The sequence below is a fragment of the Ruegeria sp. E5 genome, assembly GCF_056534105.1.
The window spans coordinates 57,672-113,724 of the sequence record NZ_JBQFPA010000002.1; the positions used below are offsets into that span (position 1 = coordinate 57,672).

Annotated in this window: 58 protein-coding genes (2 of these 58 only partly in view); 24 read left to right on the forward strand and 34 right to left on the reverse strand. The window is 57.5% G+C overall.

Annotation, left to right across the window (positions count from 1 at the left end; translation table 11 throughout):
- On the forward strand, positions 1-253 hold the 3' portion of the coding sequence (locus ACR0BI_RS08435) for a hypothetical protein (RefSeq protein ID WP_170406567.1). Its footprint begins 236 nt before the window's first position; 253 of the gene's 489 nt are visible here — the last part of the coding sequence; its start codon lies beyond the left edge, outside the window; its stop codon occupies positions 251-253.
- On the opposite strand, the gene ACR0BI_RS08440 is transcribed toward ACR0BI_RS08435, so the two are convergent.
- Positions 250-879, reverse strand: coding sequence for a ribonuclease T2 (locus ACR0BI_RS08440; protein ID WP_170398704.1), 630 nt, complete (start codon positions 877-879; stop codon positions 250-252). The two genes, ACR0BI_RS08435 and ACR0BI_RS08440, sit on opposite strands and share 4 nt — an antisense overlap.
- Before the next feature lie 130 nt (positions 880-1,009).
- On the opposite strand from ACR0BI_RS08440, the gene ACR0BI_RS08445 reads away from it, so the two are divergent.
- Positions 1,010-1,771: a DUF1013 domain-containing protein gene (locus tag ACR0BI_RS08445; protein WP_170398707.1), complete on the forward strand. Its 762-nt coding sequence runs from the start codon at positions 1,010-1,012 to the stop codon at positions 1,769-1,771.
- Positions 1,772-1,825: 54 nt separating this feature from the next.
- Entirely contained in the window at positions 1,826-2,215 is a 390-nt protein-coding gene (locus ACR0BI_RS08450; protein ID WP_170398710.1) for a hypothetical protein, read from the forward strand.
- A 42-nt stretch (positions 2,216-2,257) separates the two neighbouring features.
- Here ACR0BI_RS08450 and ACR0BI_RS08455 read toward each other — a convergent pair whose 3' ends face one another.
- Positions 2,258-3,289, reverse strand: coding sequence for a permease (locus tag ACR0BI_RS08455; RefSeq protein ID WP_480562321.1), 1,032 nt, complete (start codon positions 3,287-3,289; stop codon positions 2,258-2,260).
- Positions 3,282-3,590 (reverse strand): ArsR/SmtB family transcription factor, encoded by a 309-nt coding sequence (locus ACR0BI_RS08460; protein WP_170398716.1) that lies wholly within the window; start codon positions 3,588-3,590, stop codon positions 3,282-3,284. Before ACR0BI_RS08460 ends, ACR0BI_RS08455 begins: the two co-directional genes overlap by 8 nt.
- Before the next feature lie 146 nt (positions 3,591-3,736).
- Between ACR0BI_RS08460 and pdxR the strand changes: the two genes are divergently transcribed.
- The 5 genes from pdxR to ACR0BI_RS08485 all read left to right on the forward strand — a co-directional run bounded on the left by pdxR (position 3,737) and on the right by ACR0BI_RS08485 (position 11,812).
- Positions 3,737-5,197 (forward strand): MocR-like pyridoxine biosynthesis transcription factor PdxR, encoded by a 1,461-nt coding sequence (gene pdxR / locus ACR0BI_RS08465; RefSeq protein WP_480562320.1) that lies wholly within the window; start codon positions 3,737-3,739, stop codon positions 5,195-5,197.
- Positions 5,198-5,321: 124 nt separating this feature from the next.
- Complete coding sequence (gene xsc, locus ACR0BI_RS08470) at positions 5,322-7,097, forward strand: sulfoacetaldehyde acetyltransferase (RefSeq protein WP_170514751.1); 1,776 nt, start codon at positions 5,322-5,324, stop codon at positions 7,095-7,097.
- Between the two features lie 170 nt (positions 7,098-7,267).
- Positions 7,268-10,084: a molybdopterin oxidoreductase family protein gene (locus ACR0BI_RS08475; RefSeq protein WP_480562319.1), complete on the forward strand. Its 2,817-nt coding sequence runs from the start codon at positions 7,268-7,270 to the stop codon at positions 10,082-10,084.
- 91 nt (positions 10,085-10,175) lie between these two features.
- The gene (locus tag ACR0BI_RS08480) at positions 10,176-10,925 is read left to right on the forward strand and encodes a 4Fe-4S dicluster domain-containing protein (RefSeq protein ID WP_170611258.1); all 750 of its coding nucleotides are present in this window, start codon (positions 10,176-10,178) and stop codon (positions 10,923-10,925) included.
- On the forward strand, positions 10,925-11,812 hold the full coding sequence (locus ACR0BI_RS08485) for a DmsC/YnfH family molybdoenzyme membrane anchor subunit (RefSeq protein ID WP_170398731.1): 888 nt from the start codon (positions 10,925-10,927) through the stop codon (positions 11,810-11,812). Before ACR0BI_RS08480 ends, ACR0BI_RS08485 begins: the two co-directional genes overlap by 1 nt.
- 133 nt (positions 11,813-11,945) lie before the next feature.
- Here the strand turns inward: ACR0BI_RS08485 and dapA are convergent, their stop codons facing one another.
- On the reverse strand, positions 11,946-12,818 hold the full coding sequence (gene dapA, locus ACR0BI_RS08490) for a 4-hydroxy-tetrahydrodipicolinate synthase (protein WP_170398734.1): 873 nt from the start codon (positions 12,816-12,818) through the stop codon (positions 11,946-11,948).
- 123 nt (positions 12,819-12,941) lie between these two features.
- Here dapA and ACR0BI_RS08495 point away from each other — a divergent pair, with 123 nt between their 5' ends.
- On the forward strand, positions 12,942-14,915 hold the full coding sequence (locus tag ACR0BI_RS08495; protein ID WP_170611264.1) for a lytic transglycosylase domain-containing protein: 1,974 nt from the start codon (positions 12,942-12,944) through the stop codon (positions 14,913-14,915).
- Here the strand turns inward: ACR0BI_RS08495 and ACR0BI_RS08500 are convergent.
- Together ACR0BI_RS08500 and mnmC2 are read right to left on the reverse strand one after the other, a co-directional pair.
- Positions 14,880-15,758, reverse strand: coding sequence for a DMT family transporter (locus ACR0BI_RS08500; RefSeq protein ID WP_170596824.1), 879 nt, complete (start codon positions 15,756-15,758; stop codon positions 14,880-14,882). The two genes, ACR0BI_RS08495 and ACR0BI_RS08500, sit on opposite strands and share 36 nt — an antisense overlap.
- A complete protein-coding gene (gene mnmC2 / locus ACR0BI_RS08505) occupies positions 15,755-16,420 on the reverse strand; it encodes a tRNA (5-methylaminomethyl-2-thiouridine)(34)-methyltransferase MnmC2 (protein WP_170801470.1) in 666 nt (221 codons plus the stop codon). The genes ACR0BI_RS08500 and mnmC2 overlap by 4 nt, the downstream gene beginning before the upstream one ends.
- Before the next feature lie 55 nt (positions 16,421-16,475).
- On the opposite strand from mnmC2, the gene ACR0BI_RS08510 reads away from it, so the two are divergent.
- Positions 16,476-17,510 (forward strand): NAD(P)/FAD-dependent oxidoreductase, encoded by a 1,035-nt coding sequence (locus ACR0BI_RS08510; RefSeq protein ID WP_480562318.1) that lies wholly within the window; start codon positions 16,476-16,478, stop codon positions 17,508-17,510.
- Here the strand turns inward: ACR0BI_RS08510 and ACR0BI_RS08515 are convergent.
- From ACR0BI_RS08515 to ACR0BI_RS08530, 4 genes are all read right to left on the reverse strand, one after another.
- Positions 17,502-18,314, reverse strand: coding sequence for an HTD2 family dehydratase (locus tag ACR0BI_RS08515; protein WP_223117121.1), 813 nt, complete (start codon positions 18,312-18,314; stop codon positions 17,502-17,504). The two genes, ACR0BI_RS08510 and ACR0BI_RS08515, sit on opposite strands and share 9 nt — an antisense overlap.
- A gap of 45 nt (positions 18,315-18,359) precedes the next feature.
- Positions 18,360-18,902: an NAD(P)H-dependent oxidoreductase gene (locus ACR0BI_RS08520; RefSeq protein WP_170646722.1), complete on the reverse strand. Its 543-nt coding sequence runs from the start codon at positions 18,900-18,902 to the stop codon at positions 18,360-18,362.
- A gap of 96 nt (positions 18,903-18,998) precedes the next feature.
- A complete protein-coding gene (locus ACR0BI_RS08525) occupies positions 18,999-19,670 on the reverse strand; it encodes a YiaD family glycine zipper/OmpA-like lipoprotein (RefSeq protein ID WP_480562317.1) in 672 nt (223 codons plus the stop codon).
- Between the two features lie 118 nt (positions 19,671-19,788).
- On the reverse strand, positions 19,789-20,481 hold the full coding sequence (locus tag ACR0BI_RS08530) for a helix-turn-helix transcriptional regulator (RefSeq protein ID WP_480562316.1): 693 nt from the start codon (positions 20,479-20,481) through the stop codon (positions 19,789-19,791).
- A gap of 104 nt (positions 20,482-20,585) precedes the next feature.
- Between ACR0BI_RS08530 and ACR0BI_RS08535 the strand changes: the two genes are divergently transcribed.
- Positions 20,586-20,777, forward strand: coding sequence for a hypothetical protein (locus ACR0BI_RS08535; protein WP_170398761.1), 192 nt, complete (start codon positions 20,586-20,588; stop codon positions 20,775-20,777).
- A 2-nt stretch (positions 20,778-20,779) separates the two neighbouring features.
- On the opposite strand, the gene ACR0BI_RS08540 is transcribed toward ACR0BI_RS08535, so the two are convergent.
- Positions 20,780-21,427, reverse strand: coding sequence for an RluA family pseudouridine synthase (locus tag ACR0BI_RS08540; protein WP_170406617.1), 648 nt, complete (start codon positions 21,425-21,427; stop codon positions 20,780-20,782).
- 97 nt (positions 21,428-21,524) lie between these two features.
- Between ACR0BI_RS08540 and ACR0BI_RS08545 the strand changes: the two genes are divergently transcribed.
- Entirely contained in the window at positions 21,525-21,935 is a 411-nt protein-coding gene (locus ACR0BI_RS08545; RefSeq protein ID WP_170398766.1) for a nuclear transport factor 2 family protein, read from the forward strand.
- 47 nt (positions 21,936-21,982) lie between these two features.
- Positions 21,983-22,642: an SGNH/GDSL hydrolase family protein gene (locus tag ACR0BI_RS08550; RefSeq protein WP_170562369.1), complete on the forward strand. Its 660-nt coding sequence runs from the start codon at positions 21,983-21,985 to the stop codon at positions 22,640-22,642.
- On the opposite strand, the gene rarD is transcribed toward ACR0BI_RS08550, so the two are convergent.
- The 9 genes from rarD to ACR0BI_RS08595 all read right to left on the reverse strand — a co-directional run bounded on the left by rarD (position 22,639) and on the right by ACR0BI_RS08595 (position 33,355).
- Entirely contained in the window at positions 22,639-23,544 is a 906-nt protein-coding gene (rarD, locus tag ACR0BI_RS08555) for an EamA family transporter RarD (RefSeq protein WP_170398771.1), read from the reverse strand. The genes ACR0BI_RS08550 and rarD overlap by 4 nt on opposite strands.
- A 258-nt stretch (positions 23,545-23,802) precedes the next feature.
- On the reverse strand, positions 23,803-26,256 hold the full coding sequence (locus tag ACR0BI_RS08560; RefSeq protein WP_480562315.1) for a GcvT family protein: 2,454 nt from the start codon (positions 26,254-26,256) through the stop codon (positions 23,803-23,805).
- An 89-nt stretch (positions 26,257-26,345) separates the two neighbouring features.
- Positions 26,346-27,326, reverse strand: coding sequence for a GlxA family transcriptional regulator (locus ACR0BI_RS08565; RefSeq protein WP_170406633.1), 981 nt, complete (start codon positions 27,324-27,326; stop codon positions 26,346-26,348).
- A 9-nt stretch (positions 27,327-27,335) separates the two neighbouring features.
- Complete coding sequence (locus ACR0BI_RS08570; RefSeq protein ID WP_170514791.1) at positions 27,336-28,229, reverse strand: homocysteine S-methyltransferase family protein; 894 nt, start codon at positions 28,227-28,229, stop codon at positions 27,336-27,338.
- An 11-nt stretch (positions 28,230-28,240) separates the two neighbouring features.
- Positions 28,241-29,287, reverse strand: coding sequence for an alcohol dehydrogenase family protein (locus ACR0BI_RS08575; RefSeq protein ID WP_480562314.1), 1,047 nt, complete (start codon positions 29,285-29,287; stop codon positions 28,241-28,243).
- Positions 29,288-29,311: 24 nt separating this feature from the next.
- Entirely contained in the window at positions 29,312-31,762 is a 2,451-nt protein-coding gene (locus ACR0BI_RS08580; RefSeq protein ID WP_480562313.1) for a GcvT family protein, read from the reverse strand.
- Between the two features lie 15 nt (positions 31,763-31,777).
- The gene (locus ACR0BI_RS08585; RefSeq protein ID WP_480562312.1) at positions 31,778-32,158 is read right to left on the reverse strand and encodes a GFA family protein; all 381 of its coding nucleotides are present in this window, start codon (positions 32,156-32,158) and stop codon (positions 31,778-31,780) included.
- A 4-nt stretch (positions 32,159-32,162) separates the two neighbouring features.
- Positions 32,163-32,786: a LysE family translocator gene (locus ACR0BI_RS08590; RefSeq protein WP_480562311.1), complete on the reverse strand. Its 624-nt coding sequence runs from the start codon at positions 32,784-32,786 to the stop codon at positions 32,163-32,165.
- Positions 32,786-33,355, reverse strand: coding sequence for an XRE family transcriptional regulator (locus tag ACR0BI_RS08595; RefSeq protein ID WP_170425828.1), 570 nt, complete (start codon positions 33,353-33,355; stop codon positions 32,786-32,788). Before ACR0BI_RS08595 ends, ACR0BI_RS08590 begins: the two co-directional genes overlap by 1 nt.
- A gap of 18 nt (positions 33,356-33,373) precedes the next feature.
- Here ACR0BI_RS08595 and ACR0BI_RS08600 point away from each other — a divergent pair, with 18 nt between their 5' ends.
- A complete protein-coding gene (locus ACR0BI_RS08600; RefSeq protein WP_480878482.1) occupies positions 33,374-33,757 on the forward strand; it encodes a DUF1294 domain-containing protein in 384 nt (127 codons plus the stop codon).
- An 11-nt stretch (positions 33,758-33,768) separates the two neighbouring features.
- Here ACR0BI_RS08600 and ACR0BI_RS08605 read toward each other — a convergent pair whose 3' ends face one another.
- The gene (locus tag ACR0BI_RS08605) at positions 33,769-34,221 is read right to left on the reverse strand and encodes a GAF domain-containing protein (protein WP_170406656.1); all 453 of its coding nucleotides are present in this window, start codon (positions 34,219-34,221) and stop codon (positions 33,769-33,771) included.
- Positions 34,222-34,296: 75 nt separating this feature from the next.
- Positions 34,297-35,469, reverse strand: a complete 1,173-nt coding sequence (locus ACR0BI_RS08610; RefSeq protein WP_480562309.1) for a thiolase family protein — start codon at positions 35,467-35,469, stop codon at positions 34,297-34,299.
- Positions 35,470-35,570: 101 nt separating this feature from the next.
- Here ACR0BI_RS08610 and ACR0BI_RS08615 point away from each other — a divergent pair, with 101 nt between their 5' ends.
- From ACR0BI_RS08615 to ggt, 3 genes are all read left to right on the forward strand, one after another.
- Entirely contained in the window at positions 35,571-35,909 is a 339-nt protein-coding gene (locus ACR0BI_RS08615; protein WP_170398809.1) for an STAS domain-containing protein, read from the forward strand.
- A gap of 55 nt (positions 35,910-35,964) precedes the next feature.
- Entirely contained in the window at positions 35,965-36,381 is a 417-nt protein-coding gene (locus ACR0BI_RS08620; protein ID WP_480888627.1) for an ATP-binding protein, read from the forward strand.
- 212 nt (positions 36,382-36,593) lie between these two features.
- Positions 36,594-38,171, forward strand: coding sequence for a gamma-glutamyltransferase (ggt, locus tag ACR0BI_RS08625; RefSeq protein ID WP_480562307.1), 1,578 nt, complete (start codon positions 36,594-36,596; stop codon positions 38,169-38,171).
- 24 nt (positions 38,172-38,195) lie between these two features.
- On the opposite strand, the gene hspQ is transcribed toward ggt, so the two are convergent.
- Positions 38,196-38,522 carry a heat shock protein HspQ gene (hspQ, locus tag ACR0BI_RS08630; RefSeq protein WP_170398818.1) on the reverse strand — a complete coding sequence of 109 codons (327 nt, stop codon included), beginning with the start codon at positions 38,520-38,522 and terminating at the stop codon, positions 38,196-38,198.
- An 80-nt stretch (positions 38,523-38,602) separates the two neighbouring features.
- Between hspQ and ACR0BI_RS08635 the strand changes: the two genes are divergently transcribed.
- Complete coding sequence (locus tag ACR0BI_RS08635; RefSeq protein ID WP_170562336.1) at positions 38,603-39,484, forward strand: AEC family transporter; 882 nt, start codon at positions 38,603-38,605, stop codon at positions 39,482-39,484.
- 60 nt (positions 39,485-39,544) lie between these two features.
- Positions 39,545-40,126: a transglycosylase SLT domain-containing protein gene (locus tag ACR0BI_RS08640; protein ID WP_170425842.1), complete on the forward strand. Its 582-nt coding sequence runs from the start codon at positions 39,545-39,547 to the stop codon at positions 40,124-40,126.
- Between the two features lie 15 nt (positions 40,127-40,141).
- On the opposite strand, the gene ACR0BI_RS08645 is transcribed toward ACR0BI_RS08640, so the two are convergent.
- The 4 genes from ACR0BI_RS08645 to ACR0BI_RS08660 all read right to left on the reverse strand — a co-directional run bounded on the left by ACR0BI_RS08645 (position 40,142) and on the right by ACR0BI_RS08660 (position 46,329).
- A complete protein-coding gene (locus tag ACR0BI_RS08645) occupies positions 40,142-40,738 on the reverse strand; it encodes a LolA family protein (protein WP_170398828.1) in 597 nt (198 codons plus the stop codon).
- A gap of 39 nt (positions 40,739-40,777) precedes the next feature.
- On the reverse strand, positions 40,778-43,696 hold the full coding sequence (locus tag ACR0BI_RS08650) for a DNA translocase FtsK (protein ID WP_480562306.1): 2,919 nt from the start codon (positions 43,694-43,696) through the stop codon (positions 40,778-40,780).
- 14 nt (positions 43,697-43,710) lie between these two features.
- Complete coding sequence (locus tag ACR0BI_RS08655) at positions 43,711-44,892, reverse strand: aminotransferase class I/II-fold pyridoxal phosphate-dependent enzyme (RefSeq protein WP_170425846.1); 1,182 nt, start codon at positions 44,890-44,892, stop codon at positions 43,711-43,713.
- Between the two features lie 108 nt (positions 44,893-45,000).
- Positions 45,001-46,329: an amidase family protein gene (locus tag ACR0BI_RS08660; protein WP_170625787.1), complete on the reverse strand. Its 1,329-nt coding sequence runs from the start codon at positions 46,327-46,329 to the stop codon at positions 45,001-45,003.
- Between the two features lie 88 nt (positions 46,330-46,417).
- Here ACR0BI_RS08660 and ACR0BI_RS08665 point away from each other — a divergent pair, with 88 nt between their 5' ends.
- Positions 46,418-47,644 (forward strand): FAD-dependent monooxygenase, encoded by a 1,227-nt coding sequence (locus tag ACR0BI_RS08665; protein ID WP_170407858.1) that lies wholly within the window; start codon positions 46,418-46,420, stop codon positions 47,642-47,644.
- Here the strand turns inward: ACR0BI_RS08665 and ACR0BI_RS08670 are convergent.
- The 5 genes from ACR0BI_RS08670 to ACR0BI_RS08690 form a co-directional block, all read right to left on the reverse strand.
- Positions 47,641-47,826: a Trm112 family protein gene (locus tag ACR0BI_RS08670; protein ID WP_170398842.1), complete on the reverse strand. Its 186-nt coding sequence runs from the start codon at positions 47,824-47,826 to the stop codon at positions 47,641-47,643. The genes ACR0BI_RS08665 and ACR0BI_RS08670 overlap by 4 nt on opposite strands.
- Entirely contained in the window at positions 47,823-48,464 is a 642-nt protein-coding gene (locus ACR0BI_RS08675; RefSeq protein WP_170398861.1) for an LON peptidase substrate-binding domain-containing protein, read from the reverse strand. Before ACR0BI_RS08675 ends, ACR0BI_RS08670 begins: the two co-directional genes overlap by 4 nt.
- A 27-nt stretch (positions 48,465-48,491) precedes the next feature.
- Complete coding sequence (locus ACR0BI_RS08680) at positions 48,492-49,409, reverse strand: thioredoxin family protein (protein ID WP_170398864.1); 918 nt, start codon at positions 49,407-49,409, stop codon at positions 48,492-48,494.
- 87 nt (positions 49,410-49,496) lie between these two features.
- Positions 49,497-50,285, reverse strand: a complete 789-nt coding sequence (locus ACR0BI_RS08685; RefSeq protein WP_480562304.1) for an exodeoxyribonuclease III — start codon at positions 50,283-50,285, stop codon at positions 49,497-49,499.
- Positions 50,286-50,603: 318 nt separating this feature from the next.
- Positions 50,604-51,290: a response regulator transcription factor gene (locus ACR0BI_RS08690; RefSeq protein WP_170398869.1), complete on the reverse strand. Its 687-nt coding sequence runs from the start codon at positions 51,288-51,290 to the stop codon at positions 50,604-50,606.
- Positions 51,291-51,451: 161 nt separating this feature from the next.
- Here ACR0BI_RS08690 and ribA point away from each other — a divergent pair, with 161 nt between their 5' ends.
- Both ribA and ACR0BI_RS08700 read left to right on the forward strand, forming a co-directional pair.
- Positions 51,452-52,546, forward strand: a complete 1,095-nt coding sequence (ribA, locus tag ACR0BI_RS08695; RefSeq protein WP_170425856.1) for a GTP cyclohydrolase II — start codon at positions 51,452-51,454, stop codon at positions 52,544-52,546.
- The gene (locus ACR0BI_RS08700; RefSeq protein ID WP_170406691.1) at positions 52,543-53,043 is read left to right on the forward strand and encodes a L,D-transpeptidase family protein; all 501 of its coding nucleotides are present in this window, start codon (positions 52,543-52,545) and stop codon (positions 53,041-53,043) included. Before ribA ends, ACR0BI_RS08700 begins: the two co-directional genes overlap by 4 nt.
- Here the strand turns inward: ACR0BI_RS08700 and ACR0BI_RS08705 are convergent.
- Positions 53,027-53,686, reverse strand: coding sequence for a YggS family pyridoxal phosphate-dependent enzyme (locus ACR0BI_RS08705; RefSeq protein ID WP_170736262.1), 660 nt, complete (start codon positions 53,684-53,686; stop codon positions 53,027-53,029). The genes ACR0BI_RS08700 and ACR0BI_RS08705 overlap by 17 nt on opposite strands.
- A 101-nt stretch (positions 53,687-53,787) precedes the next feature.
- Positions 53,788-54,795 (reverse strand): porin, encoded by a 1,008-nt coding sequence (locus ACR0BI_RS08710; protein WP_170398881.1) that lies wholly within the window; start codon positions 54,793-54,795, stop codon positions 53,788-53,790.
- Between the two features lie 278 nt (positions 54,796-55,073).
- Between ACR0BI_RS08710 and ACR0BI_RS08715 the strand changes: the two genes are divergently transcribed.
- Entirely contained in the window at positions 55,074-55,556 is a 483-nt protein-coding gene (locus ACR0BI_RS08715; protein ID WP_170398884.1) for a DUF3576 domain-containing protein, read from the forward strand.
- Between the two features lie 72 nt (positions 55,557-55,628).
- Positions 55,629-56,053, forward strand: partial view of a leucine--tRNA ligase gene (leuS, locus tag ACR0BI_RS08720; protein ID WP_480562303.1) — the 5' end (the start) only. 2,128 nt of this gene lie beyond the right edge of the window; only the first 425 of its 2,553 coding nucleotides appear in the window; the start codon lies at positions 55,629-55,631; its stop codon lies off the right edge, out of view.

Sequence of the window (56,053 nt, forward strand, 5' to 3'; positions counted from 1 at the left end):
ACCGGGGGAACAATACCCAATCCGGTTTGAGCTGGACGGCAAGAGCTTTGATGCCACCGCCATCGGGTTCAAGCAGGATCGCGTGCCCGGCGCGACGGTGTTCTTTACGGACCGGAGTTTCGTCACCTCGATTGCGCAGAACAAGACCATGACCGTCTACAATCCAGAAGGTCAGACCGTCATGGCGATTGATCTGAAAGGCACCGCCAAAGCGCTGGATTATGCGCGCGACTGCCAGAACAAAAAGCTCTAACGAATCGGATCAAACACCGCGTCTTTAGCGGTGCAATCACGGATCACGTCGCGGCCACAGGGCACCGGGTCAAGATTGCGGGACAGGCATAGGCGGACTTCTTCGATATAGCCTTGCTTACAGGTGATGGTGATCATGTCAGGCTCGAGCGTGGGATTGGCCTTGAGAAAGGCCTCTTCCACCACCGAAGCGGGCAGTTTGACCGTCGCGTCCAGCTTGCGGAACACCTCGGGGCGCGCAACTCCTGCATAAGCCTGCCGCGACAGGGCGAAATAGTCGGGTGCACTGAGGCCCGAACAGGTGCCGTGCTTTTTCCATTGATGCCAGGCCAACCCGGATGAGCCCTGAATATCCTCCATTTCCCGCGTCATGCGGCGTGTGGGTGGCGCTTCGGACGTGCGACAATACGAAGGCCAACCCTGATGGAATTGCGGCCAGAGACCATGCAATATCCATCCGTGATCGTGTCGTGCGTTGCACTGATCCGATCCGCGCGCATCGCCTTCGCGGGCGCACCAATTGGGCGACCAGCTGAGCGACAGGACGTAGTAGTCGAACTCGCCCGCCTTTTCGCCCTCGGCCATCGCAGCCATGGCACTTAGCACCCACAAAATCGCCCAGCGCATTCGCCTCTTCCCTTCTTTAGCTGTCGCGACTATATAGGCCCCAAGTTCCCCGACAACGGAAACCTGCCCCATAGCTTCGGGGCCGCCGAATTCCGGCGACGGGACAGATGTATTTATAGGAGACGGGCTGATGGCAAAACCGCTTATGGCCAAGGCAACCGCCGTATGGCTGGTGGACAACACCACGATCAGCTTCAAGCAGATCGCGGATTTCGTAGGCATGCACGAGCTGGAAGTACAGGGTATTGCGGATGGTGATGTGGCTGCAGGTGTCAAAGGGTTTGACCCGATTGCCAACAACCAGCTGACTCAGGAAGAAATTGACACCGCGCAAAACAACCCGCTGCACAAGCTGAAGCTGAAATTCAATCCGGCGGCATCAGGCGAAGAGAAACGCCGTGGTCCGCGCTACACCCCGCTGTCCAAGCGTCAGGACCGTCCGAACTCGATCCTGTGGCTGGTCAAGTTCCACCCGGAACTCAGCGACGGCCAGATTGCCAAGCTGGTCGGCACCACCAAGCCGACCATCCAGTCGATCCGCGAGCGGACGCACTGGAACATCTCGAACATGCAGCCGATCGATCCGGTTGCCCTGGGACTGTGCAAACAATCCGAACTGGATGCCATCGTGCAAAAGGCCGCGGCCAAGAAAGCAGCCGAAGGTGGCGTGATGAGCGATGATGAGCGTCGCAAACTGGTCTCGACCGAACAGTCGCTTGAGATGGATTCAGCGCCCAAGATCCCGACCGCGATCGAAGGTCTCGAGACATTCTCGTTGTCCGAGGACACCAACGAGAAGGAAGACGAAGAGCCCATCGTCGATGCGGATAGCTTCTTCAACCTGCCCAAGGGTGGTGGTGATGAAGAAGACGAAGACGATCTGCGCCCCTGAGATGCGCATGGTCCCGGCCTCGAATAGCCGGGACCCGATTTTTTGGGTGATTTGATGCTAAAGGTTCTATCCTTATTCTTCGACGCGCATCGTGCCGTTTCAATCTATGTGTTCCTGAAATCCTGGTGGTTGGCCATTACAGGTGCCGTAGTGATGATCGCGATAGTCGCTGGCTTGCTGTTGCTGAATGACGACGGCAAGCACGAGCACGAGGCGTTTCTCACCGTCGCGGTTTTGTCGGCGACACCGATCAATGGCGATCTCAAGAACGGGGTCATTGCTTCGGTGCGCTTGCCGGATGGCTCAGCTGCATCAATCACTTCGACCGAAGGGCCGATTGCTCAGACAGTTGGAACCCAAGCCTGTATCGAGAAACGGGTTTTCGTTGAAAGTGGAGAGCCAAGGTATCGGTTCAAACTGCCACGATATTGCGAAGCGAGCTAGAAAAGCAAAACCGCCCGGTGGCTCAACCGGGCGGTTTTTTGTTTAGATCATTTGAAACAGGATGCCTGCTACGATGGCACCGCTGATGCCCAACCCCAGATAGGTGGCAAAGACGCGCGGTTTCACCAGTGACCACACGGCCGCCATCGCAGGTATCGAACTGACGGCACCGGCCACCATGAATGACATCGCAGCACCCGCACTCATACCCTGCTCCATCAGACCCGCAAGAAGCGGTGGTGCGACGTAAGAGTTCAGATAGGCAGGCATTCCGACCAAGGCTGCGATGACGATTGGTACAACACCCTCACCACCAACAACGCGGGCGATCAGGTCTGCCGGAACATAGCTGACCAGCAATGCTTCGAGCACGTAGGCAAATGCCAGCCATTTGAGCAGGAACAGGCCATTGTGAACGAACTCAACCCGAAAGCGCGTCCGACGGTCAGGGTCTTGCCAGAACTTCCAGACGGGTTTGTCATCTTGCTTTGGTCCGCAACCGCAGCAACCAGCGGGTTTGTATTCACGCAACGGCTGCGCAAAGGCACCTCCCCGCATCAGGGTGCGCACGGCAAACCCGCCGAACAAACCCAACGCGACAGCGGCAACCGCTTTACCAATTGCAAACGGCCAACCCAGCGCACCCGCAGTAATCAGCAACGTCGGGGGGTCGATCAACGGTGAACTGAGCCAGAATGCCATCACGGCCGACAATGGCGCACCCAGAGCCAGCAAGCCTGCGATGAATGGGATCACTTCGCAGGAACAAAATGGGGCCAGCCCGCCAAACAACGCGGCCAGAAAGATCATCCGTGTCTCGCGACCCTCAAATGCACGGGCGACCATCACTTCGGCCCCGGTTGCCTTCAGGTATGATAGCAGCAGAACAGCAAACAGGATGTACTGGCCCGTATGCGCAAGCGCTTTGGCTGCAAAACTCACAACCTCGGTCCAGTTGCCCGGATCAAGAACGGCCACCAGCGCCAGTATGACCACGATCAGAGCCCAGGGCGTTTTGATCAGGTCGATCAAGTTTCTGGCAAGTGGCTTGGGGTTTTGGGTCAGTTCAGCCATCGTTTGCGGCCTTTCCGATTTCGTCTGCGCAGCATTCACTTAGGATGAACTGCGCCAGGTTTCTCAATTCGTCAAAGCACGCGCGGTTGATCGTGCTACGCCCGATCTTCTCTTGCTCAACTACTCCGCCAGCAGCCAGAAACCGCAGATGATGCGCCAGAGTCGAGGGCGCGATTCCTGTCCTCGTTTGAATTTCTCCAACGGTCAGGCCTGCTTCCCCAGCACGAACTAAGGTCTTAAGAACCTTCAATCGGGCTTCCGAGCCCATGGCAGAGAAACCTGCGGCAGCTTCTTCCCACATCCTTTATCTCCATTAAACTAGATTTATGGCTATTTAGTTTAATTCGTATCCTGCGTCAACCACACGTGTGCGTAAAACTCTCCACATGGTTCGCAGGGCCATAAGTCCAGATTGCCACCGCCTTAGGTCCAACCTATAACGATGCAATGGGTATTTCGGTCGACACATTCTTTTTGGAACGCAATGGGCAAGGCACCTTACAGGCGCAGCTGCAACAGCTGATTGCCGAAGGCATTCTGTCAGGACGCTTCCACGTCGGGGAAAAGCTGCCCTCGTCCCGTAAACTTGCTGCCCATTTGGGTGTCAGCCGGATTACGGTCACGCTTGCCTATACTGAACTGCTGGCCAATGATTACCTGACCGCCAAAGGCCGGTCGGGATACTATGTTTCAGAAAATGCGCCAGTGCCGCCGACCTACACGCCAGTGCGGCGCGACACCGAAGTGGTTGACTGGGATCAGGCGTTTGCTCGCCGTTTCTCGGGCGGTGATGTGCTGACAAAACCCAGCAACTGGCGTGACTACCGCTATCCCTTCATTTATGGCCAAGTCGACAGAAAGCTGTTCGATCATGCAAACTGGCGTCTCTGCGCGGTTCGGGCGTTGGGACATAAGGACTTTGATTCTCTGACCGGGGACTATGTCGATCAGGACGACCCGCTGCTGCTTGAATTCATCGCCCGGCATACTCTTCCCCGCCGTGGAATTGTAGCCCGGCCCGAAGAAATCTTGATCACCCTGGGCGCTCAGAACGCCCTTTGGCTGGCGTCTCGCATATTGCTGAACCGGAACCGTAGGGCAGCGATCGAGGACCCCTGCTATTACGCCCTGCGCGATCTTCTGATTCACTCGGAATGCAAGCTGTCTTATCTGAAGGTCGACCGGGACGGGTTGCCCCCGGAAACGATCCCAGATGATACCGACGTCATATTCACCACCCCCAGCCACCAGAGCCCGACAACCGCGACCATGCCGGTGGACCGCCGACATGCACTGCTGCGTCGTGCACGTGAACTTGACGCCATGATCGTCGAGGATGACTATGAATTCGAAATGTCATTTCTCGGGGCCCCGTCACCGGCGCTCAGGTCAATGGATCGCGATGGGCGGGTGATCTACGTGGGCAGCTTTTCCAAGTCGCTGTTTCCGGGTCTTCGATTGGGCTACATGGTCGGGTCCGAACCCTTTATCCGTGAAGCGCGCGCCCTGCGATCTCTGGTCTTGCGTCACCCTCCTGGCCACATGCAGCGAACTGCAGCCTACTTCCTATCGCTCGGCCACTATGATGCTCAGATCCGGCGCATGTCTAAAACGCTGCAACGCCGTCGCGAAGCGATTGAGGAGGCAATTGGACAATATGGTCTGACTGTTGCTGGGCGCGGGATGTTGGGCGGATCATCGATCTGGATGCAAGCGCCGCTGCATGTAGGCACCAGCAAACTGGCCCGAGACCTGCAGCGCCAAAGCGTCCATATCGAACCGGGTGAGGCATTTTTTTCAAGCCAGAACAGGCCAAAGAACTTTTATCGGCTGGGCTACTCTTCAATCTCGTCGGATCGTATCGAACCGGGAATCCAACAGATTGCTGAAGCGATCCGGCGTTCTTAAGCACTCTGGACTTAAACCGCTACCGGTTCTGGCCCTAACGCCACAGACACCCGTACGCCAAAACCGATCAGAAAACTGGGTGCAAAACCCCCGTTCCATCCTTCTATGATCGGAGATTACGCAGATGAAGATGACCACCGAAGAAGCCTTTGTAAAAACCCTGCAGATGCATGGCATCGAACATGCGTTCGGTATCATCGGCTCGGCCATGATGCCGATCTCCGACATCTTTGGCAAAGCAGGCATCACTTTCTGGGATTGTGCCCACGAAGGGTCCGGCGGCATGATGGCCGACGGCTATACCCGCGCAACCGGCAAGATGTCGATGATGATCGCCCAGAACGGCCCCGGCATCACCAACTTTGTGACCGCCGTCAAAACTGCCTATTGGAACCACACTCCGCTGCTGCTGGTCACTCCGCAGGCCGCAAACAAGACCATGGGTCAAGGTGGTTTCCAGGAAATGGAGCAGATGCGCATGTTCGCAGACTGCGTTTGCTACCAGGAAGAGGTGCGTGACCCCAGCCGTATGGCAGAGGTTCTGAGCCGGGTGATCATGAACGCAAAGCGCGCCTCGGCACCTGCGCAGATCAACGTTCCGCGCGACTTCTTCACTCAGGTGATCGACATCGAGCTGCCTGCTGTTGTTGAGTTTGAACTGCCTTCGGGTGGTGCAACGGCCGTATCCGAAGCTGCAGCTCTGCTGTCGAACGCAAAGAACCCCGTTATCCTGAACGGTGCAGGCACCGTTCTGTCGAAAGGCGGCATCGAAGCGTCGAAAGCACTGGCCGAGCGTCTGGACGCTCCGGTCTGCGTTGGCTACCAGCACAATGACGCTTTCCCCGGCTCGCACCCACTGTTCGCTGGCCCACTGGGCTACAACGGCTCAAAAGCCGGTATGCAGCTGATCAAGGAAGCAGACGTTGTTCTGTGCCTCGGCACCCGCCTGAACCCCTTCTCGACCCTGCCGGGTTACGGAATGGAGTACTGGCCTGCAGATGCAAAGATCATTCAGGTCGACATCAACCCCGACCGCATCGGCCTGACCAAGAAGGTCTCGGTTGGTATCGTGGGCGATGCGGCGACCGTTGCCACCAGCATCCTGAACCAACTGTCCGACACAGCCGGTGACGAAGGCCGCGACGCGCGCAAGGCTAAGATCGCCGAAACCAAATCGCGTTGGGCGCAAGAGCTGACCTCGATGGACCACGAGCAGGACGATCCGGGCACCACGTGGAACGAACGCGCGCGCGCTGCCAAGCCGGACTGGCTGAGCCCGCGCAAAGCATGGCGCGCGATCCAGTCCGCGCTGCCGAAAGAGGCGATCATCTCGTCCGACATCGGCAACAACTGCGCCATCGGCAACGCCTATCCTTCGTTTGAAGAAGGCCGCAAGTATCTGGCCCCCGGCCTGTTCGGCCCCTGTGGCTATGGCCTGCCTTCGGTCATTGGCGCGAAGATCGGCTGCCCGGATGTACCAGTTGTCGGCTTCTCTGGCGACGGTGCCTTTGGCATTGCAGTCACTGAACTGACCGCCATCGGTCGCGAAGAATGGCCAGCCATCACTCAGGTTGTGTTCCGCAACTACCAGTGGGGTGCGGAAAAGCGCAACTCGACCCTGTGGTTCGATGACAACTTCGTCGGCACCGAGTTGGACACAAAAGTGTCCTATGCCGGCATCGCCAACGCCTGTGGCCTGAAAGGCGTCATCGCACGCACTCAGGATGAGCTGACTGCGGCGCTGAGCCAGGCGATCGAGGATCAGAAGAACGGCATCACCACCCTGATCGAAGCAATGATCAACCAGGAACTGGGTGAACCCTTCCGTCGCGACGCGATGAAGAAGCCGGTTGAGGTTGCAGGTATCGACGCAAGCGACATGCGTCTGCAGCAGGTTTGATTGCTGTCAAAAACATAAGTCGGACCGGGTTCAACCGGTCCGCTTAAAGAAAAGCAGAGGAAGGGGGTGCCTGCACTCTCTTCCTCTATATGGTTGAGCCCGGTGTGCTTACGCTCCAGTGTGTTCAACACGTACAGGTACCAAGGCGATCCGCCACAGGGAGAGACAGCGTGAATCAACAACCGAACCTCAACCTATCCCCACCCGTGTCAGACGAGATCCGCCGGACTACATGCTACATGTGTGCCTGCCGCTGCGGTATCAACGTGCACATGAAGGATGGGAAGGTCGCCTATATCGAAGGCAATCGGGATCATCCGGTAAACAAGGGCGTTCTCTGCGCCAAAGGCAGCGCAGGAATCATGCAGGTGAACGCCCCGTCGCGCCTACGCGCACCGCTCAAACGCGTCGGCCCGCGTGGGTCTGGCGAGTTCGAAGAGATCAGTTGGGACGAGGCGCTCGAGATCGCTGTCGGTTGGCTAAAACCGATCCGCGAAGACAACCCCGAGAAACTGGCCTTTTTCACCGGCCGTGATCAGAGCCAGAGCTTCACCAGTTTCTGGGCACAGAATTTCGGCACCTGTAACTATGCAGCCCATGGCGGGTTCTGTTCGGTCAACATGGCAGCCGGTGGCATCTACACGATGGGCGGTGCATTCTGGGAATTCGGTCAGCCCGACTGGGATCACACTAAGCTGTTCATGCTGTTCGGCGTTGCAGAAGACCACGACAGCAACCCGATTAAAATGGGCATCGGCAAGATCAAGGCGCGCGGTGCCCGGGTGATTGGGGTAAATCCGATCCGCTCGGGCTATAACGCCGTGGCAGATGATTGGGTCGGCATTACCCCCGGTACCGATGGCCTGTTCATCTTGTCGATGATCCATGTGCTGATGAAGGCAGGCAAAATCGATCTGGATTACCTAAGTCGCTACACAAACGCGCCGGTCCTGATCAACGCATCCGACGGTCCGGAAAAGGGTCTGTTCCTGAAAAACGATGACGGCAAGCCATTGGTCATCGACCGCAATACCGGCAAGCTGACTGCTTTCGACACCCCCGGCGTCCGCCCTGACCTATCAGCGACCTACGAAAAGGACGGTGTCACCCACCGCCCCGTCTTCCACCACATGGCAGAACGGTATCTGGCGGATGAATACGCCCCCGAGGCAATCGCAGATAAATGCGGCGTACCGGCGACCCGCATTCGCGCGATTGCTGGCGAGCTGGCCCGTGTGGCCTTTGATGAAGCGTTCGAACTGGACCATGAATGGATCGATTTCCGGGGCGAGAAACACTCGAAGATGATTGGTCGCCCCGTCGCGATGCACTCGATGCGCGGCGTTTCAGCCCATGCCAACGGTTTCCAGACCTGCCGCGCCCTGCATGTGCTGCAGATCCTGCTTGGAACGGTCGAAGTCCCCGGCGGCTTCCGCTTCAAGCCGCCCTACCCCAAGCCAGTTGAGGCGCATCCGACTCCGCATTGTAAGGTGACGCCGAATACGCCGCTGGACGGGCCGCATCTGGGGTTTGTTCGCGGCCCCGAGCATCTGGCGCTGAAAGAAGACGGCAGCCCGGCGCGGATCGACAAAGCGTTTACATGGGAAAACCCGATGTCCAGCCACGGGCTGATGCATATGGTGATCTCGAACGCACATGCGGGCGATCCCTACAAGATCGACACGTTGTTCATGTACATGGCGAACATGTCCTGGAACTCGACCATGAACACCAAGGGTGTCATGGACATGCTGACGGACAAGGATGAGAACGGCGATTACGTGATCCCGCATATCATCTATTCCGATGCTTATTCCTCGGAAATGGTGGCCTTTGCCGACCTTATCCTGCCCGATACAACCTATCTGGAACGACACGACTGTATCTCGCTACTGGACCGCCCGATCTGCGAGGCCGAGGCAGCGGCAGACGCGATCCGCTGGCCGGTGATTGAACCCGACCGCGACGTACGCGGCTTCCAGTCGGTTCTGATTGATCTGGCCAACCGCATGGGCCTGCCCGGCTTTACCAACGATGATGGCAGCGCCAAGTGGACGGATTACGCCGACTATATCGTCAACCACGAACGCAAGCCGGGGATTGGACCGCTTGCCGGTTTCCGGGGCGAAAACGGCGACAAGGAAGGTCGTGGCGAGGTTAACCCCGACCAATTGAACCAATACATCGAGAATGGTGGCTTCTATGTCGCGCATATTCCCGAAGGTGCGGATTACTACAAACCTTGGAACACTGCCTATCAAGACTGGGCTGTGGGCATGGGTATCTATGACAGCCCACAGCCCTATCTATTCCAGCTCTATTCCGAGCCGATGCGTAAATTCCAACTGGCCGCCGAAGGCTACGGGGAACGCCAGCCCCCAGATCACCTGCGCGCGCAGATCCAAGATACAATGGACCCCCTGCCCATTTGGTACGAAACCGATCAGACCGGCAATGAAGGCTTCACCGTCAACGCTCTGACCCAGCGGCCAATGGCGATGTATCATAGTTGGGGCACACAAAACGCCTGGTTGCGTCAGCTGCATGGGCGCAACCCGCTATACGTCCCGACCAAGCTGATGCGTGAACACGGGCTGCAAGACGGCGATTGGGCCAAAGTCAGCTCTCCACATGGCGAGATCACGGTACCCGTCATGGAGATGGCTGCGCTGAACAACAATACCGTGTGGACTTGGAATGCCATCGGAAAGCGCAAAGGGGCCTGGGCCTTGCAGAAAGACGCCCCCGAGGCCACCAAGGGTTTCCTGCTCAACCACCTGATCCACGAGCTGCTGCCCCCCAAAGGTGACGGCCTGCGCTGGGCAAACTCTGATCCGATCACCGGTCAGGCCGCCTGGTTCGATCTGAAGGTAAAAATCGAAAAGGCCGCCGCTCCAAGCGATGCTGAAAGCCAGCCAGAATTCGCTCCAATCAAATCGCCGGTCGGGCAAGGGCCAAAGGATTTGGCCTGGAAGGTGGGCAAATGACCCGATCCGTTCTTCATCTGGCTATAAATATCTCGGGGTCTGGGGCAGAGCCCCAGCCCGCCCTGACCACAATCGCAGAGGCAAGGCAGTCATGACCCAGCTCCCCCAATCAACCGAACGCAAGATGGGTCTGGTCATTGATCTGGACACCTGCGTTGGCTGCCATGCCTGCGTCATTTCATGCAAAGGCTGGAACACCGAAAACTACGGCGCGCCACTGTCGGATCAGGATGCTTATGGTGCTGACCCTTCAGGCACCTTCCTGAACCGGGTGCACTCTTACGAGGTGCAACCCGCCGAAGGGCATGCCCAATTGATCCACTTCCCAAAATCCTGCCTGCATTGTGAAGACGCACCCTGCGTGACCGTCTGCCCCACCGGTGCCAGCTACAAGCGGGTCGAGGACGGAATCGTTCTGGTCAACGAAAATGACTGCATCGGCTGCGGCCTGTGCGCGTGGTCCTGCCCCTATGGCGCGCGCGAGCTGGATCAGGCCGAAGGCGTTATGAAGAAATGCACGCTTTGCATCGATCGGATTTACAACGAGAACCTACCCGAGGTGGATCGTGTGCCCTCTTGTGTGCGCACCTGCCCGGCAGGTGCCCGACACTTTGGCGATCTCGGCGACCCTGGCAGTGATGTCAGCAAGCTGGTCGTCGAACGTGGCGGCATGGACCTGATGCCTGAACAGGGCACCAAACCCGTCAACAAGTACCTGCCGCCCCGACCCAAGGACAAAATTGAGGAGCAGATTGACATCCTAGCCCCTCTGCTGGCCCCGGTCGCCGAAGAGCCCAAGGGTTTCCTCGGCTGGCTCGACAAGACCCTGGAGAAGCTCTGATGCACCCGGCACCTTCCGTTATCATCTTTACCACCCTGTCCGGTCTCGGATTTGGACTCTTGTTCTTCCTGGGGCTCGGCATACCTGACGTCTCGGGCTGGGTCGCGTTTGTGTTTTTCGCAATTGCCTATGGCTTGTCCGTCGGCGGTTTGCTCGCGTCGACCTTCCACCTCGGCCACCCAGAGCGCGCCTGGAAAGCCTTCACACAGTGGCGCTCAAGCTGGCTCAGCCGCGAGGGCTGGTGCGCGGTCATCGCGCTGCTCGTCATGGGGCTCTATGCAATTGGTGCGGTCTTTCTAGGCCAACGCTGGGGTGTGCTGGGCTGGATCGGGGCGGCATTCTCGCTGGCCACGGTCTTCACCACATCGATGATCTACACGCAGCTCAAGACCATCCCTCGCTGGAACATGAACCTGACACCGGCCATGTTCTTGTCGTTCAGCCTTGCAGGCGGTGCTTTGTTGGCCGGAGCGGAAGCGCTTGCCCCTTGGTTGCTGGCTATTGCCGGCGCTGTACAGCTTGCCTATTGGGCCAAGGGCGACGATGCGTTGTCCCGATCGGGAACCACGCTGGCAACCGCGACAGGGCTTGGTGAGCGAGGCGCTGTCCGCGCATTCGAACCACCCCATACAGGTACAAACTATCTGCTGCGTGAGTTTGTGCATGTGGTCGGTCGGAAGCATGCGCAGAAACTACGGATGATATCTTTTGGTCTGGCTTTTGTGCTGCCTTTACTGCTGCTTCTGATCCCTTTTGGCGGCGTTCTGATCAAGCATGTCTTTGCGCTTGTGGCGGTGTTGTCGCATGTCACCGGCGTTGCTGTTTCACGCTGGTTGTTCTTCGCGCAAGCAGAGCATGTGGTTGGGTTGTACTACGGCAAGCGTTGATGGGGGCTCTGCCCCCGTCGCGGCAAGCCGCGCCTCCCCCGAGGTATTTCTAGCCAGATGAAGTTTGGATCCCGAATTAAGAAAGGGCGGCGCTCGATCTTCGAGGCCGCCCTTACGAGTCCGTATATTGATTTCAGATTAATCCAGCATGCGCCATTGCTGCTTCGATCGCAGCTTTGGTGCTGTCTTCCAGCTCTGTCAAAGGCGAGCGCACTTCGGTGCTGCACAGGCCAAGTTTGCTGAGCGCGTATTTTGCGCCAACCAGACCGGGCTCGATGAAAATCGCTTCGTGCAGGGGCATCAGGCGGTCCTGATACTCAAGCGCCATTTTGTAGTCGCCATTCAGCGTTGCCTGCTGGAATTCAGCACAGAGCTTCGGAGCCACGTTTGCGGTGACCGAGATGCAGCCCACTCCGCCATGAGCATTGAAGCCCAGTGCAGTCGCGTCTTCCCCGGACAGCTGGCAGAAATCCGCACCACAGCTTGCACGCTGCTGGCTGACGCGCGCCAGATCTCCGGTCGCGTCCTTGACTCCGATGATGCGCGGCAGTTTCGCCAGCTCACCCATCGTTGCAGGAGTCATGTCGATGACCGAACGACCCGGGATATTGTAGATGATGATCGGGATATCGGCACTGTCATGCAGAGTTTGGAAATGCGCCAGCAGCCCCTTCTGGGTCGGCTTGTTGTAATAGGGGGTTACGACCAGCGCCGCATCCGCACCGATTTTTTGCGCAAACTGAACAAACCGAATTGCCTCGACAGTATTGTTGGAGCCCGCGCCTGCGATGACAGGCACGCGACCTGCTGCAGCCTTCACCACTTCGGCGATAACCGTTTCATGTTCTTCATGGCTGAGGGTCGGGCTTTCGCCGGTCGTACCAACCGGAACCAGACCGGTCGAACCTTGCTGTATTTGCCATTCCACCAGGTGTTTGAGCGTTTCCAGGTCCAACGCGCCGTTGCTGAACGGGGTGACCAGGGCTGGCATTGAGCCTTTAAACATGGAACGCTCCTTAGGTGTTTTTTGCGCACCGGTCTGTCACGATTAAGGGTTTGTGAGTTGATCCCGGCGGCGCAAGGTTTATCCTGCATGGCTGTATCCTTGGTTTGTTGGGGAATGCAAGGGATGAGACGTATTCTGTCGCTTGGAATAGCGATGATTCTGGCGCTGATGCTACAGCCGCATGCCACTCGGGCGGATGCGACGCAGGATTTGCGCGCGGGGCTCTATGAGATGCGCAAGGGCGATTGGAATGCCGCGCTGCGCGTTGCAGGCCAGCGTGGATCGGTGGCGCGTGACATTATTGTCTGGCATTGGCTACGCGAAGGTTTTGGCAGCTCGGGCGATGTGCTGGTGTTTCTTGAGCGGCGCCCGGATTGGCCCGGTTTGGCCTGGCTGCGCCGTAAAAGCGAGCCATCATTCACCGGGGCCGATCCGAATCGAGTTCTGAAATTCTACGAAGGGATGCCTCCGCAAACAGCAGAAGGTGCTTTGAATTATGCCGTGGCTTTGAAAAGCCAAGGCCGCAATGGTGAAGCAGAAGCCGACGTCGTAACCGCTTGGCGGACCATGCCGATGGGGTCGGGCCTGCAAAAGGATTATCTTGAGAACTTCGGGAAACTTCTGAGACCACATCACGAGGCCAGGTTGGATCGGATGTTGTGGGATGGGCATCTGGTCAGCGCCGGGCGGATGCTGCCCCTGGTCAACTCTGATCAGCGCAAACTGGCCGAGGCGCGCATTGCCCTGCAAAAGCGCGAAAACGGAGTGGACGGCAAAGTCGCCGCAGTGCCGGAATCACTGGCCAAAGACCCTGGCCTGGCATTTGATCGTTTCGTGTGGCGGGATCGCAAAGAACTGGACGACAGCGCCATTGATCTGATGTTGGCACGCTCGACCGGACCAAAATCGCTGGGTGAACCCGACAAATGGGCGGAAGGGCGACGCAGACTGGCACGTCTTGAGATGCGCACGGGAGATGCCGAACGCGCCTATGCGATTGCCGCCAATCACCACATGACCCCCGAAATGGGCTATGGCTACGCTGATTTAGAGTGGCTCTCGGGATTTCTGGCGCTGCGCAAGCTGAATGATCCGGCCACGGCGGTGCGGCATTTCCAGAATTTCTCGGAGGCGGTGCAATCGCCGATTTCGAAGGGTCGAGGTGGATATTGGCTGGGCCGCGCCTATGCGGCGCAGGGGGATGCTGACAAGGCGCACGAGGCTTATGCCGAAGGCGCGAACTATCAGACCTCGTTCTACGGGTTGCTGGCGGCGGAACAAATCGGCCGTCCGTTTGACAGCGAATTGGCCAACCCACGCCGCGCGCCGCATTGGAAACAAGCCGCATTCGCTGACTCAAGCGTGTTGGAGGCTGGATTGCTGTTGCAGCGCGCAGGAGAGGGAAACCTTTCAGAACGGTTTCTGACCCATTTGGTGGAAGGTCTCGATCAAACCCAAGCCGCTCAGCTGGGGGACCTGGTGATCGAACTGAACGAACCGCATCTGGCCGTCATGATCGCCAAGCGCGCGGCAACAACCGGTGTTGTTTTGCCTGCCGCTTATTACCCAGTGCACCCGGTCGCAGATATGGGACTTCCCATGGCGAAGGAAATGACGCTGGCAATTGCCCGACGCGAAAGTGAGTTCGATCCGGTAGTCATCAGTGGCGCAGGCGCGCGCGGTTTGATGCAGGTCATGCCCGCTACCGCCAAACTTGTGGCTCAGGATTTGGGTATTCTGGGTGGCCATAAAACCGCGCGCCTAACCTCGGACTGGCAATATAACGCAAAGCTGGGGGCGAATTATCTTGCAACGCTTGCAGAGGACTTCAACGGCAATGTCGTGATGATGGCCGCTGGATATAACGCGGGGCCAAGACGGCCGATTTCGTGGATGGAACGCTATGGCGACCCGCGCCGGGGCCAGGTGGACGTGATCGACTGGATTGAGACCATTCCTTTCAAGGAGACGCGCAACTATGTCATGCGTGTCGCCGAAAGCCTGCCGGTCTATCGCGCTCGGCTTGGGCGGCCAGCTTTACCAGTGCCATTCTCAAAGGAACTAACCGGTTCGACCCTTTCGTCGTTCGCGCCATAAGGTGAACAGGCCCGCCGCGATCACCAAAGCTGCGCCCAGAACAACCTCGGGGCGCAGGGTCTCGTGGAAGATCGTGATGCCGAGAATTGCGCTCCACATCAGATGGAAATAGGCAAAGGGTTGCACGGCGCTGGCCTCAGCCATTTCGTAGCACTTAATCAATAGCCAGTGTCCCAGAGCGCCTGCGATGCAAAGCAACCCCATCCAAAACCAATCGCTGCTGGCCATGGGTTCCCAAAACCAGACACCAACAGCAGTCATTGCGACTGCACCAGCCACCCCAGTCCAGAAAAAACTGGTCGCAGTACTGTCCCGCCGAGCCGCATACCGTGTCAGCAGGCCATAAATCGCGAACATAAACGCCGAGATCAGCGGGATCACAGCCCAAGGGTTGAACACACCGGCACCGGGCTGCAGGATGATCAACACCCCGATGCAGCCGACCCCGATGGCGGCCCAGCGACGCCAGCCGACTTTCTCACCCAGAACCGGGCCGCTGAGGGCAGCGATCAACAGCGGATAGCTGATGAAAACGGCCTGGCTTTCAATCAAGCCCAGAATGGTAAAGCTGAAAACGGCGACACAAATTTCTGCGGCCAGTAACACACCCCGGAATATCTGGAGTCCCAACTGGCTGGTTTGCGCCGCCGCCCGCAAACCTCCGCTGGATCTCGCAGCCAGAGCAATCACGAATGCGGCAAAGAACCAGTACCGGATCATCACCACCATATACGTATTGTAGGTACCGGCCAGATGGCGCGAAATCCCATCCTGCAAAGCAAACACGATCGTCGCGCTGACCATAAGCGCTATACCGGCGTTGACGTTGTTCTTCTGGCTCATTGCTTCACCGCCCGGGTCATGTGCCGTTTACGGCCAAAGCCGGGGCTGCGGGTAACATCAAAACCTGCGTCGGATAGGCCCCGACGCACGAAACCCGCGGCAGTATAGGTTGCCGCTGTACCGCCTTGGATCGTGTGCTCCGCCACCTGCTGCATCAGGTCAGCCTCCCACAGCTCGGGGTTTTTTGCGGGTGAGAAGCCATCCAGAAACCACGCATCTGCCTCACCTGCCCATGTGGGCAAGGTCTGGCGCGCGTCTCCTACCATGACCTCAAGATGCAAAGTGTCCAGCACACATTTCTGCCCATTCCATGTTTCCAGTAAGCGATCGACCCACGGTGCCACCTCGGGGAAGGCGGCCAAAGCACGCGCCATATCGTCAGGCGCCATCGGATAGGCCTCGAAACTGGTGAACCGTAAAGGTGTAGTCTGCCCTGCTGCTTCCCACGCCGACCACGCGGTCAACAGATTCAGCCCTGTGCCAAAGCCCAGTTCAGCGATGTGAAACCCCGGTACAAAGCGCGTTGGCAGATCGTTGCCTGCCAGAAACACATGCCGCGTTTCCTCTAACCCGTTCTGCAACGAGTAATAGGGGTCATCGAACCGATCCGAGACCGGGATCTGGTCTTCCGTCCAAGTAAGTTCGGCGCGCTGGTCTGCCATCGGGGAATCCTGTAGCTAAGCGGCGCGACACTGAACAACGAAAAGGGGATTGGCAATGGTCGATGTGACGGTGCGGGGCGCAGGAATATTTGGCCTCTCCATCGCCTGGACCTGCGCACGGCGCGGCGCGAAGGTTCAGATCGTCGACCCATTTGGTCCGGGCGCGGGGTCCAGTGGAGGGCTTGTTGGCGCGCTGGCCCCACATGTACCCGAAAACTGGAACACCAAAAAGGCGTTCCAGTTTGAAAGTTTAATCATGGCTGAACCGTTCTGGAAACAGGTCGAGGCCACCGGTGGTGTGTCGCCCGGCTACGCACGTCTTGGGCGTCTGCAACCCATACCAGACGCACGCGGTTTGGAGCTGGCCCAAGCGCGTGAACAAACAGCTGCAACACTCTGGCAGGGTCAGGCTAATTGGCGCGTCCGGTTTATAGATCAGATTGGTGCCTGGTGCCCACCCAGCCCGACGGGATATGTCGTCCACGATACGCTAAGCGCGCGCATGCACCCAAGGCGTGCCTGCGCAGCGCTGGTGGCCGCGCTTGCCGTAATGGGAGTAGAAGTTACCGCCGAAGCGCCCGACAAGGGACAAGTCGTACACGCCACTGGACTTGCGGGTCTGCAAGAGCTCAGCAAGGCGTTTGGCAAGACAATCGGTAACGGCGTGAAAGGACAGGCGGCGTTGCTGCGATTTGATGCGGGCGACGTACCACAGTTGTTTGCCGATGCTGTTCATATCGTGCCTCATGCCGATGGTACGTTGGCCATTGGCTCGACATCAGAACGCGAATACGACGATCCGACCAGCACAGATGCCGCTCTGGACGATGTACTGGACCGCGCCATGCGTGCCGTGCCGATCCTGCACGGGGCGGAAGTGATCGAACGCTGGGCCGGTGTCCGCCCCCGCAGCAAAAGCCGCGCGCCGATGCTGGGCGCGCATCCCCTGCACAAAGGGCAGTTTATCGCAAATGGGGGATTCAAGATCGGTTTTGGTATGGCACCGAAGGTGGCCGAGGTCATAGCCGACTTGATGCTGGAAGCGCGCGATAGAATCCCGCAGGATTTTCTGCCCGAAGCTTCACTCTGATTGCGGTATTGCCTTGGCTGACATGCATTGTCGGCCTCCGGGTCCACGCACCCAAAACTCCTGACCGTTCCGACACAGGGTCGCCGTTTCGAAATGCATCAGCGGCGACGACGCGCGAAATTTGAACTCTGCCAAGGGTCCCAACAGATCCGTTGCGAACAACATGAGGAATTGGGCCAGCAGAGGCCCATGGACAACCAGCCCGGCATAGCCTTCCACGTCGCGCGCATAGTCAAGATCGTAGTGGATCCGGTGTCCGTTAAACGTCAGCGCCGAATAGCGGAACAGCAGGGTTGTATCAAATTCAACACTGCGGTGATCCAACTCATCCGTTCGGGCCGTCGGAACTTTTGGAGCCGGTGCGTTTGATGAGGGATCTTCACGATAAACCAGATCCTGCCATTCGGTCACGCTCAGCGCGCCCTTTTGCCAAATCTCATGACGCAGTGTGACAAATGCCAACGGTCCGCTACGTCCTGTCTTTGCCACGGCACTTTCTCTGACCGTCCGACGCTCGGCTGCGACCCCTGCCACAAAGGGCTGATGAAACTGCAGTCGCCCACCTGCCCACATGCGCCTTGGTAGTCCCATATCGGGGATCAGACCTTGGCCTACCCGAGGATGTCCATCACGCCCCAGATCGCTCGGCACATGCGGCGACCAGAAATAGAGCTGATGAAAGAAGGGAGGTAGTACTGAGCCTGCCTCAATCGTCGGTTCCCGCCCCAATGCTACCTGCAGTGCAGCCGCTCGGGCAGGATCTACGACATCGGCCTGAGTCTCTATCTGGTCTTGATCCTTCATCCGCATAACCTAGAAGTTGCGGTACAGACCGGCAAGCAAAGAGGATTAAAACCCGGCCTCTGCCCGCAGCTTCTGCATCAGGTTATGCAGCGTATGCTCGTAGCGGTCGTTAGACAGCCGCCCGTCTGCATCAAATTCATTCGAACTGTCCGCCAAGTGAAGCTCGGGACCTTGCAGAATGCGTGGCTGAAAGGGGACCATGAAGGACCGCAAGATCATTTGCGCCCGCTCCCCCCCGGCCCGGCCCGCAGCCGCAGACATGACGGCGAGCGGTTTATCCATCCAAGGCTTGCCCTTCGTCCGGCTGACCCAGTCCAGCGCGTTTTTTAGAACACCCGAAGGCCCTTTGTTGTATTCCGGGGTTGATATGATCACCGCGTGGGCTTGGGCAATCTGATCGGCCAAAACCTGCACGGCTTCAGGTATGCCTTCGCCAACTTCGAGATCGCCGTCATAAAGCGGCAGATTGAGATCAGCTTCAATGAACGTGCCGGGTTCGAACAGGCGTGCAGCTTCGCGCAGCAATTTACGGTTGGTCGCATCCTGCCGTAGCGAGCCGGAAAGGCCAAGAAGGATCGGTTGGGACATGGGGAAACTCCGCTTTGGTGTTTCCCCTTAGTTATCCCGAGACACCATCGAACCAAAGGCCCGATGACGCGCAGTCATTGTGCGCGAGACGCGTGATCAGGTGTTGTCGCTGGGAACCACCACAATCTCGACCCGCCGGTTCTGGGCTTTCCCCTCGGGTGTCAGGTTCGATGCGATCGGGTTGTTTTCGCCTTGCCCGACAGTGGTGATACGGGCGTAGCTGACACCATTGGCCTGCAGAATATCAGCCACCGCATTGGCGCGGCGTTCAGACAGTCCGAGGTTGTAGGACGCCTCTCCGTCACTGTCAGTATGACCGATAATCTGGACATTCGAATTCGGGTAGTTAACCAAATTCTGCCCCACCTTCACCAAATCGGCACGCAAGGCCGGGCGCACGGTGGAACTGTCGGTGTCGAAGGTGATGTCATTCGGAACCGTGACGATCAGGCGATCACCCGCGTTGACGATCGTGATGCCGTCATTCGCCAGTTGCTGCCGCAGCTCTGCCGCCTGCCGGTCAAGTTGGTTGCCGATCACGCCACCGCCTGCAGCGCCGATGGCACCACCGGCCAAGGCCCCCAGCAGCGGGTCGGAATCATTCGCAATCGCACCCACACCAGCACCGATCAGACCACCCAGCAACGCGCCTTGTTTGGCATTCTGATTGGGATCGTTTTGCACTCTGAGGGTGCCCGGGTCGGTACACGCCCCTAAAAACAGGGCTGAACACAGTCCAACCGTCAGTACACATTTGGAAATCGTCATGGAATCACCTTCTGCTCACGTACCCGTTCGCCGGGCTTGTTTCGTTGCGCTTAGTATAACACAGTGAGAACAAAGAGCCTCAAGCAACAATTGAGTGAAATCGGCGAATACCTGCCATTCAGGCGACCCCTTTGGAGCTATCCCAGCTGTTCTGCTCCTGCCAGATCGCGCGCAGAGGTTCCCCTTGCCCGCAGAAATGATCCTCGGTCAGTTCGCATGCCCAGATCCGATCTGTGCGGAAATGGCGAAACCCATTTCGCAGCTCGCACCACGCGGCCAGCATGGTGCATTCAATATGATAGATCAGGGCGACGGGCCGTATCGTGCGCTCGGTACGCTCATCTTCCGAATTCACGTAGGTGATGCGAATTTTACGTTCGGCCCGGATCGCTTCGCGATAGTTCACGACGGGCACACAACCCTTTTCCGGATCATCCATCGGTGCGCCCCAGGGCGCAACCTGTAGCCAGTCGGCTGGCGCGCGCAGGGCCTCGATCTTCTGACAAACTCGGTCAGCGGCCTGTTGCAAGGTGCTGTCACCCGTGCGGGCCAGCATCGACAGGCCCACCCACAGGGCCTCAACCTCTTCGGCGTCGAAATTGAGCGGAGGCAGATCATACCCGCGCCGCATCAGATAGCCAACACCCGCTTCGCCTTCGATTGGCGTACGCTGGGCCTGCAACGCGGCAATATCGCGGTAGACGGTGCGCACCGAAACCTCGAGCTTGGCGGCCAACGCATCGGCCGTCACGGGCGCTTCAGCAGCACGCAAGATCTGAATGATTTCGAATAGACGTGTCGATCGGCGCATCCGGGTCTCCTAAAGATCTGCTGACAACTTAGCACACCCCCCTGACAAGGCGGTGTCAGGAGTGTTGGGCGAAGATTGGGCAATTGCAATTCAGGAGAGTGACCATGCCCTACCTCGACAATCACGTCATGATGACCTTGAAACTGGATCGCTGGTCCCAAGATCACGTTTTGCGCGGATTCGAAATCGAACGTGAAATTGCTGCCGCACGGGAACGCCAAGTTATACGCCCGGTCAAACGCACCAGGCGGTTTTCGCTGGGAAACCTGAAGATGCTTTGGACCAGTAACGCTTAGAATCAGAACTCGGCTGGCGCGCGAAATTTCATCGACACCCCGCCTTCGGGATTTTTGAGGCGCAGTTCTTCCGAATGAAGCATCAACCGCGGGAAGTCGCGCGCCGCGCCATCGGCATAAAACGGATCACCCAAGATAGGATGCCCCAGCGCCTGCATATGAACCCGCAACTGGTGCGATCGTCCGGTCTTGGGAGACAGGCGAACACGCGTTGTCTCGCCCTCGAATTTAACCACGCGCCAATCCGTAACAGCAGGCTTGCCGGTGTCGTGACAGACCATCTGACGGGGGCGATTGGGCCAATCGACGATCAGCGGCAGGTCAACCGTTCCCGTTTTTGGTTCTACCCGCCCCCATACGCGCGCGACATAAGTTTTGCGGGTCTGGCGATTTTCGAACTGTAGCCCCAGATGCCGCTGGGCATGCGGCGTCTGTGCAAACACCATTACACCGGATGTATCCCGATCCAACCGATGCACCAGCAACGCTTGTGGAAACGCAACTTGCACGCGGGTTAGCAGACAATCAGCAAGATGCGCGCCCCGCCCCGGCACCGATAACAAACCCGCCGGCTTGTTCACCACGATCAATTGCGTGTCTTCAAACAGCACATCCAGAGGAGAGTTTGGGGGATCATAGGTTTCGCTCATGCGCGCTTGCCTATCTCAGGCGGCCCCCTCCCGCAACGTCGTCCTTGCGTGAGTGAAAAGGTTCAGCAACTCTTTGGTCAACAAGAGGGAAGACGGTATGCACCCGACGATCAAACGAATGCAAGAAGTGGTGGCCAAGGGCGATGAAGGCCTGATCCAAGAGTTGCTGGCCGAAGATGTTCGGTTTTCACCACCCACTTACTACAGCACCTGGACCGGGCGTGAACCTGTTGCAGCGGTTCTGGGTCATGTGGGTCAGGTGTTTTCCGAATTTCAGTATCGTCGGATCATGGGCGACGGCGACGATTGGGCATTGGAGTTTCAATGCAAAGTCGGTGCCTTGGACGCCGTGGGTGTAGACTTGATCACGCTGAACGCAGACGGACTTATTCAGGAATTTGAGGTCGTCATGCGCCCCTACAAGACCGTCGGAGCCTTGCGCGAAGCCATGATGGCACGAGTCATGAAAGATGCGCGCTTTCTAAAGTTCAAAGATGCGCTGAGCTAACGGTTCCTTTGCCTGTTGCCGCCGATCAAATTCTCAGAATTCCGCTTTTGCCTATTCTGGCCATTCAGGGAATCGCGGTAAGACGCAATGCGCAATTTCTGCCAGAACCGACTGGTCCCCGCCAAGGGCGTGCAGGGCGCGGGCCCAGACTGCGCTTGTTGATCACTGGGGACAGCTCGGCCGCTGGCGTTGGGGCGGGCACACAAGGCCAGGCACTATCCGGGCAACTGGTCGGCCAATTGGCAAAGCGTTATACTGTGGAATGGCGGCTTGAGGCGGCCACCGGGCATACCACTCAAAACACAATTGAGCAGCTGCAAGGGCTTTCCGAACAGTTTGATGTGGCCATAACGGCGCTGGGTGTGAACGACGTGACCCGAGCGGTAAGCAGACAAAGCTTTGAGGACCGACAAACCCGGCTATTGGATCTTCTGACCGGGCCGATGAAAGCCAGGCGGGTGATCGTGTCTGCGGTTCCTCAGATGGCGCGTTTTCCCGCTCTGCCTCAGCCTCTGGCCTGGTTTTTGGGGCAACAGGCTGCAAGGCTGGATCACGGCTTGCAGAAGGTGGCTGCAGCATATCCGCAAGTTTCACATCTGGCGCTGAACCTGCCCGATGGCCCGGCGCTCGCCGCGCCGGACGGATATCATCCAAGTCCCAAGACCTATGCAATCTGGGCGGAACAGCTTGCCCAGCTCATTCGCTAGGCCTGAGACCGTATTTGCCGGATCATCGGGATCGAATACACAATCAACCCGGCCCAGATCAGGGGGAACGCGATCAATCTTGCCTGATCAATACGCTCTCCGAACAACGTGATCGCGGTGATAAAAATCATCGTGGGCGCGATGTACTGCAGGATGCCCATCGTCGACAGACGCACCAGTTTGGCCCCATTGGCATAAAGCAGCAACGGAATTGCAGTCACCAGCCCCGCGCCTGCAAGCAGCGCAGTGTCTGACACGGCTGCTCCAAAATGCCCGGCACCACTTGTTCCAAGCCAGGTGACGTAGGCCAGGGCGGGTACCAGTAGAATCAGGACTTCCAACAAAAACCCTTGGTTGGGCCCGATCGGGAGTGAGCGCTTGAAGAACGCATAAAACCCCCAGCTGAACATTAAGCCCAAAGCCGCCCAGGGTAAGCTTCCCGCCTGAAACACCAGTACCAACACCCCCAAAGCGGCCAACCCGACCGCAACCAACTGTGTTCGGTTCAGAGGTTCACGCAGCAATATCGCACCCAACGCAATGCTGAACAAAGGGTTGATGTAATAGCCCAAAGCCGCGTCCAGCGCATGCCCCGATGAAATCGCCCAGACATAAATCGCCCAGTTCACCGAGATCAGCGCCGCTGTAATTGCCGCCATACCCAACATTTTGGGATTGCGAAGTGCAGTTTTCAGATCGCCGGTCCGCCCGAGCGCTATCAGCAGCAGCCCGGCCACCGGCACCGACCAGATCACCCGATGCGCAACTACCTCGATCGGGCCGATATGCTCCATTGCTTTCATGTAAAGTGGCAGGAAGCCCCAAAGCACATAGGCCATCACAGCCAACGCCAGCCCTTTGGGCGTATCGGTATTGTTTGGTGGTACGCGGGTGTCTGCCACAGCGAGTCTCCGACTGATACCGTGTTTCTCTACGGCAAATCAGATGGGCTTGGGAACTATCAAAACTGTGAAGCAGGGCATCAAAGTTTCTGATAGGTCGCGCGTTCTGCAGCCAACCTATATGCGAAGCGCTGTCTCACGCTCATGGATATTGTTGGCCAGATGAGCAGGTGATCCCTTATTCATCTGGCCACAAATACTCTCGCGAGCGTCGCCCGGTACGGACGGTGGGGCAGAGCCTACCACTGTCGATGCTTTCTAGACTTTGACCCGCTCGGATTTCGCATCATACATCGGTTTCAACGACGCCTCTGCCTGGACTTTCACACCACAGACATCGATCTCATAGGTCGAGGCCAGCACGTCTGCAGGCTTTTCGCCCTCGCAGGGCACATAGCCCAGACCAATGGCACCACCCAGCGTGTGACCATAATTGCCCGAGCTAAGGTAACCTACATATTCACCATCGCGCACGATTGGTTCGTTGTGGAACAACAGTGGTTCGGGATCAGTCAGTCTAAACTGGACAAGCCGGTTCTTGGGCCCGCTTTCCTTTCGGGCCATCACCGCCTCGCGACCGATGAAATCGCTGCCTTTGTCCACTTTGACGGCAAATCCCAATCCCGCGTCGACCACGTGATCCTCGCAGGTGATGTCATGACCGAAATGGCGAAAACCCTTCTCGATCCGGCAACTGTCCATCATGTGCATGCCGCAGAGTTTCAGGCCCATATCTTGTCCGGCTTCGTGCAGCGCCTCAAAAACATGACCTGCCATGTCGGACGACACATAGATCTCCCACCCAAGCTCACCCACATAGGTCACCCTGTGGGCGCGAGCGAGACCCATACCGATCTCAATCTGTTGTGCCGTGCCAAAGGGGTTAGTCCTGTTCGAGAAATCAGCGGGCGAAACCCTTTCAAGCAATGCACGCGCATTCGGCCCCATGACGGCCAAAACGCCCTCGCCAGCGGTGACATCGGTGATAACCACATTGAAGCCGCCTGCATGACGCATCATCCAGGTCTGATCCGCCAATCGGGTCGCCGCGGGGGTGACGACCAGGTAGGCGGTCTCAGTCAACCGTGTGACCGTGACATCTGCTTCGATCCCACCGCTACGGTTTAGGAATTGGGTGTAGACGATCTTGCCATTGGGCACTGAATAATCGCCGCCGCCGATATAGTTCATGAATTTCTCGGCATCCGGCCCTTCGACGCGGATTTTGCCGAAGGACGACATGTCATACATGCCTACATTTTCGCGCACGGCACGGTGTTCGGCAGCCGAATTCTCGAACCAGTTCTGCCGTTTCCAGCTGTATTGATACTCCCGTTCCTGCCCTTCGTTGGCAAACCAATTGGCGCGCTCCCACCCAGCCAATTCGCCCATCACGGCACCCTGTTCGATCAGGTGATGGTGAAACGGTGTCCGGCGCACACCGCGCGCGGTGGCCTTTTGGCGATAGGGATAGTGGTCGGCATAAAGCAGGCCGAGCGTCTCTTTCGAACGTTCAAAGAGGTACTGCTTGTTGCCCTGAAACGGCTGCATGCGACTGATGTCAACATCGCCCAGATCGAACGGTTTCTCGCCCGAGTCCATCCACTCGGCCAGTGCCATACCGGCACCACCCGCCGACTGAATACCGATCGAGTTGAACCCTGCAGCGACCCAAACGTTATCCATCTCGGGGGCGAGTCCCAAGTGATAGGCATCATCCGGCGTAAAGGATTCGGGGCCGTTAAAGAAGGTGTGAATCCCCGCCTCGGCCAACATCGGCATCCGATTGCAGGCCGCTTCGAGTATTGGTTCAAAGTGATCGAAATCCTCTGGCAACTGGTCGAATTCGAAACTGTCGGGGATGCCGTTCATCGCCCAGGGTTTTGCATTTGGCTCAAACGCGCCCAGCAGGATTTTTCCGGCATCCTCTTTGTAGTAGGCACATTCATCCGGTACGCGCAGCACCGGCAGTTGGGTCAGCCCGTCGATCCCTTCGGTCACGATATAGAAATGTTCGCAGGCGTGAAGCGGCACGTTCACACCTGCCATCTTACCAACCTCGTGGCCCCACATGCCCGCACAGTTCACCACCATGTCGCATTCGATATGGCCCGAGGCACTGCCATCGTCCGCAATCCAGTCCACGCCGGTCACCTGACGGCCCTGCTTGACGACATCGGTGACTTTCACACGTTCCTTGACGATGCCACCGCGTTGGCGCGCACCTTTGGCCAAAGCCAGTGCAATGTTTGCCGGATCACCCTGCCCATCCAAAGGCAAATAAACCGCCCCCTTGACCCCTTCGAGGTTGAGATGGGGATACAGCTCTTGCACACGATCATTGCCGATCTCTTCGACCTCAACCCCGAAAGCACGTGCCATGGCGGCCTGACGATAGATCTCTTCCTTGCGCTCTTCAGTCAGCGCCACCGTGATCGATCCGCAACGCTTGAACCCTGTGGCAACGCCAGTTTCTTCCTCAAGTGCGCCATATAGTTCCTGACTGTACTTAGCCAGCTTGGTCATGTTTGCGGTCGCGCGCAGCTGCGCAATCAGACCTGCAGCATGCCATGTGGTGCCGCTGGTCAGTTGCTTGCGCTCAAGCAGCACAACATCGGTCCACCCTTTCTTGGTAAGGTGATACGCGACCGAGCATCCGATGACGCCGCCGCCGATGATGACCACACAGGCCTTGGTGGGAAGATCAACCATCCTGATGTCTCCGCTGTCTCAGGTTTTTTGCAAAATGCCATGAAGGATCGACAAAAAAAGCGTCAAAAACGTCATCTCAATCGCGAAAATCACCTATATTCTGCACGTCTTTTTTGACGTCTCAGAACAAACGGAGTGACGCCAAAGACGCTTTTGTAAACGGATGAGAATCCGTTTGGAAAGCCGCACACCAAGCCGATTTCCCGCACGCTCATCGTTGTGTTCAAAAGCAGGTTGTTGGCTTTGGCCAAGCGCATTTCTCGGTAGAATCCGTTTGGAGTGGTTGCGAAAGTTGCCTTGAACTTGCGCTCAAGCGATCTGTTCGACACGTGTAACATGTCAACGATCTGATTGATCGGTAACGGTTCTTCGATATTCGCCTGCATCAGCTTGATACATTGATCCAGCTTTGCGTCACCTGTGGCTGTATTCCGAGCGCCCGAAAACGGCTGCATGGATGAGAAATCGCGGATGTTCTCGTGCAGCATGATATCCGCAACTGTCATCTTGGCGGCACCCGAAATGTGCCGCCCAATCACCGCCAGTGCCACATCCGTCGTTGCCTCCATTCCCGCGCAGGTGACCACCGAACCCTGTTCGGTCGCAATTGAAAGCTTGGCCTCAAAACGCGCGCCACGTTCGCGTAAGAAAGAGGCGTTTTCCCAATGGGTTGCCATATGATCAGCGCCGTTTTCATCGATGTACCTGCTTGCCGCTTCGGCCAGCAAAAAGACCTGGGCTCCCCGGTACGTATAGTCGGGCACGACGCGACCTAAAGAAAGCTCTGGCTGATCCGGATCCGAGTTTCCGATCACAAACAGATAATCCGCATCGGGCTGCGCAGGTATGGTTTCGGTCGACACCGTCGCGCAACTGCTGCTTTCAACAGGCCCCCCCTTTCGGGACCGGTAAGTGAATGTGAACGGAGGATGCGCGCAAACCCGGTTGGCCAGGCGCAACACATCGACCAACGAGGCCAATTCAAGCAACACGAAACCGGGTGCAACCAGAATATCGAAATGCTGCTGATCCCGATCTTTTCGCCGTTCAGGTTTGTTGCGGATCGACATGAGGCACACTCAAACAATTGTGTGCCCGGCCGCACGTAAACTGTCGGCAAGGGTTTCGATATGATCTGGCCCAACTTCGCAGCAACCGCCAACAATCGTCGCGCCCTGCGCCACCCAGCCCATGGCATGCTGCGCATAGGCGTCAGGGTCTAGGTCATGACGGCTTTCCAGAGAGTCAACCGTCGGGGCATCCTTCAAAAAACCGTCTTTGATACCAGTAAAGCCATTGGCATAAGCGCCGAACGGGCGACCCAGCTTTGCGATGATCTCCAGTGCAGCCGGAATCGCTTCCGGGCGCGCGCAGTTGATCAAAACGGCCTCGGGGGCGTAACGCGCAACAAGCGGGGCGATGTCCTCCAGCGCTTCGCCTGACCGCAATCGCGTGCCGTCATCATCCATAACCGACATTGCCAGCCAGACGGGTTTGCCGCAATTCTCGGTACCGCGAAGCGCACCTTCGGCTTCCAGAACCGAGGACACGGTTTCGATCAGGAATAGATCAACCCGGTCTGCCATCAGTTGAGCCAGCTCGGCAAATTTTTCAGCCGCATCGTCTGGGTCGGGATTCAGATCGGGCCGGTAGCTGGCCAAAAGCGGACCAAGCGCACCAGCGATACGACCGTCAGTTCCCGCGCAAGCCTGCTCGGCCCGCGAAAGAGCAGCCTCGATCAGAAGTGGCATCTGGTCTTCGATCCCCTCACGCACCAGCCGCGAGCGGTGAATGGCATAGGTATTCGTGGTGGCAATCGTCGCGCCACTGCGGAAATAGGCCGCGTGAACTTCGGTCAGCAAGTCAGGTTTGTCGATCATCACCCGCGTTGACCACAAAGGCGTGGGCTGGTCACCGCTGCGTTTCACCAGTTCCTGCCCGATCGAACCATCTAAAAGCGTAATGTCAGCCATCTACCCCCCTTTCACGGTATTAATACCAGTTTCCCGGGCAAGGTCTTGGACATAAAATCCTCTTGCGCCTGAACAATGTCACGCAACGGGTAGGTTTTTGAGACCAAAGGCCTGATCCGACCTGCATTCATCAGCACAACAAGTCGGCCAAAGACTTCGGGAGGCTGATGGGTGCAGCCATGGATTGTGATGTCGCGCAGATAGATGTCTCGCAAATCGGCGCTGACGATGGGGCCAGCGATTGCACCTGACACCGCATAGTGCCCGCCGGGTTTCAGCGCCAGTATGAGATCGGGCCAAGCCGAGCCGCCCACCACATCGATGACGACATCGAACATATCCTTCGGCAGCTGCACATCCCGGTCAAAGGTTGCCGACGCCCCCTGCGCTTTGACCACATCCGCCTTGGCAGCACTTGTCACCCCCCAGACCGTCGCTCCTCGTAGCGCCGCGAGCTGGACCGCGGCGAGGCCCACACCGCCTGAAGCCCCTGTAATCAGCACTGTGTGGCCTGCCGATACACCAGCGCGAGTCAGCAGGTTTTCTGCGGTCCCAAACGCGCAGGGAATAGCGGCGATTTCCACGTCTGATAGGGGCGAGGCGGTCACATCATAGAGATCATTGCTCTCGACCAGACAGTATTGGGCAAACGCTCCGTCGATTTCTGAACCAAGTGCAATAAAACCATGCGGTCTACCTGGCCCCGGGCGTGGCAAGTTGATAGGACAAGTCACGCGTTGTCCGGGCTTGAACGCTGCCCCCGGTCCAGCCTCTTCGACAATCCCACACAGATCACCGCCTTGGATGCGGGGAAAGTGCAGCGCACCTCCCCACCCGCCGGCCTCAACCTTCTGATCTACCGCATCCGTCGCTTCTGTAACATCCGACGAGTACCAGCCGATCCGCGTGTTGATGTCGGTGTTGTTCACCCCGGCAGCGGCGACGCGCACCAGAACCTGCCCTGGACCGGGGGTCGGAACGGGGACGCCTTCCCGCCATTCCAACACCTCAGGACCTCCATGGCCAGTCAGATATACGCCTTCCATCTGCCGGGTCATATCAGCGCCTTTCTATCGTAGGGGTCAGGCCCTCAACCGTTCATTTGCAGGATCCCAGAGCGGCTGATCCTCCTGAACAACAGCACGACATTTCTGACCGTAGATTTCAACCTCTAGCTCAGTTCCCGGGACAGCCAAATCTGCGCGCACCATGCCCAGCGCGACCGAGGCACCAATGCGATACCCCCACGCACCCGATGTGGTTTCACCCACGATCTCATCACCGCTCCAGATGCAGGACATGTAAGGCGCATCGACCTCACCTGCGTCCACGATCAGAGTGACAAAGGACTTTTTAACGCCTTGCTGTTTTTCGTTCTGAATGGCTGCTTTGCCAACAAAATCCTGCGGTTTATCGAGCTTGACAAAACGCCCCAAACCACCTTCCAGCAGAGAGTAATCCGTGCTTAGGTCGCCTTTCCACGCGCGATAGCCTTTCTCGATCCGCAGCGAATTCAACGCATACATGCCAAAGGGTTTCGCTCCAGCGGCCAGCACAGCTTCGTAGATGGCGGGCATCGCATCATTTTCAGCATGGATTTCCCAACCCAACTCACCCGCGAAAGATACACGGATCAAGAAGGCATCCTGCCCGGCCACTTTGGCGAATTGGTGGGTCAGCCACCCTTGCTGCAAATCTGCATCGGTGATGCCGGACAATACGTTCCGCGTCATCGGTCCTGTCACGATCAGTGTGTCGCGCTCGGGTGTGGTTTCCCGAACGGTCACACCTTCGGGCACCGAATTGCGGATCAAATCACCATCGTGCCATTGTGCCGTGGCAGCGGTGATTAGGACGAAATTGTTCTCAGCCAGACGGATACAGGACAGCTCGGTCAGAATGCGCCCTCTTTCATCCGAGACATAGATCAGATTCATGCGCCCTGCTTTAGGGATACCTCCGGTACAGAAGCCACGCAGCCAGTCATCCGCCCCCTCGCCTTGTATCCAGAACCGCGAGAAGCCCGGCAGATCCAGCACCCCGCAGTGATCGCGCACGGCTTCGCATTCTTCTTTGACCCGTTGCTCCCAGGGGCCCGAACGTCCCCAGGTATGGGTGGCTTCCAGTGACGTGTCATCGCCGGTTTGCGCAAACCAGTTTGCGCGTTCCCAGCCGTTGTACGCGCCCATGACACCGCCCAATTCCTTGACCTTGGCGTGCACAGGCGAGACCTTCTTGTCGCGTGCGGCAGGCCATTCGTGATGTGGGAAATGCATGGCGTATTCGTTGCCGTAAACTTCCATCCCTTTCTGATTGCAATAATCCTGATCGGTGTAGTCGGTGTAACGACGCGGATCGACGGCCCACATATCCCATTCGGTGTGACCATCGACGATCCATTCGGCCAGAACTTTGCCTGCACCACCACCTTGGGCGATACCGAAAGTGAAAGTATGAGCCTCGAACGCGTTTGTCACACCCGGCATCGGGCCAATCAACGGCAGACCATCTGGCGCATAGGGGATCGGGCCATTGATGACGCGACCAACGCCCGAGGTTGCCATCAGCGGAACCCGTTCCATCGCATCGGTCACGATATCCTCGATCCGGTCCAGATCATCGTTCCACAGTTGGAAGCTGAAATCCTCGGGCATCGGGTCATCCTCGGTCATCCAGTGGCCCTTGCAATTGGGCTCATACGGGCCAAGGTTGAAGCCGTTCTTCTCCTGCCGCAGGTAGTACGAGATATCGACATCGCGCAGCAGCGGCAGCTTCTTGCCACCATTTTCTTTCGACCACGCTTCGATTTCGGGAACTTCGTCAGTCAGCAGATACTGATGGCTCATGACCATGGCCGGGACGGTTCGGCCGCCAAAGGGTTTGAACCATTCCCCTACGCGCTGCGCATAGTAACCGGCGGCGTTCACCACATAATCGCAGGCAATATCACCCTTTTCGGTATGCACGGTCCATGTGCCGTCGTCCTGCTGTGTCACACCGGTTGCCGGGCAGAATCGGATGATCTTTTGCCCCATATCCCGCGCTCCCTTGGCCAGAGCCTGAGTCAGCTGCGCCGGGTCAATGTCACCATCGGTCGGGTCATACAGAACGCCTTCAAGATCATGGGTCTCCAGGAAAGGATAGCGTTCCTTGGCCTCTTCCGGAGTCCACATCTCCATCGGGATGCCTTGATAGCGGCCCATAGACATGGCCCGTTCGAATTCCTGCATCCGCTCCTTGCTGTGCGCCAGACGAATTGACCCGGAAACGTGGTAGTTCATCGGATAGTCGACCTCGTCCGCGAGGCGCGAATACAGTTCGGTCGAATAGCGCTGCATGTTCATGATCGCCCACGAGGTCGAAAACGTCGGAACGTTACCCGCCGCGTGCCATGTCGAGCCTGCGGTCAGTTCGTTCTTTTCCAGCAGAACACAATCCGTCCAGCCCTTCTTGGCCAGATGATACAGCGATGAACAGCCCACAACGCCGCCGCCGATGATGACCACACGGGCCTTGGTTGGAAAATCACTCATGTGTTTGGTTCCCTATTAGTGTGCCCGCTGGGGCAGGTCGTCTTTGATGTCATAGTAATCGCCCTTGTCCGCAACGAAGATGTGCTGGGCGAGTTTCAACCCGGTCGGCTCATCCAGTGAGCCCACGGAAATTGCGATCGTGTCCTCGTCATTGTGCTGCCAGAAGAGGAACGAGCCACAAGCGCGGCAAAATCCGCGCTTGGCAATGGCAGAGGCGCGATACCAGCCCAGCGTTTCGCTGGTGGTAAAGCTGAGATTGTCCTGATGCGTAACGGTCGAGGCCCACAGATGACCCGACTGTTTGCGACACTGCCCGCAATGGCAGGCATTTGGTGGCGTGAGGTCTCCGTCAACAACAAAAGCGACCGCGCCGCACAGGCAGAAACCGGTATGCATGTCTTTATCCCCTCGCTGTCGGCGTCGAACTGGCACCCAGCAAAACGCCATAAATGATGAAAAAGGTCGCCATCACGCGGCGTACCCAGATATTGAACACCGCCCCCAACGCAGCCTTGCCCATCAGCGCCCCCAGCGACGTGAACCCGGTATAGCTGAGCGTCGTGATGACCAGTGCCGTCGGCATGATCACCGCCATTTGCTGCCAGATGGGTACATCCGGCTGCACAAATTGCGAAAACGCCGCAAGGTATCCGGCGACGCTTTTGGGGTTGATCGTGGCAACAGCCAACGCGTGAAAGTAAACATGTCGCGCCGGACGCTCTGACGCCGGAGCGGGTTTCGCTGCGTTCATCCAACCGCGAATGCCCATCCAGATCAGAAACCCGGCCCCGATCAGCTTGGCGACAAAGAAACCTGTTGGCGACGCGGCAATCAACGCTGTGATTCCCACAGCCGAGAGGATCAGGAACACACTCGCCTGAGTCAAAATAGCCAAGACACCCAACATAGCCTTGGAGAACGGCAGGCTCATCCCATTTGAGATGCAATTGACCGCATTAGGCCCCGGGGTGGTAACGAACACCACCCAGAACAGGGCGAATATGGTCCAGGCCTCGAAACTCATCAGTACACCGGTGGGGCGATAACCCAGATGGCCACAGCGGGCTCATCAAAGGGGTTGGACCAAGTGTAGGGCTCGTGCTTGATCCGGAAGCTATCGCCGGGGCCGACCTGAAAGCTGCGCGAGCCGATCGTCAGTTCCAGACGGCCTGAAACCATATAGCCGACTTCCTGCGTCGGCCGGTTTGCCGGGGTCTGCATCTGAGAATGCGGCTCAAAGGTCGAATGCACCATCTCGAAATCGTCGGTCAGGTCAGGCGAAAGCAGTTCTTCGATCAACCCTTCTTCGCCAGAGCCCATCGGGCGACGGGACCCTGCCCGCACAATATACCCTTGCTCATCCACCGGCGCAGCGGAATGGGCAAACAGCATCGACATCGGCACACCCAGACATTCGGCAATCTGGCGTAGATCCGAAATCGACGGCTCGGACATGTCACGCTCGACTTGGCTGAGCCAGCCAACGGACCGATCCAATCGGTTGGCGATCTCGGTCAGAGTCAGCCCACGCGCCTTGCGCAGTGCGCGCAGATCGGCACCGAGGGATGCGCTATGAGGGGCTTGCGAATTCAAGTTGCGCTCCGAGTCTGCGTGAAATTTTTTGTTACTTTTTCACGGTGCCTCGAATCGGTGAAATTTCCAAGCATTTTTTCACTTGGTTCTGCAATTTTAGTTGGCTATGCACGGTCCATGTGGATTGCCGTAATCTATCTTTGGGTCATTAATGCCCTGACTTTGGTGGCGTTTGGCTGGGATAAGCTGCGCGCGCGCCGTAGAAGGCGACGCATCCCCGAGCGGCGCTTGTTATGGTTGGCGGCACTAGGAGGCAGCTTGGCCGCGCTACTGGGGCGCTGGATCTTCGGGCACAAGACCCGCAAGCGCGGTTTCTCGGCTTGGCTATACACGATCACAGCGTTTCAGGCCGGGCTTTGCTATCTGATTATGTCCCGAGATCTTGGCGCATTTTTGCGATAGCTCGGAACCCTCTAACGCGCAAATACATCCGTTAGAATAGCACCAAGTGCAGTCGCATCATCTTTGGTAAACGCGTCGGGCTGGTCGCTGTCGATATCAAAGACAGCGATCACGTTACCATTCGCATCCCGCACTGGTAGAACCAACTCGGACCGAGTGGATGACGCACAAGCGATATGGCCGGGGAAAGCATCTACATCCGAAACCAATTGCACTTGCCCTGTACGGGCAGCCGCACCACACACACCGCGTTCAAAAGGGATTACTAGGCAGCCATGCCCCCCCTGATAAGGCCCGATCTTTAGCACTTCGGGCTCAGTTACGCGGTAAAATCCCGTCCAGTCGAATCGGTCGTCCGAGTGATGCACTTCGCATGCCACCGTAGCCATCAATGCAACCTCGTCGGTTTCACCTTCGGTCAAGGCGGCAATGGTTTTGGCGAGTGTGTCGTAGTCGGCTTTCATGTTGGTAGACCTTGCATCCGAGGAACTGCGGGCGCTGCCGCCAATTCCCCGGAGTATTTGCAAAAAGACAAAGCGTCAAACGCGTTCTATTGCTATGGCCGTCCCTTCTCCGCCGCCGATGCAGATTGCCGCGACACCGCGCTTGAGGTTCCGCTTTTCTAACGCATTCAGCAGCGTGACCATGATCCGGGCCCCAGAAGCGCCAATCGGATGGCCAAGCGCACATGCGCCGCCATTCACATTCACGATCTCACGCGACAAGCCCATTTCGTGCATGAAAGCCATGGGCACAACGGCGAAGGCTTCGTTGACCTCCCACAGATCGACATCTTCTTTTTTCCAACCGATACGATCCAACAATTTCTGCGCTGCCGGAACCGGAGCAGTTGTGAACAGCCCCGGTGCCTGCGCGTGACTGGCGTGGCCAAGAATTCGTGCGCGCACGGTCAGGCCCTGCTGTTCTGCTGCCTTTGCCGAGGCAAGCACAAGGGCGGCTGCGCCATCCGAGATCGAAGAAGAATTGGCTGCCGTAACCGTTCCATCCTTGCGAAAGGCTGGTTTCAGTGTGGGTATCTTCTCGGGCCGCGCCGATTTGGGTTGCTCATCCGCGTCCAGCACAACCTCGCCTTTACGAGTCTGAATCTTGACCTGTGTAATTTCCTGGTCGAACGCATTATTTTCCTGCGCGGACAGCGCGTTCGAAAGCGATCGCAGGGCGTATTCGTCCTGCGCCTCGCGCGTGAACTGATAGGATTCGGCACAGTCCTCGGCAAACGTGCCCATAAGCCGACCTTTGTCATAGGCGTCTTCGAGCCCGTCCAGAAACATGTGATCGACGACCTGCCCATGTCCGATCCGGGCGCCACCGCGCATCTTGGGCAGCAGATAGGGCGCGTTGGTCATGCTCTCCATCCCGCCAGCGACCATGGTCTGAGTATGGCCCAAAGCGATCTGATCAAACGCGATCATTGCGGCCTTCATGCCTGAACCGCACATTTTGTTGAGCGTTGTGGCAGGTACATCTTCTCCCAGACCGGCGGCAAACCCAGCCTGACGCGCCGGGGCCTGTCCCTGGCCGGCAGGCAGGACGCAGCCCATCAGCACCTCATCCACGGTCCGAATGCCAGCACCCTCCAGCGCTGCGCGGATAGCAGCACCGCCCAGATCAGCAGCGGCGACGCCGTCAAACATGCCCTGAAAGCCGCCCATTGGTGTACGCGCGGCACCTGCTATCACAACCTCGTTCATCCGAAATCTCCTTGAACTTTCCAGCCTATGGATACCGAATGGTAAGAATTACCGTCTAGCGTATTTCTACCATCATTTTGCATTGCCAAAGGCGGACGAACATGGGGCTCAGCAGCGAGATCACCGGCGAGACACAGATAATATCCGTTCATTGTGATCGAATTGATGCCGCGATGGCAATTCAATTCAAGGAAGATATGCGCGCGGAAACCCAAACCCATGCCAAACGGGTGGTGTTGGATTTGTCTTCTGTCGAATTCATCGACTCCAGCGGTCTGGGCGCCATTGTCGCCTCGATGAAACAATTGGAAAAAGGGCGCAGATTGGATCTGGCCGGCTTGCGCCCGATCGTTGAAAAAGTGTTCCGCCTGACCCGCATGGACACCGTGTTCAGACTGTTCAAATCGCTGGATGAGGCGATCGGCGCTGGTGCAGACTGACGATCGGCAGAGGTGGAACAGCGTGTACTCGAATTGCAAACAAAACTGCCTGGAGGTGAGCTTTCCCGCGACACAAGTGCAGGCCAGCGCAGGGATCGCGGCGTTAAGCGCACGGCTGGCGGCGCAGGGATTGCCGGAAAGCAAAGCAGATGACGTAAGAATCGCGCTGACGGAAGCGATCAACAACGTGGTCGAACATGCCTATGCCGGGGTGGCCGCCGCTGACGTTCAAATCGATTGCTCATTATGTGCAAAGAAGCTGGTGATTCAGATCACCGATACCGGCGACCCGATGCCTGAATTGTTGATACCGAGCGGCACTCCACCATCTGTCGACACTGCTTTGCAGGACCTGCCCGAGGGCGGCTTTGGCTGGCACCTGATTCATCAACTTGCCAGCGACATAAAATATGAACGCAAAAGCGGCGGGAACCTGCTCTGCTTGCGGTTCGACTTCGACCAGATGCCCTAGCAGGCATCAAATGGCCACAATAAGGCCTAGATCGAACCATTGTCGCGCCGCAAACAAAGGTCATAAGTAAGGGGTAGCTCAGATAGCTTCCCTCGGCGCCTAGCGTCACAGCCCCCACCCAGTGAGCGGCGCCGAGGACCTCCTTCCTCTGATAGCATTGGACAATTCCCAGCTGCGGCTTAGTGTCTGCGTGTTTGCAGAAGGAAAGACCCATGCGCGATTTTCACAAGACAGGCCGTTCTGAAGTTTTGGCAACCGAAGGGATGTGCGCAACGTCCCATCCGTTGGCCGCCAAAATCGCGCTGGATATTCTGCAGCAGGGCGGCAATGCCATGGACGCAGCCATTGCAGGCGCAGTGCTTCTGGGAATTTGCGAGCCGCAAATGACCGGCTTGGGTGGAGATTGCTTTGTTCTGTACAATCGCGCAGGCGAGCAGACTGTTCGCGCACTAAACGGTTCGGGTCGGGCCGCGGCAGCAGCGGATGCACAGGCATTGCGGGATCGCGGTTCAAATTCGGTTCCCGAGACCAGCCCGGATGCCGTGACAATTCCCGGAGCGGTTGAGGCATTCTGCCGTTTAGCAAAAACCGAAGGTCGGCTGGGCCTGGAAGCAATCCTGCAACCCGCAATCCATTATGCCGAGTCAGGTGTTCCGGTGGCTCCACGCGTTGCCTTTGATTGGAAGAACAGCGCATCCACCCTGCAAGGCGCGGCCCGTGATCATTACCTGATTGACGGCAAACCCCTGCAAACCGGGCAGGTTTTTCGCGCACCCGGTCAGGCAGAAGTTCTTCGGCGCGTGGCCCAACACGGTCAAAAGGCATTTTATTCTGGTGAGATTGTCGATGACATGCTTGCGGCCCTGTCCGATCTGGGTGGAGTACAGACTGCGCAGGATTTCGCGGCCGTGCAAAGCGATGAAACTGTGCCCGTCAGCGGAGATTATGGCGGGGTCGAACTGGTCGAGCACCCACCGAATGGTCAGGGCGCGACGGCAATCCTGTTGCTGAATATCTTGAAGCACTTCGATCTGGCCGCAATGGACCCTTGGGGGGCTGAACGCGTACATATCGAAGCCGAGGCCAGCAAACTGGCCTACGACGCACGCAATCGTTTCATCGCCGATCCCGACCACAGCACGCGGATGGCTCATTTTCTTGCACCTGAGACAGCCGCCCAACTTGCCGCGCTGATCAATCCGAAACGCGCCATGGCTGCCGCCGCTCCCTTGACCGAGTCTGTTCACAAAGACACCGTCTATATCACCGTGGTTGACCGGGATCGCATGGCCGTTTCACTTATTTATTCGATCTACCACGGGTTCGGGTCGGGCATCGCTTCGGAAAAGTTCGGCATTTTGCTGCAGAATCGGGGTGCTGGTTTCAACCTCGAACCCGGTCATCCAAATGAGCTTGCCGGTGGAAAGCGACCAATGCACACAATCATACCGGGAATGTTGCGCGCCCAAGGCCGCATCGCGATGCCCTTTGGTGTCATGGGAGGTGCCTATCAACCAACCGGACACGCTCGGCTAGTGTCAAATCTCACGGATTTCGACATAGAGCTGCAGGAAGCCATCGATGCGCCTCGGGCATTTGCAGATGGGGGTGTTCTGAAAATTGAGCGAGGCTATTCCGATGCCGTTCTGCAACAATTATCCGATATGGGGCACACTGTCCAAATATCGGAAACGTCTCTGGGTGGTGCGCAAGCCATTCGAATCTGTTCAAACGGAGTTCTGGAAGGTGCTAGCGATCCCCGTAAAGATGGTTGCGCATTAGGCTACTGACACACGCCATTATGACGGACATATTCAGTTCAACTGAAAGTGCAGCGGATAAGATCCATCCTGAAACGGGCCGAACATGTTGGGGATATCGGGATGGTCTACCGGCTCACCCGATTGGTCCTCAACCAGATTTTGTTCTGAAACATAAGCGACATAGAAGGATTGATCATTCTCAGCCAGCAAATGATAGAACGGCTGGTCCTTCAGCGGGCGACTATCTTCGGGGATGGCCTGATACCATTCCTCCGAGTTCGAGAATTCCGGATCGACATCAAAAATAACCCCTCGAAAAGGGTGTCTACGGTGTCGAACCACCTGTCCCAGGCGGTACTTGGCTTGTGTCTTTAGCATTGTTTCGGCCCCCAAAGCATTTAGTACATCTTTTCGGGCAGAAAAGCCAACCAATGAGCTGAAATTCGGGGAAACAGTCTGTGAACCTACTCCTAACAGTGTTCGAAATCGTTGCCCCGGTGTTCCTTCTGGCCGGGATCGGATTTGCATGGGTCAAGCTCGGCTTCGAGTATCGGTTACAATTTGTCACGCGGTTTGCGGTGACGCTTGCAGTGCCCAGCCTGATCTTCGTAGCTTTGATGCAAACCGACATTCCGGGCGGTGAATTGACCGTTTTCACGCTCGCTGCGATTGCATCACATGTTGCTTTGGCGGTGGTTTTCTGGGTCTTTGTACGTGCCTCAGGGCTTGAGCAGCGGACCTATCTGTCACCTCTTATCTTCGGTAACACTGGGAATCTGGGCCTGCCTTTGTGCATCTTTGCCTTTGGACAGGCTGGGTTGGGTTTCGCGGTGATCTTTTTGGCCGTAACCGCTCTGTTTTCTTTTACCTACGGTATCTATCTGGTCGCGGGGCGTGGCGCCTTTGGCAAGGTTCTGCGCGAGCCGATGGTCTGGGCCACGCTGTTGGGGGCATTGTTTCTGTGGCGTGGATGGCAGACGCCACTGTTTCTAACCAACACGCTGGAACTGTTGGGCCAGATGGCGGTGCCTATGATGCTGATCACCCTTGGGGTCGCGATTGCACGCCTGACAACACAGAAGCTGCAACAGGCTATATGGTTGTCCTTGCTGAAACTCGCGGTGTGCTTCGGGTTGGGCTGGGCTCTTGCCATCAGTTTTGGACTGGGTCCTGTAGCTTTCGGAGTTCTGGTTTTGCAAATGTGTGCGCCGGTCGCCGTCACCTCATACCTGCTGGCAGAGCGGTTTGATGTGGATTCCGACGCGGTTGCAGGCATGGTCATGGTCTCGACAGTATTGTCGGTCGCCGCATTACCGATAATTCTCGCTATTATTCTGTAACGATTGTGATTTCCTCAGAGCTCAATCTGCGCTAGAATAAAGAAAAAAGGCACGAGGCACATGAGCAGAATTCTTTTCGTACTCTTCGGGGTGCTGCTTTTGGCATCCTGTGGTGGCGGGTCCAAACAGCCACCGAGCAGACTAAATGACGCGTGCAGCATTGCGCGCGAAAAACCCGATTATATCAAGGCCTTCAAAAGCACCGAGCGCAAATGGGGTGTCCCCGTTCACGTTCAGATGGCCACGATTTACCAAGAAAGCCGTTATCGCGCAGATGCGCGCACACCGCACAAATACGTGCTGGGCGTCATCCCGATGGGTCGCCAAAGCAGTGCTTACGGCTATGGTCAGGCACTTGATGGCACGTGGGAGCAGTATCAGCGCGAAACCGGCAAACGCCGCGCCAAGCGGGATCGCATCCGTGATGCGTCGGATTTCATTGGCTGGTACATGAACAAAAGCTATGAGCGGAACGGGATTCATCCCACCGACGCGCGTAACCAATACCTGGCCTATCACGAAGGGCAAACCGGCTACGCGCGCGGCAGCTACAACAGCAAATCTTGGCTGTTGAACGTTGCGAATGATGTAGACGCCCGAGCGCAACTGTATCAGGCGCAGCTGGCGAACTGCCGTTACTAAACAAACCCTGTCAGGTCAGCGATCGTCTGACCTGATACGGGTTTTGCTTGAAAACACGCTGGAATCGAGGTTTCCGCCTTCAGTCAACGGCCCCAGCAGTACGGTCGTTTGACTTCCAGCGTTATCGTGGATCACCCATTTGCGCAGCTCAACCGGATTGGATGTAAACATTAACTCGATCCGCCCGCTTTCCGGGTTCTTGGGGTCCTGAGCCGTCACAACCGTGGCGGTCCCGTCAAAATCGTGCCCAACAACCATATTGGCTTGCCCCAGATTGACATTTCGCGCCAACACCAGTGACAGCGGTGTGCGTTTCAGCGGGTACTGTTCGGGCGGCTGATTGGATTTCGGGTCAAAGATCTGCACCGTCCCCGACCGCGCCAAAACTACCGCGCTGTTGGGCGGATCATATTCGAACCGCATTTTTCCGGGCCTCTCGAGCCACAGCTTACCGGTGCTAAGTGATCCGTCATCATTCACCTGCGTGAATGTGGTCTGAACCGTCTTCATCTGGTTCAGGTAGTTAGAGATTTGCGACAGTGGCAGCTTTTCAGCCGCCCACGCGGCGGGCGCAGCCAGTGTCAGAGCAAGGGCAAAAGCAATCTGTTTCATAGGACCCAGATAGGCGTTCTGCCCTTGTTATTAAATATCTTACTGCTCGGGGACGAGGATTTCGCGTTTTCCAACGTGATTTGCCCCGGAAACAACGCCTTCGTCCTCCATCTGCTCAACAAGCCGCGCAGCTTTGTTGTAGCCAATGGCAAGTTTTCGCTGAATGTAGGACGTCGAGCATTTGCGATCTTTGATCACAATCGCCACTGCCTGGTCGTAAAGGGCGTCTTCTCCGTTCGTGTTGCCACCCGTGTTTAGGCCCAGAACAGCGTCGATATTGTCAGCCTTTTCCTCGGCCGGGCCATCGACCACGCCGCTCATGTAGGCCGGCGGACCGAACTGTTTCAAGTGGTTGACGATTTCTTCGACCTCTTCATCCGAGACAAACGGACCGTGACAACGGGTGATCTTAGCCCCGCCCGCCATATACAGCATGTCGCCCTGCCCCAGAAGTTGTTCGGCACCCATCTCGCCCAAAATGGTTCGACTGTCGACTTTCGAAGTCACCTGGAACGAAATCCGGGTCGGGAAGTTCGCCTTGATCGTCCCGGTGATCACATCAACAGAGGGGCGCTGAGTGGCCATGATCAGGTGAATGCCCGAAGCCCGCGCCATCTGCGCCAGACGCTGGATGCAGGCCTCGATCTCCTTGCCCGCGACCATCATCAGGTCGGCCATTTCGTCGACGATCACAACGATATAAGGCATTGCTTCGGGCGCGAATTCTTCGGTCTCGAACATTGGCTCGCCGGTTTCATCGTCAAAGCCGGTCTGGACCGTGCGGCTGAACATCTCGCCCTTGGACAGCGCATCTTTCACGCGGCCATTGTAGCCCGCGATATTGCGCACGCCCATTTTGGACATTTTGCGATAGCGATCCTCCATCTCGCCCACGACCCATTTCAGGGCCACAACCGCCTTTTTCGGGTCGGTCACAACGGGCGAGAGCAGGTGCGGGATACCGTCATAGACCGACAGTTCCAGCATCTTGGGGTCGATCATGATCAGGCGGCACTCATCCGGCGTTAGCTTATAAAGCAGCGACAGGATCATCGTATTGATTGCCACCGACTTACCGGAACCGGTCGTACCAGCGATCAAGAGGTGAGGCATTTTTGCCAAGTTCGCCACCACGGACTCACCACCGATATCCTTGCCCAACGCCAAGGGCAGCGCATGATTACCATCGCCGAAATCGCGACTGGCGAGGATTTCGCGCAGCACCACCATCTCACGGTTTTCATTGGGCAGTTCAATGCCAATAACCGAGCGCCCCGGTAGAGTTGAAACCCGCGCGGACAAAGCCGACATTGAGCGTGCGATATCGTCGGCCAAACCGATCACACGGCTGGCTTTTAAACCCGGTGCAGGCTCCAATTCGTACATGGTCACAACCGGACCGGGGCGGACACTTACGATCTCGCCCTTGACGCCGTAGTCATCCAGCACGTTTTCCAGCATCCGCGCATTTTCCTCGAGCGCCTCATCGCTTAGGTGATGGCGTTGGATGCTTGCAGGGTTGGACAGAAGGCCCAGCGGTGGCAGTTCGAAATCGGAATGCCGTTCCTCGAAAGAAAGTGTCGGCTGTGCTTCGGCTTGCGCCCTGCGCGAAGGTGGAGGAGTGCGTCGGACCGGTTGAGCTACTACAGGTTTACGCGGCTCAGCGACAGGAATCTTGACAGCCTGTCTCGGTTGGAGCGCGGGTTCGGGGGCATCATCAAACACGGCCTCATCATCATAGTCCGGTTCGGAAACATAGTCCTGCTGCATCCAATTATCAGCCTCGGAGTCAGCCGCCAGCGTCTCAACATCAGATCCTGCTGTCAGCGGTGGTTCGGGTGGCAAACCTGCAGAGGTCATCGGGGGTTCGGGCGGCAACTCGTCTGCCGCGCCAGAGTTCAAAATCAACGGGTCCGGTCCCCTGCCCCGCCCTTTGGTCAATGGCAAGTTGGGATCGGGTTCGGGCGTTAGCACACCAGCGGCCACTTTACGATTGCGCACAGCGGCGGAAATCTTGGACCGGATGCGATCCTCACCCGGCATGTCGTAATACCCTTCGACCGCAACGTTTTCGACCAACTCAGGCTCGGGCATAGGGTCAGGACGACGGATCAGGGAAGGCATCCGAGCCAGAAGGCCTGTCTTGGCGACAGGTTCCTGCGCTTCAATCTCAGGGTCCTCAAAGACCGGATCAGCGTAGGCCAGGTCGTCGTCAAAATCCGCCTGAACCGGAACTGCACGTTCGGCCTTGCGCTCGGCCCATTGGGCCTTCCGGTCCCGTGCTGCCCGCGCTGTCGCCGATGCCCCGCGTCCCAGCGCGTTCATCAACAGATCATAGGCCATGACCAGTCCCAACAGAAACGCCCGGAAGCCATTGCGAACGTCCGCTTTGCCGAAACCCAACACGAATACACCCAGAGCCAGCATACCGACCGCCATCGCCAGCGACATCAGCTTGACCAGGAAATGCGATGAGATCGGCAACAAAGTCAAAATCGCACCCATCACTGTATCGCCGAATAGACCACCCAAGCCATAGCTGTGCGTCGTCCGCCATTCGGCACCCGGCACCAGAGTCGCTGCGTAGACAGCCAGAACGGCGATCCAGATCGGCGCAAAAATCAGGCGGGCAATGGCACGGTCTTCACCTAAATGACCTGCAAATCGAACGCCCCAAGTGATCAGCACCAAGGCGACACCCAAGCTGCCCCAACCCACGATCATAAACAACGGCGCGGCAATCGAGGCCCCAATGCGCCCCATCCAGTTTTGCACGGGCGCATCGGTCGAAACCATCCAGTTTGGATCATCGGGCGTATAGGACCAGATCATCGCTGCAGCGGCCAACCCCAACAGGATCAAAGCGATCCCGATCAGTTCTTTGCTACGCCGTTCAATGGCGGCTTGCGTGTTGCTGTCCAGCAGCGGGTCACGGTTTCGCGCGTTATATGATGCCATTTTGCCCTCGTACCTCACGAATAGATGCAGTCGCGGAGTGTAATCAGCCCGCGCTTCATCTCTGTTTTTGGGGCCACCATCGCGACCCGGATAAATTGCTCGCCCGGGTTTTGCCCCGGATCACCTTGAGAAAGATATGCGCCCGGCAGAACCCGAACACCGGTTTCCTGCCAAAGCTTCAATGCGGTTTCTTCACCGTTTTCGACCGGCAGCCACAGGAAGAACCCGGCCTCGGGCGGCATGTAGCCTTGTACGCCTGCGAAAACCTCATCCGCGACGGCGTATTTCTCCTGATACAGCGCGCGGTTTTCCTGCACATGCGCTTCATCCGCCCAAACCTTGGCGGCGGCGGCCTGCAGCGGGGCGGGCAAAGGGGCACCCGCATAGCTGCGCAACAGTTTGACACGGCTGATTGTTTCAGGTCCACCTGCGATCAGCCCCGACCGCAGCCCGGCCAAGTTCGACCGCTTGGACAGAGAGTTGAACAGCGTGACACGTTCGGGGTCAGCACCCAGTTCCTGCGCAACGGTCAGCGCGCCAACCGGCGCGGCGTCGCGGTAGATTTCGGAATAGCATTCATCGGCAAAGATGCGGAAATCGTACTTTTCAGCCAATTGAATCAGCTCGACCCAGTAATCGCGCGAGGCGACCGCCCCCTGAGGGTTCGCGGGTGAGCAGATATAAGCCACTGCAGTGCGGTTCAGAATCTCTTCGGGCAGGCCTGCATAGTCCGGTAGATGGCCGGTCGCAGCGGTTGCAGGTACAAAATAGGGCTGCGCGCCGACCGAAATCGAGGCGACCATGTAAACCTGATAAAACGGGTTCGGGCACAGGATGATTGGCTGCTGTCCGTTCTTCTTCTCAGGGCACAACGCCATTGCGGCATTGTACAGACCCTCGCGCGTGCCGTTCAGTGCCATCACATTGGCATCTGCATCCATCGACACACCATAGCGGCGGTTGATCCAACCCGTGATCGCTGCGCGCAATTCAGGTGAGCCTTCGTTCGGGGGATAGCCCTGAAACCCGGCGGCGTTTTCCATGATCACGTCGGTCACCCAAGATGGGAAATCATGCTTGGGCTCGCCAATGGTCATGTGAACGACTTCACCACCCGGCTGATGATGATCCAACAGGGCGCGTAGACGCGGAAACGCGTATTCCGGTAGGTTCGAAAACCGCTCGGGGAAATTCATGATACTGCCTCAATTTCGGGGTCATTTTGCGCCCCGTTTTATGGCAGATTACAGATCGACCCGGGCTTCGTCCAGACAAAGAGGTGCCGAATCAGGGGATTGTGGCATTCAGGTCAAAGCCCTTTCGGCTGCTGAGCCGAGCCGTAACAAGGCCTCTTCCGACCCCGGATAGCCCAACATCATCAGCCCGCAACCGGGTGTTCCCGTGGGCAAAGTCAGTGCCGCAAGCCCCATCAGATTGCCGATCCGGGTGTTGCGGAGAGCCAAGAGATTTTCGGTAACATAGTAGTCATGATCATTCATCAACCGGTCGAGATTGGGCGGTAGGATCGGGGCCGTCGGCGCAAGCACGGCGTCAAAGCCCGCAGAGGCCGCATCCCAAGCCTGTCGACAAGCGGTTAGTTTCGACCAAGCGGCCACGTAATCGGGGCCGGAATAGGCCTTGCCCATTCGGAACCGTTCAAGGATTTCGGGATACATCGCCTCGGGGTTCGCTTCTATCACATCTCGCCACAAGCCGTAGGCTTCGGTTGTATAGAGCACACCCGACAGGCTCATCGCTTCGTTCAGCTCAGGCACGTCAAGCGGAACGATCTCGGCCCCGGCCTCTTTCAGGCGCGCCAGCGCATCTTCATAGGCGTTGGCTGGAGCTTCGCGCAGATCGTCCTTGGCCACGTTCTGCAAATCAGCAAAGCGGCGACCGATCAATGACGCCCCGCGCAGATCAGCCGGGGCGGTGCCCTCAAGCACAGCAAGCATATGTGCGGCGTCCTCAACTGATCGCGCCAGAGGCCCAACGGTATCGAATTTCAGACACAGCGGCACGACGCCCTCAAGGCTAATGCGCCCCGCCGTGGTTTTCAGCCCCACCAGATCGTTCCAGGCCGAGGGAATCCGCACCGATCCACCCGTGTCCGAGCCAACGCCGCCTGCAGCAAGCCCCCACGCCACCGAGGCCCCTGCCCCTGAGGACGAACCTCCGGGTACGGCCTCTTCGTCATTCACGCATGGAGGCGTAGCCGTCACTGGGTTGAGGCCCAAACCCGAGAACGCCAATTCGCTCATATGCGTTTTACCCAGACAGACCGTACCCATCGCGGTCGCGTTCCGCACCACCTGCGCATCGGATTCGGGCACGCGGCCTTCCAACAGGGCCGAACCGGCCTCGGTCCCTACGCCTGCCGTGTCAAACAGGTCTTTCCAGCTGATCGGGACGCCATCCAACAAAGACCGACGCAGGCCAAGCTTTGCCCGCTCTTGCGCCGCAAGGGCCTCGGCGCGGGCGCGATCGTGGGTCACCCGGGCATAGATCCGATCGCGATGTGGATGGGCGTCAATCGCGCTCAGATAAGTTTCTGTCAGTTCAACCGGATCGATCTGCCCCATTCCGATACCACGGCCCAAATCACATGCCGTCATGGTCAGCCAGTCTTGCATCCGGTCCCCTCCCGAGTAATTCCGTGATCGGACGGTAGCGACAGGACCGCACATGGACAATCCCGAAAGGGCGCGCATATTGCAGCCCATGGAACACAGATCCGATATCCTGATCGTTGGTGGTGGCCTGAACGGCCCTGCCCTTGCGCTGGCGCTGGCCCAGACCGGGCATTCAGTCACGGTTGTTGACGCTCTGGCAGAGAAAGTGCGCAAGAATGCGGCCTTCGACGGGCGCGCCTATGCGCTTGCATTGGCGTCGCAACGTCTGCTCGACGCGATAGGCGTTTGGGAAAAGGTGGAAGAGCGCGCCCAGCCGATGCTGGAGATCAAGGTAACGGATGGCCATGCCGGTGCCGGACCTTCCCCGTTCTTCATGCATTTTGATCATGCCGAGATCGAAGAAGGCCCGATGGGCTATATGGTTGAAGATCGCCACCTGCGGCGGGCTTTTCTGGAGGCCATGACCGAACAAGACGGGATTACCGAAATCAGCGGCAAAACGGTCGTGTCTCAGGACATCTCGGCAAACGGGGCAACACTTACACTGGATGACGGGTCCACCTTGTCCGGCAGCCTTCTGGTGGGTTGCGATGGCCGCCGCAGCGGGACCGCTATGCGCGCCGGAATCAAGCGAACCGGCTGGGACTATGGCCAGACCGCTCTGGTCTGCGCCATTGAACACGAGCTACCGCATCTCGGTATCGCCCATCAGTTCTTCATGCCCCCCGGCCCGTTGGCGATTCTGCCGCTGACCGGGAACCGCAGTTCCATCGTCTGGAGCGAACGCACTGAGACGTCCGCGCAGATCAATGCGCTGCCCGAGGCAGATTACCTACAAGTTCTGCGCCCGCGCTTTGGCGATTTCCTGGGGGATATCCGCCTGCAGGGTGACCGGTTCACATACCCGTTGAACCTGACCATCGCCAATTCCTTCATCTCGGACCGGTTGGCTTTGGTCGGAGACGCCGCCCATGGCATGCACCCCATCGCCGGGCAAGGCCTGAACGCAGGTCTGCGTGATGTCGGTGCATTGGCCGAGGTTCTGACCCTTGCGGGACGACGTGGCGAGGATATCGGATCAACGCTTGTGCTGGAGCGCTATCAAGAGTGGCGCCGGTTCGACACAGCCTCGCTTGCGATGGCGACTGATATGTTCAACAAGCTGTTTTCGAACGATAATCCCCTGCTCCGCATAGGTCGGGATATTGGAATGGGTATCGTCGGATCGCTGCCCGGGCTGCGCCGAGGTTTCGTGCGCGAGGCTGCAGGTCTGACCGGAGACCTGCCGAAACTGCTGCAGGGACACCCGATCTAGTCCAGCTCTCGGGCCTCATCCACTAGCATCACTGGAATACCGTTGCGGATTGGAAAGGCCAGAGCGGCGGCTTTTGACACCAGCTCTTGCCGTTCGGCATCATAGTGCAGCGTCGTGTGGGTCTGCGGACAAATCAACGCCTCAAGCATATGGCGGTCAAAGGCGTGTTCGGTATCGCTCATTGCAGTTTTTCCTCATTCGATCCGCCGCGCATGGCGAATTCAATTAATGTCACCAAGGTTTCGCGCCGGGTGCGTAAGCAAGGGGCCTCAAGCAAAGCCTGCTTTTCCTCCGGGTCAAATTCCAGCATCATGGACAGGGAATTGACCAAAAGCTCATCATCGGCATCTTTCATTGTGTCCCAATCGGTGGACAACTGACGGGACGAAAAAAACCGTTCCAACAGCCGCAGGAACCTGTTCCGATCAAAACCGTCATCCACCTCGGCCTTGCCCAGATCACGGTCAAACCCGTCCCAGGACACCGAAACCCGGCGATACGGGGTGAAACTGTCCAACTCTGATTTGACCCTGAACCGAGAGATTCCCGTCAGCGTAATCAGATACCTGCCATCTTCGGTCTCGGAAAACTGGGTGACCCGTCCAGCGCAGCCGATCTGGTGCAGCTTGGTTTCGTCGCCCTGACAGGTATTCGGTTGCACCATCCCGATCAGGCGTTCTTGCGTTTTCAGCGCGTCGTCCAGCATCTGTAGGTAGCGCGGCTCAAAAATATGCAGCGGCAGGCGAGACCGTGGCAGCAGCAGCGCTCCGGGCAAAGGGAAAACGGATACCGTTTCCGGCAAATCGGCAGGATGCATCATGTACCCGAGTTTAGTTCTGATCGGAGATTAGGCAAATATCATCGAGCTGAGCTTGCGCCGCCCGTTCAGAACAATCGGGTCATTGGGCTTGAGCGCATCGAAAATTGTGAAGAGCTGCGCCTTTGCTGCCCCATCATTCCACTCGCGATCGCGGCGGAACAATTCCAACAGTTGAGCCACTGCCTCTTCGACATCGCCATTGGCATGCAGGGCCTGCGCCAGATCGAAACGGGCTTGATGGTTGTCTGGCTCGGCCTCAACTGTTGCAGTCAACTCACCTACCGGACCAGCATCTGCAGCCTGCTTGGCCAATTCCAGTTGCGCATGGGCCGCTTCAACCTCGGGTGAAGTGGAAATCTCGGCAGGCGCACCATTGAGGATCGCCTCAGCCTGATCCAGATCCCCCGATGCAATATGCGCGCGCACCAACCCGCCATAAGCGGCAGCGTGATTGGGGTCTTCACCCAGTATGGCGGCAAAAGTCTGTGCCGCGTCTACAGCGGCCCCCTCGGTCAACATTTCTTCGGCCGCTTGCACAGCATCATCTAGTTGACCACCCGGGCTTTCACCGCCCGCGGCTTCGATCACACGATCTATGAAGGCCTTGATCTCGGACCCTGGCAAAGCGCCCTGAAACCCGTCGATCGGTTGGCCTTTGTGAAATGCATAGACCATCGGAATCGACTGGATGCGCAGTTGTCCTGCAATCATCTGCGCTTCGTCCACGTTGATCTTGACCATCTTGACCGCACCCTTGGCAGCGGTCACGGCCTCTTCCAACGCCGGGCCCAGCGTTTTGCAGGGGCCGCACCAAGGCGCCCAGAAGTCAACGATGATCGGCGTCTCTTGTGAGGCTTCGACCACATCGGCCATAAAGGTGGCCTCGGTCCCGTCTTTAATCAGATCAGTGGCTTGGGGGCTGCCTGCGCCGTTCAGAAGGTCCATGGCTTATACTCTCTGGTTCGAACTTGCGCCCTATATGCAGTCCAATGCGGCAGAAACCAAGGGGAGAGTTCGGCGAATTTGCTTCGGTCAGATGTCAAACGTGGCAAATACCGGGGCGTGATCACTGGGTTTTTCCCATCCGCGCGCGTCGCGCAGAATGCGGCTGGAATGACCCGCGTTCGAGATATCGGGCGTAGCCCAGACATGATCCAGCCTGCGTCCCTTGTCGGCGGCATCCCAATCTCGTGCCCGATAAGACCACCAGCTGTATAGCTGGCCCTCGGGAATATCCTGCCGGGTGATATCGACCCAGCCACCTGCATCCTGAGTCTCGGCCAGCGTTTCAACCTCGATCGGCGTATGTGAAACCACCTTCAGCAACTGCTTGTGCGACCAGACATCATCTTCGCGGGGCGCAATATTCAGATCGCCCACCAGAATGGACTTTTTCGGCTTTTCCGCATGGAACCAATCGCGCATGTCAGCGAGGTATTCCAGCTTTTGGCCAAACTTCTCGTTCACTTCGCGATCCGGCACGTCGCCCCCAGCGGGGACATAGAAATTATGAATGGTCACGCCATTCTCCAACCGCCCCGCAATGTGTCGCGCATGACCCAGACCCGCGAAATCCTTATCCCCTACTTCCTCAAGCGGAAGGCGCGACAGTATGGCGACGCCGTTATACCCCTTCTGGCCCCGCGCAATCATATGCGTATAGCCCAGCTCGGCGAACCCTTCGGTCGGGATTTTGTCGACCGGCGATTTGCATTCCTGTAGACACAGCACATCCGGCGCCTCTTCCTGCAGCAATTTCAGAACGATAGGCTCGCGCAGGCGGACCGAATTGATGTTCCATGTGGCAAGGGTGAAGGGCATATCCGGGGGTTCCTTTGTCGAAGTTGCCGCAGGTTAGCGTGGCGCCAAGCGAGGTGCCATCGAAAAACAAAGCAATGTTGCCTGACCCGGCGGTTACGGAAACTTGCAAAGTTTCCGGTCCGATTTCATTGAATGAAATCGGATGCCCGGTGCCGTTATCGCCCTGCACGATACAGTTGCACTCGACAAAAAAAGCCGGGCCATCAGGCCCGGCAGTCCAACAGGGAGGTGCATGTCATAACCCGGACATGCGCGGGTTGGGAGTAATCTAAAGATACCTACAGAGTATCACTTTGATCCAAGTCAATCCACCATTAGTCAAGCAACAAGGCGATATCCGCCCGATTCTGTGACCAAAAGGCGTGCATTCGACGGGTCGGGTTCAATCTTCTGACGCAGACGATAGATATGGGTTTCAAGCGTGTGTGTTGTAACGCCCGCGTTGTAACCCCAGACTTCGTGCAACAGAACATCACGTGCAACAACGCCGTCAGTTGATCGATAGAGGAACTTGAGAATGTTAGTCTCTTTCTCGGTCAGGCGGATCTTGCGATCATCTTCGGTCATCAGCATCTTCATGGCCGGTTTGAAGGTGTAGGGCCCCAGAACAAAGACCGCATCCTCGGATTGTTCATGCTGGCGCAGTTGGGCCCGAATCCGGGCCAGAAGAACCGGAAATTTAAAAGGCTTGCTGACATAATCATTTGCGCCAGCATCAAGACCCAGGATCGTGTCAGCATCGCTGTCGTGCCCAGTCAGCATCAGCACCGGGCTTTTGACGCCCTGCTTGCGCATCAGGCGACACAGCTCACGGCCATCGGTATCCGGCAGGCCGACATCCAGAATCACCAGATCGTATATTGCTTCGCGCGCGCGTTCCATTGCCGACGCGCCATCGGACGCCTCGAACACGTCAAAGTCTTCGGTCATGACAAGTTGCTCGCTGAGCGCTTCGCGCAGGTCTTCGTCGTCATCCACCAGCAGGATTTTCTTGAGCTGAGCCATGTACAGTCCTCCTAAGCCTTTTCCACCACTTGCGTATGAAGAATGCAATCAGCAAGATTTACTGCAGTCGTCTCACGCCCTCGTGTCTGACGCCGAGGAAATGTTTCACATTTTCCAGTGATCGGGGTAGGACAGGGTCTGATCGTTTCAAGGTAAACTGCATGAGTCTCACTCCCGACATCACCGAATTGCTGGCACGGGCGCGGGCTGACCTGCGTATGGGTGTTCCCGTTGTTCTGACCGACGAACTGGGATTTGGAGTACTCGCATTCGCCACCGAGACCCTGAGCCCGCAAAGGTTGGCCGATTTGCGCGGCTTGGGCGGGGATCCCGTTGTCGCCATCACGGTTCGGCGCGCTGAAACACTTAAAGCGCGTGCATATGACGGCGATCTTGCTCGCGTCATGATCCCGGCGGATGCTGGGCTGAGCTGGGTGCAGGCGGTGGCCGACCCGTCCGATGATCTGAACGCCCCGATGAAGGGCCCGCTGATGACCGAACGGCAAGGCAGCGCAAATCTGCACCGGATCGCTATTGCGTTGGCCAAGTCGGCGCACTTGCTCCCGGCCGCCGTCGTCGCCCCTATTCAAGACGGGCGCGAATTTGCGGCAGATCATGGTCTGACCTGCATTGACCATGCCCGGGCCGCGCCACATCTGACAGATCGCAGTGCTCTGCACCCTGTCGTCGCCGCACGCCTGCCGATGGAAGTGTCGGAGGCCGGGCGCCTGCATGTATTCCGCCCCGAAGATGGTGGAGAGGAACACTACGCGGTTGAAATCGGTCGCCCCGACCGCGACAAGCCCGTCCTCGCGCGGCTGCATTCGGCCTGTTTCACTGGCGATCTTATGGGCAGCCTGAAATGTGACTGTGGCCCGCAACTGCGCGGGGCCTTGGCCCAGATGGGGGACGAGGGTGCGGGTGTCCTGCTATATCTGAATCAGGAAGGACGTGGGATCGGGCTCGCCAACAAAATGCGCGCCTATTTTCTTCAGGATCAGGGATTTGACACAGTCGAGGCCAATCACCGGCTTGGATTCGAAGACGATGAACGGGATTTCAGGCTCGGCTCGGATATCCTGAAATCGCTGGGCTTCAATTCGGTCCGTCTGCTGACCAACAACCCTGCAAAAATCGCGATGATGGAACGCACAGGTATCGCCGTCACCGAACGTGTTCCGTTGAAAGTAGGTGAAACAGATTTCAACCGCGCGTATCTGGCGACCAAAGCGGCAAAGTCAGGCCACCTGCTGTGACACCAAGCGATCTGGTTCTTACACCACGTGGCATTCGGTTTCTCGGGCACCTGTTCCCCTGCGCTATAGGCAAAGGGGGCTTGAGCCCAACCAAGCAGGAAGGTGACGGAACAACACCAACAGGTGTGCATCACATTGTGGGTATGCTCTATCGCGCAGACCGAATGCCACGGCCGGCGCATTGGGCACGACCGATCGGACCGCGCGATTTATGGTCAGACGACGTAGAGGACGATGCGTATAACCATTTGGTGCGGGCGCCTCATGATTTCAGTCACGAAAAACTGCGTCGCCCAGATCCGCTTTATGACCTGATCTTGATAACCGATTGGAACTATCCCAATTCAGAACCCAGCCGGGGATCGGCCATCTTCCTGCATCAATGGCGACGCCCACGGTTTCCGACCGAAGGCTGCATCGCATTCAGGCGCGACCACCTACGTTGGATTGCCCAAAAAATCACGCCGGGCACACGGCTTATCATCCCTGAGGCTTAACCCGCGCCCCGAAAATGGCAGACCCAACACGGACGTGTGTGGCACCCAAGGCGATTGCCGATTCAAAATCACTGCTCATTCCCATCGACAAACCCTTCAGCCCATTCCGCTCTGCGATTTTTGCCAATAACGCGAAGTGCAACGCGGGTTCTTCTTCAACCGGTGGAATGCACATCAAACCTCGGACGGGCAGGTCCAGGCTGCGGCACTCAGCAATGAACGCATCAGCATCTTGTGGAAGAGTACCGGCTTTCTGATCCTCTTCGCCTGTGTTGATCTGTATAAAAAGATCAGGGCACTTACCCATCTCTTGCGCCAATCGCGCCAATGTTTTGGCGAGCTTTGGTCGATCAACTGAATGGATGGCATTGCAAAGCTCAATCGCCTGCCGTGCCTTGTTTGTTTGCAATGGACCGATCAGATGCAGATCGATGTCCGGAAAACTCTCGCGAAATGCAGGCCATTTGCCAGCGGCTTCCTGCACACGGTTTTCTCCGAAACACCGGTGGCCCTGCTTCAATACGGCTTCGACCCGGTCGTTAGGTTGCACCTTGGAAACCGCGATTAATTGCACCGAGCCTTCGGCGCGTCCTGCCGCAGATTCAGCTTTGGCTATTCGATCGGTGATTTCTTGCAGCGACATGGGTCCCTCATTCTGCGTTTGCAGCAGCAAAACACCATGTGGCGGCAAAAGAAAAGGGCAGGTCCGAAGACCTGCCCTTGAACCTTGTGGTTCAGACCAACTTAGAAGTTGAACTGAGCACCAAAGTCGGCACGCAGCTGGCTGTCGCCGTCGCCACGCTTCTGGTTGCCGATACCACCGCGCAGCGATGCACCGCCACCCAGGTCGTAGATGGCACCGATGCCGTACTGCTGCAGATCGTCGTCTGCCGAACCGTCACCGTAAGCGAAGGTCAGAGTGGTTGCCGCGCCCAGGTTGTAGGCTGCCGACAGACCGTATGCGGTGCCGTTGCGGTCATCGTTTGCAACGTCATCGTCTGCGACGAACAGAGTACCGGAGAAGTCACCGAATTCTGCACCCAGGGTCAGAACGGTCAGGCTCTGCTTGTCGGCGTCGCCCAGACCGCTGGTCTGACCGTAGGCCAGAGCGGCAGTCACGTTACCGAAGGTGTAGGTCGCGCTGATGTCCCAGCGGTCTGCATCATCAGTGTCCGCACCCGCAACAGCTTCGTCAGCAAATGTGCGCTGGTCATACGACGCGCCGAAGGCGAAGTCGCCAACTGCGTACTGGAAGAACACAGCGTTTGCGCCCGAACCGGTCGACGAGTACGCCAGGAAGTCATAGTCGACGCCCGAGTACTGACCAATGAAGCTTTCCAGGCCAGGCTCGTTACCGTAGTAGTTTGCCAAGTTGTCGAACGAACCGGCTACGTTACCGGCGTCAACACGTAGACCACCGAAGATGACCGAGAAGCGTGCGCCGTTCAGGCCAGCGGAGTTTGCTTCGCCGTTGCCGGCATCTTCGTCTGCCTGCAGACGAACACGGCCTTCAAAGCGAACGCCACCGTCAGTTTCAACGATTCCGTCGATGTTCAGACGGAAGCGCGAGACCAGGATGGTTTCGTCGGTTTCTACGCCGGTCGCTTCACCACCACCAATTGCGTCAACGGTACCTGTACGGTCTTCCAGGTATCCCAGACCAAAGCGGCCGTAACCGCTGAACTTTACTTCGGCCGCTGCAACACTTGCGGTTGCAATCAGTGCGGTCGTTGCGAAGAGAACTTTTTTCATCTTGTTTCCCTCGGTTTCAAAGATTTTCTACTCGACACATGCAAAGCACGCGTCTCAGCACGGACACCGTTTCGCTTTTTTTGCCCCCGTTGCGCAAGCTTGGCATAAACGCAAAGACGTCATTCGGCCCAAATTGGTGCAAGGATGCCACAGTCGAATTCAACGGATCGCGCGGTTCGCGCGAGTCGATCATAAAAGAATAGGGTTGTTGCTGTACGGGTCCTTGTCTAGGAGTATCACTCGACAGAGCAAAACAAGTGACACGGGACCTTCCAACGATGCGCCGTATTACGATTCCAGGTTTGATCATGGTAACGGCTGCCTTATCAGCCTGCGGAGGGCCACCGCCTGGCGATGCAAGTGTGTTGACCGCTGATGGCAGCTCGACAGAGGAACGCGAACTGAATGACCCGAATCGTTCGACGATCTGGGACGTATTCGGCCCGAACACCTCAGAGCAGGTCACTCAGGTAAATCGCTATCTGTGGGCCGCATCGCTGGATGTACTGAATTTCTTGCCGATCCAAGAGGTCGATCCGTTTACCGGAGTGATCGTAACGGGTTATGGCACACCGCCCGGCGGCGGGCGTTCCTATCGCGCGACAGTTCACATCAGTGATCCCGCTTTGGAAGCGCGTTCTTTGTCCGTAGCTCTTCAGACCAGTGGCGGTTCTCCGGTCAGCGCTGCAACGTCGCGCGCCGTCGAAGATGCGATCCTGTCTCGCGCGCGTCAGCTACGCATTGCGGACAACAAGTTCTAGAAACCCGACAAAAATCACACTATTACCACGCCGGGTTCCTACCCGGCGTTTTCATTCACGAAGGACCGCATGATGTCGCGCTACTCGGCCAACGAAATCGAAGCAAAATGGCAGGAGGCCTGGGACAAGGCCGGAATCTTCACCGCCAATCACAAGGCGGACAAGCCGAAATACTATGTGCTTGAGATGTTCCCCTACCCGTCTGGCCGTATCCACATGGGGCATGTACGCAACTACACGATGGGTGATGTGATCGCCCGCCACAAGCTCGCAACCGGTCATAACGTGCTGCACCCGATGGGCTGGGACGCGTTCGGGATGCCTGCGGAAAACGCCGCAATGGCCAGTGGTGGCCACCCCAAAGATTGGACCTACGGCAATATCGCCGACATGCGCGGACAGATGAAGCCGCTGGGCCTGTCGATCGACTGGTCTCGTGAATTCGCCACCTGTGATCCGGAATACTACGGCCAGCAGCAGGCTTTGTTCCTGGATAT

What these genes read in the sequence shown, in the direction of transcription:
- ACR0BI_RS08440 (WP_170398704.1), bottom strand. Translation starts at nt 879, where the DNA reads ATGCGCTGGGCGATTTTGTGGGTGCTAAGTGCCATGGCTGCGATGGCC.
- ACR0BI_RS08445 (WP_170398707.1), top strand. Translation starts at nt 1,010, where the DNA reads ATGGCAAAACCGCTTATGGCCAAGGCAACCGCCGTATGGCTGGTGGAC.
- ACR0BI_RS08450 (WP_170398710.1), top strand. Translation starts at nt 1,826, where the DNA reads ATGCTAAAGGTTCTATCCTTATTCTTCGACGCGCATCGTGCCGTTTCA.
- ACR0BI_RS08455 (WP_480562321.1), bottom strand. Translation starts at nt 3,289, where the DNA reads ATGGCTGAACTGACCCAAAACCCCAAGCCACTTGCCAGAAACTTGATC.
- ACR0BI_RS08460 (WP_170398716.1), bottom strand. Translation starts at nt 3,590, where the DNA reads ATGTGGGAAGAAGCTGCCGCAGGTTTCTCTGCCATGGGCTCGGAAGCC.
- pdxR (WP_480562320.1), top strand. Translation starts at nt 3,737, where the DNA reads ATGGGTATTTCGGTCGACACATTCTTTTTGGAACGCAATGGGCAAGGC.
- xsc (WP_170514751.1), top strand. Translation starts at nt 5,322, where the DNA reads ATGAAGATGACCACCGAAGAAGCCTTTGTAAAAACCCTGCAGATGCAT.
- ACR0BI_RS08480 (WP_170611258.1), top strand. Translation starts at nt 10,176, where the DNA reads ATGACCCAGCTCCCCCAATCAACCGAACGCAAGATGGGTCTGGTCATT.
- ACR0BI_RS08485 (WP_170398731.1), top strand. Translation starts at nt 10,925, where the DNA reads ATGCACCCGGCACCTTCCGTTATCATCTTTACCACCCTGTCCGGTCTC.
- dapA (WP_170398734.1), bottom strand. Translation starts at nt 12,818, where the DNA reads ATGTTTAAAGGCTCAATGCCAGCCCTGGTCACCCCGTTCAGCAACGGC.
- ACR0BI_RS08495 (WP_170611264.1), top strand. Translation starts at nt 12,942, where the DNA reads ATGAGACGTATTCTGTCGCTTGGAATAGCGATGATTCTGGCGCTGATG.
- ACR0BI_RS08500 (WP_170596824.1), bottom strand. Translation starts at nt 15,758, where the DNA reads ATGAGCCAGAAGAACAACGTCAACGCCGGTATAGCGCTTATGGTCAGC.
- mnmC2 (WP_170801470.1), bottom strand. Translation starts at nt 16,420, where the DNA reads ATGGCAGACCAGCGCGCCGAACTTACTTGGACGGAAGACCAGATCCCG.
- ACR0BI_RS08510 (WP_480562318.1), top strand. Translation starts at nt 16,476, where the DNA reads ATGGTCGATGTGACGGTGCGGGGCGCAGGAATATTTGGCCTCTCCATC.
- ACR0BI_RS08515 (WP_223117121.1), bottom strand. Translation starts at nt 18,314, where the DNA reads ATGAAGGATCAAGACCAGATAGAGACTCAGGCCGATGTCGTAGATCCT.
- ACR0BI_RS08520 (WP_170646722.1), bottom strand. Translation starts at nt 18,902, where the DNA reads ATGTCCCAACCGATCCTTCTTGGCCTTTCCGGCTCGCTACGGCAGGAT.
- ACR0BI_RS08525 (WP_480562317.1), bottom strand. Translation starts at nt 19,670, where the DNA reads ATGACGATTTCCAAATGTGTACTGACGGTTGGACTGTGTTCAGCCCTG.
- ACR0BI_RS08530 (WP_480562316.1), bottom strand. Translation starts at nt 20,481, where the DNA reads ATGCGCCGATCGACACGTCTATTCGAAATCATTCAGATCTTGCGTGCT.
- ACR0BI_RS08535 (WP_170398761.1), top strand. Translation starts at nt 20,586, where the DNA reads ATGCCCTACCTCGACAATCACGTCATGATGACCTTGAAACTGGATCGC.
- ACR0BI_RS08540 (WP_170406617.1), bottom strand. Translation starts at nt 21,427, where the DNA reads ATGAGCGAAACCTATGATCCCCCAAACTCTCCTCTGGATGTGCTGTTT.
- ACR0BI_RS08545 (WP_170398766.1), top strand. Translation starts at nt 21,525, where the DNA reads ATGCACCCGACGATCAAACGAATGCAAGAAGTGGTGGCCAAGGGCGAT.
- ACR0BI_RS08560 (WP_480562315.1), bottom strand. Translation starts at nt 26,256, where the DNA reads ATGGTTGATCTTCCCACCAAGGCCTGTGTGGTCATCATCGGCGGCGGC.
- ACR0BI_RS08565 (WP_170406633.1), bottom strand. Translation starts at nt 27,326, where the DNA reads ATGTCGATCCGCAACAAACCTGAACGGCGAAAAGATCGGGATCAGCAG.
- ACR0BI_RS08570 (WP_170514791.1), bottom strand. Translation starts at nt 28,229, where the DNA reads ATGGCTGACATTACGCTTTTAGATGGTTCGATCGGGCAGGAACTGGTG.
- ACR0BI_RS08575 (WP_480562314.1), bottom strand. Translation starts at nt 29,287, where the DNA reads ATGACCCGGCAGATGGAAGGCGTATATCTGACTGGCCATGGAGGTCCT.
- ACR0BI_RS08580 (WP_480562313.1), bottom strand. Translation starts at nt 31,762, where the DNA reads ATGAGTGATTTTCCAACCAAGGCCCGTGTGGTCATCATCGGCGGCGGC.
- ACR0BI_RS08585 (WP_480562312.1), bottom strand. Translation starts at nt 32,158, where the DNA reads ATGCATACCGGTTTCTGCCTGTGCGGCGCGGTCGCTTTTGTTGTTGAC.
- ACR0BI_RS08590 (WP_480562311.1), bottom strand. Translation starts at nt 32,786, where the DNA reads ATGAGTTTCGAGGCCTGGACCATATTCGCCCTGTTCTGGGTGGTGTTC.
- ACR0BI_RS08605 (WP_170406656.1), bottom strand. Translation starts at nt 34,221, where the DNA reads ATGAAAGCCGACTACGACACACTCGCCAAAACCATTGCCGCCTTGACC.
- ACR0BI_RS08610 (WP_480562309.1), bottom strand. Translation starts at nt 35,469, where the DNA reads ATGAACGAGGTTGTGATAGCAGGTGCCGCGCGTACACCAATGGGCGGC.
- ACR0BI_RS08615 (WP_170398809.1), top strand. Translation starts at nt 35,571, where the DNA reads ATGGGGCTCAGCAGCGAGATCACCGGCGAGACACAGATAATATCCGTT.
- ggt (WP_480562307.1), top strand. Translation starts at nt 36,594, where the DNA reads ATGCGCGATTTTCACAAGACAGGCCGTTCTGAAGTTTTGGCAACCGAA.
- hspQ (WP_170398818.1), bottom strand. Translation starts at nt 38,522, where the DNA reads ATGCTAAAGACACAAGCCAAGTACCGCCTGGGACAGGTGGTTCGACAC.
- ACR0BI_RS08640 (WP_170425842.1), top strand. Translation starts at nt 39,545, where the DNA reads ATGAGCAGAATTCTTTTCGTACTCTTCGGGGTGCTGCTTTTGGCATCC.
- ACR0BI_RS08645 (WP_170398828.1), bottom strand. Translation starts at nt 40,738, where the DNA reads ATGAAACAGATTGCTTTTGCCCTTGCTCTGACACTGGCTGCGCCCGCC.
- ACR0BI_RS08650 (WP_480562306.1), bottom strand. Translation starts at nt 43,696, where the DNA reads ATGGCATCATATAACGCGCGAAACCGTGACCCGCTGCTGGACAGCAAC.
- ACR0BI_RS08655 (WP_170425846.1), bottom strand. Translation starts at nt 44,892, where the DNA reads ATGAATTTCCCCGAGCGGTTTTCGAACCTACCGGAATACGCGTTTCCG.
- ACR0BI_RS08660 (WP_170625787.1), bottom strand. Translation starts at nt 46,329, where the DNA reads ATGCAAGACTGGCTGACCATGACGGCATGTGATTTGGGCCGTGGTATC.
- ACR0BI_RS08665 (WP_170407858.1), top strand. Translation starts at nt 46,418, where the DNA reads ATGGAACACAGATCCGATATCCTGATCGTTGGTGGTGGCCTGAACGGC.
- ACR0BI_RS08670 (WP_170398842.1), bottom strand. Translation starts at nt 47,826, where the DNA reads ATGAGCGATACCGAACACGCCTTTGACCGCCATATGCTTGAGGCGTTG.
- ACR0BI_RS08675 (WP_170398861.1), bottom strand. Translation starts at nt 48,464, where the DNA reads ATGATGCATCCTGCCGATTTGCCGGAAACGGTATCCGTTTTCCCTTTG.
- ACR0BI_RS08680 (WP_170398864.1), bottom strand. Translation starts at nt 49,409, where the DNA reads ATGGACCTTCTGAACGGCGCAGGCAGCCCCCAAGCCACTGATCTGATT.
- ACR0BI_RS08685 (WP_480562304.1), bottom strand. Translation starts at nt 50,285, where the DNA reads ATGCCCTTCACCCTTGCCACATGGAACATCAATTCGGTCCGCCTGCGC.
- ACR0BI_RS08690 (WP_170398869.1), bottom strand. Translation starts at nt 51,290, where the DNA reads ATGGCTCAGCTCAAGAAAATCCTGCTGGTGGATGACGACGAAGACCTG.
- ribA (WP_170425856.1), top strand. Translation starts at nt 51,452, where the DNA reads ATGAGTCTCACTCCCGACATCACCGAATTGCTGGCACGGGCGCGGGCT.
- ACR0BI_RS08705 (WP_170736262.1), bottom strand. Translation starts at nt 53,686, where the DNA reads ATGTCGCTGCAAGAAATCACCGATCGAATAGCCAAAGCTGAATCTGCG.
- ACR0BI_RS08710 (WP_170398881.1), bottom strand. Translation starts at nt 54,795, where the DNA reads ATGAAAAAAGTTCTCTTCGCAACGACCGCACTGATTGCAACCGCAAGT.
- ACR0BI_RS08715 (WP_170398884.1), top strand. Translation starts at nt 55,074, where the DNA reads ATGCGCCGTATTACGATTCCAGGTTTGATCATGGTAACGGCTGCCTTA.